The sequence below is a fragment of the Muribaculum gordoncarteri genome, from assembly GCF_004803695.1.
In the GTDB taxonomy this organism is placed as follows: domain Bacteria; phylum Bacteroidota; class Bacteroidia; order Bacteroidales; family Muribaculaceae; genus Muribaculum; species Muribaculum gordoncarteri.
Window position 1 is genome coordinate 1672473 of record NZ_CP039393.1, and the last position, 57671, is coordinate 1730143.

The following is a 57671-nucleotide window of genomic DNA, read 5'->3' on the forward strand; positions in this document are numbered from 1 at the left end:
ATCGCCCGAAAGATAACCGACGCTCTGGGAGGCTATGGAATCTTCGGTGTAGAGCTCTTCATCAAGGGTGATGATGTAATATTCAGCGAAGTGTCGCCCCGTCCCCATGACACCGGTATGGTCACAATGATTTCACAGGATTTGAGCGAATTCGGACTTCATGCACGCGCCCTTCTCGGTCTTCCCGTGCCTGCAATCCGTTTCTACGGTCCTTCAGCGTCACGTGCCATCGTTGTTGAAGGCGACACCGACAAGGTGGAATTTGAAAATCTCGAACAGGTACTCGCCGAACCGGGTGTACAGATACGCATATTCGGCAAGCCCGAAGTTAAGGGACATCGCCGCATGGGTGTAATCCTTGCAACCGACGAGTCGGTAGAGGCAGCACGAGCAAAAGCCGAACGTGCCTACAATGCACTAAAGGTCAACGTACTGCCGCGCTGATATATTACGACTTAGGCTTGCGGCCTTTAAACTTCTTACGCAGCTTCTTTGCCATTTCATTATGGTGGGAAGCTGCGTTCTCTTCTCCTATCGACTCATATAAGTCGGCAAGGCGCTCATGCACCACGGCAATTTCATCGTCGATTGACAATGCAATGAGAAACCAGTTCATAGCCTCCGACAGATTTCCGGCACGCATATATATTTCACCGAGCGACATCGGAGCATCGAATTCATCGGGACGCAGCTCATAAACACGCTTGAACCAGGGAATGGCCTCTTCATCGTTACCCACCTCTACATACATGCGTCCATTGCCCCACATTGCCTCCACACAATCGGGACATAACGACAACGCCTTGTCATAATTGGCCAAGGCTGGAGTCGGGTCAAACCCTTCACGCCTACATTCATCGCCCATCGACACATATTCCAACGCCAGTTTCTCAAACTTCTCTTTGTCGTCATTGACCTGTTGCTGCAAATCAGCAACCATCGACCTGTAGCGGCTGAGTCGTGAAAGCTTCATGCGCGCAAAGCGCATCAGCACCGTGTTGTCAATCTCGTTGCGCAGCCTCATCGCGCTTATGAACAGCTCGAATGCCGAGGCGGCATCGTCACGTTCAATAGCGTCAAGCGCCTGCGAATAGAGGTCATCGGCCTTGGCGCGTTCAAGAGCCGAGTCGATAAGCTTCTTGTCGTTGAACGATCGGCTGAATGTAATTATTTCGGGGTTGACAAAGACATCACGCTGGTTGATTGTGCTCAACAGCGACAGTCCGCCAAGGCTGCGACATCGGCTTAACGCCACATAAGCCTGACCTCCGCTGAATGTGCCGCGACCTATGTCGATCACCACATCGTTAAATGTCAGTCCCTGGCTCTTATGTATCGTAAGCGCCCACGCAAGCTTCACCGGATACTGTACGAACGAGCCAAGCTCCTTCTCTATTACCTTGTGGCTTTTCTCGTCATATTCATACTTTATATTACGCCAAATTGCAGGATCGAGCACATGCTTTTCACCCGATTCAAGCTCCACCATGAGCGTGTCCTCATCGGCCATGTATATTCGTCCAAGCGTACCGTTGACCCATCGCCGGTCAATGTCGTTCTTGATGAACACAACCTGCGCTCCCACCTTCAATGTCAACGCCATCGAGGTAGGCAGCGAGTTTTCGGGAAATTCGCCTGTTATCGTACCCTGATATGTTATTTCGGGGGTCTTCAGATGTCGCAGGCGTTCATCGTTTATCGAGTCGACCATGTCACGCTTGGTTGCGAGCGTCATCACCATGCGCCCGTCATCGTCATGCGACGCGGGAATTATGCGTGAATTCAGCAGCTTCATGTCATCGGTCGATGCACGGCCAAGCCTTATCCGGTCGAGAATAGCTATGAACTCGTCATCGTTCTGCCTGTAGATTTTACGTAACTCCACCGACACGACATTCAGCTCATCGAAAGCTTTAGCACAGAAGAAATAGGGATGGCTGTAGTAACGCCCGAGCAGGTCACGCATGTCGCCCGTCACCACCGGTTCGAGCTGAAATATGTCACCTACGAGCAGGAGTTGCTTGCCGCCGAACGGCTCACGGGGATTGTCGGAATACACACGCAGTACCTTGTCGATGAAATCTATTATGTCGGCTCTCACCATCGATATTTCATCGATTATTATCAGTTCAAGCTCCTTGAGCAGTTTCTGATGACTCTTGGAGTACTTCATGCGTGACTTCAGCCGGTTGCGCGCAAACTCCGGATCGTCGGGCAACAGCGGCTTGAACGGAATCTTGAAAAATGAATGAAGCGTGACACCTCCCACATTGACTGCCGCAATTCCGGTAGGAGCAAGCACTACATGCTTTTTACGGGTATTGTTGCATATATATTTAAGGAATGTCGACTTACCCGTTCCGGCCTTTCCTGTCATGAAAACCGACTGACGGGTGAACTGCACGAGTTTCCACACATTCTGAAACTCAGCGTTGTCAATGTCTATCTTCTCTATGTTATTTTTCTTCCGTGCCATTGCTAAAAAATCAAGGGTGCCAACCGGCTTTCATGTCGGGTGGCACCCTTGAGTGCAAAGTTAATGAAATATTTTTAGAACTTGTATCCTATACTCAGCACAACTTGATTGTTGTTGTCGACAAGCGATGCTGTGGGTGAAGTTTCAAGAATTACGCCGTTCTCGATGAGCGGAGAGAATGCGTGGTAAGAGCTTTCGCGACGCTTGTGAACGTAGGCAAGGTCGGCATAGAATCCTCCTGTGCGGAATCCAAGACCGCAAGTGATGTACTGGGTAGTCTTGTCAAATGTGTAGCTCGGAATTGTTCCGGCGGTCCACACTGCCTCACGGCCCGACGAAGCCTCTTCCTTAACAGGCGACGACTCGTAGCTGTAACCGGCACGAAGGCTGAATTGCGGAGTCACCCTGTACTCGGCGCCAAGACGAAGGATGTTGGTACCCTTGTAGTAACGCTTTACATCGGAAGTGACATCGGTGTATTCGTTTCCGTCGACATCCGAAAGTTTCATTGTCTGGGTTCCGCGGTATTCATAATCAAGACTGAGAATACCCTGACCGCCGATTACACCTGCAACACCCACCATCATACGCCACGGTGTGCGCATGTCGTAGTCGTTCCAGCTCTCATATCCGTCATTGGTCATAGGATAGTCCTTGCTTGTCGATGCGTTCTCGGCAAAACGGCTGTCATTAGGAGTGTATCGGTAGTCCATCGTTGCATAGTAGGTATCGGTCATCTGATACCATGTGGGAGTGTGTACGGCAAATCCGATACGCAACTCATTGATGGGCTTGAATATCAATCCGAACTTCACATTGAAACCTGTACCGGTAGAGTTCAGATAGTTGTCAAGACGATAGTATCCCTTGCCTCGTGTCTGATAGTAGGGGTCGGCACCGTTTGTCGCGTTAGCGGCCTGCGCTGCTATGTATGCATTGTCGAGGTTTTCGTCATAGTAGCTTATCTGGGTAAAGTCGATGTCGGTTATACCGAAACCAAGACCCCAATACAGCGTATTGTAGATGTTACCTCCAAAGTTTATGGCATACTCGTCGATGTAACCCTTCTGCCTTACGGCGTAGGATGCACTGCCGGTAGTGCCGTCACCCATCAATCCTTGGAAGTTGTTTCCGCTCGCATCGGGATTTATCACGAATCCCTGATAGGAAAGGATGCTCAGCCAGGGAGCATAACTGTCGACATAGGGATTATAGTCCTTGCTGCTCGACAGGTCATCGGAGTTCCAGCCCTCGCTGTTGGTAGCTGCGGCCACCAAGTTACTCAACGAGGCATCAAGCGAACCGAATCCGCCGCGATACACGCGGTCCATCGACACGGTGCGTGAATAAGTGGCTCCCCATGAGAAGGTAGGCATCACATCACTGTAAAGATGCGTGGTACCGATATATCCGAAGTTATTAAATGTAAACTTTGTGTGGTCATCAGTCATCTTGACTCCCTGAGCCTCGGTGGTAGCCGACTGAAAATTAAGATTAAGCGTAAGCCCTATCTCGCTACTGCGATATATGCCTATACCGGCAGGATTCTGGTTAAGCGTCGACATGTCACCGCCAAGAGCGGTGAATGCTCCGCCCATCGACATGAATCGTGCCGTTCCCCTCAAATCGGAATGCGACAGTTGATAAGCATCGACGGCGGCCTGAGCCATCGCCATAGCCGGCAGAACGCCGGCCACTGCTAATGCATAAAGCTTCTTCATAATTCTCTAATAATGAGTTGAAAATAATTTTAAGTTCTATAATCGTTAACGACGACCGCCACGATGACTTCCACCACCGCCGCCTACACTTCCACCTCGCGAACCACCGCCGAATGAACCACGGCTCGGGCTTGAATAGGACGGAGTGGAGTATGAGTTACGGGTATTACGATTGCCTGTAGTGGTGCCGAATCGATTAGAATTGCTGTTGTTCTGATGATTAGGCGTAACTGTAGGACGAGAATTTGTGTGTGACGACTGTCCGGGACGATAGTTGCCTACTGAACCGGGACGGAAACCGTTGCCACGGTTATTGGATGTACCGGGACGATAATTGCCCGATGATCCAGAAGTTACATGGCTCAATCCGGTGTAACCGTTGCGCACACCTATCGGGCGACGACCATTGGGAGTGTAATCACCACGGTGCCAGGCGACAGGACCGCCCCAGCCCCACGAGGGACCCCAACCGGGACCACCCCAGCCCCATGACGGACCCCAGCCCCACGACGGGCCCCAAGCCCATGAAGGACCCCAGCCCCATGACCAGGACCATGACGGACCCCAAGCCCACGAAGGACCCCAGCCCCAATCCCAGGGATCCCAGTACCAAGGCGAGTACCAACGGTTCCAAGCCCATGAGGGGCCCCAATATCCGGGTGAATTTATGATAATGTTCACCTCGGGCTGTGAATAGTAGTAATCAACGAGTTCAGGGTCATTGATTGTCGACACAATGTCGTCATTGTGGAAACGCTCAATGCGTCGTGTGTATTCAAATCCGTCCTTGCTCATCGCTTGACGAGTGGTGTCATTAGTTGCATACTGGCCACGGCGATTGTACTCATCGACGCTGCGGGTCGATGTTCCGCTCACCTTATACGCATCGGAGCCGGGCATGTTGTGTCCGCCCAATGTGGGATCGTAATTATTCTGGTAATAGTAGTCCTCGTATACAGGCTGCTGCTTTTTGGGCTTTGCCTGCTTGGGCTTTGTATCCTTTGATGCGTCGTAGTAGATGTCATCATCATAGTAACTCTGAGCCGAAGCGACAAAAGCCCCTCCGGTTAAAAGTGCCATTAATAACAATACCTTTTTTGCTTTCATAAGACTCAATAATTAGTTGTTTTTCAAAATCTTTCATCATCTTGGACTAAAAAAGTGACCGATAGTTTAATCCAATGACACATAAAGGTAGCGTATTCCCTGCTTTTGTGCAATAATATACCTCGTCTACTTATACCCGGCTAAGAATATTTAACAATCTATGGCGGGCATCGGCGTGCGCCGATGTCCGCCATGCGATATATTTTCTACATGATTCCTCGATTATTCGTCACCGTTTCCATCGGAAATTGGCTTCAAATCGTAGGACAACATACACAGTGAGAATCCCCAGTAAATGAATGCAAGAGAAGTGAGGAAGCTAACCATCATCATGTTCTGTACCCAACCTGCTTCAAGGAAGAAGAATCCGATGAGAAGCAACAGGATACCGTTGACAAGATAGAGCCACCAATATTTACCCCTGTGTCCGCTTACCGAGCTGATAATCGTAGTAATACCCCAATAGATGAATATCAAGGCAAGGAAATACGGGAATACGAATTCTGACAACATGATGCTGCGAACGAGCATAAAGCCCACAAACAAGTCAATCATGCCGCCGGCAATCCACCATCCCCAACCCTTGGGATAATGAGGCCCTGCAGCTACGATAAGTTGAATTACACCGGCAAGGATAAGAACCCAACCGAAAATCTGTGACGCTATTGCATAGCCGGCTCCCGGCCAAAACCAATAAGCAAACCCGCATAGTACCATCACGATACCGGCTATCAGTATGAGCCACCAGCTCTTAGAGTAGCCAACCAAATTAAATTTTGAGAGATTCATAACATCAATAAATTTTAGTTGATATTTTTATTCATATAACAACACTCTTCGTTAATTTGTTTGAATTTTAAATAACGCATTAACGATAAAAAATAATGATGTCACAACTCACTGCCAATAACGCTATAGCGATGTTATGATTTATCAAGATAAAAGGCCGAAACAAGGTCGTTGTACTCAGGAGAGCCCACCGTAACTACATCCTCGACTGTCACGGCATCGCCAAGCGACAGCTCCCAAAGCAACCGCGTGACCCTCCCGGTCGACGGTCGCGTAACTACGCGGGTCAGCCGGGATACCGACATTCTCGCCATCGCCGCGCTGAACATTATGTCACTCTCACGCTCCACAGGCGATATCATGCACAGCCTGCCCTCGGTCGACAGCAGCCCCGAGGCCGCAGCCTTCACTATAGAGTCGTAGGTAAGTCCCTCGCCGTGACGGGCAAGCGCACGTGACGCATCGGGAGCCTTAAGTTCCGAATTAAAATAAGGGGGATTGCTCACAATAAGGTCGTAGGGAGCGTCACTTTCGGCCGCCCATTGATTGAAGTCGGCCTCAATAACACGCAACCTGTCGCTCCACGGCGATGAATCGAAGTTGTCGCGAGCCTCGGCCGCGGCATCACGCTCTATTTCAACCGCATCGATAAAAGCATCCGGCTCGCGTTGAGCGACCATAAGCGATATAAGTCCCGTGCCCGCTCCTATGTCGAGAACCCTGCGACAACCTGCCACAGGGCACCACGCACCGAGGAGCACGCCGTCGGTTCCCACCTTCATCGCGCTCATGCGGTTGCACACCTCAAACTGCTTGAAGCGAAACACATGTTCCCTATTCACATTTGCCATAACCAGCAACAAAGTTAAACATAAAGTGTGGCACATCGGTTGTATTAACATAAAAAGTTGTAACTTTACGCTAAATAAATAATATATATGAATATCACCTCGGCCAAATTTGAGATAAGCAACACCGATGTTGCAAAATGCCCGGCAGTATGTCGCCATGAATATGCGTTCATAGGCCGCTCCAATGTGGGCAAATCATCATTGATAAACATGCTCACCGGTCGCAAGTCGCTCGCCATGACTTCATCCAAACCCGGTAAGACGACATTAATCAACCACTTTCTCATAAATGACCAATGGTACATCGTCGACCTTCCCGGTTACGGATATGCACAGCGCAGCAAGGAGATGCAGCGTCAGATAAAGAAGATAATCGAGGATTACATCCTTGAACGACAGCAGATGACCTGCCTCTTCGTACTTGTCGACAGCCGTCACGACCCGCAGAAAATCGACCTCGAATTCATGGAGTGGCTCGGTGAAAATTCGGTGCCTTTTGCCATCGTATTTACGAAGCTCGACAAGCTCAGCTCGGCGGCAGCCAAGAAGCAGACCGAGAAATATCGCAACACATTGCTCGAAAGCTGGGAATCACTGCCACCGATATTCTACACCTCAAGCGCCGACATGCGCGGACGCAACGAGCTGCTCGACTACATCGAGGAACTCAATCAGCTGCCACTCGAATGCGAATAACGCCGCCTCGCCCTATCAATAGAGGATTGTAGGCGGCCAATAAAAAACCTGATGAGCTATGGAAGAAAAGTACTTTACACCCGAAGAGAAAAAAGAGATGCTCGCCTTGAGCCGGCAGCTGCTGGCCCATACTCGCGAAATTCAGGAGCGTGACGACTTCAAACGCATACGACACATTATTTCCGACGGCATAAAGCAGAACCACTACCGACGCGACCGTTACGGAATAAACCCAACCATACATAACCTGAACACTGCCATGTTGCTGTGTGACAAAATAAGTCCCGACCGCAACATGATAATAGCCATATTGCTGTTCAATCTGTGCAAAACCGAGTTCATCCCCACCGAAGAGCTTGTCAAGGAATGGGGCGACGACATAGCAAAACTAATACGCGGACTGCTGAAAGTGTCGACGCTCTACAGCAAGCAGGCAGCTGTTGAAAGCGACAACTTCCGAAAGCTTCTGCTGACATTTGCCGAAGACATACGCGTCATCATAATAATGATTGTCGACCGACTTGCCCTTATGCGCACAATCAACCACCATCCCAACGAGAAGATGGTGCACGATGTCGCCTACGAGTCCAATTACCTCTATGCGCCTCTCGCCCATCGACTCGGACTCTATGCCATAAAGTCGGAGCTCGAGGATCTGTCGCTGAAATACACCAACCGCAAGACCTACACCGACATTGCCCACAAGCTTAATGAAACGAAGGTCAAGCGCGACCAGTACATAGCCGAATTCATAAAGCCCATCCGAGAAAAGCTCGATGCGACAGGGCTCAAATATGAGATAAAAGGCCGCACAAAGTCGATATATTCGATATGGAACAAGCTCAAAAAGCAGAAGAACGACATCGACCACATATACGACCTATTTGCGATACGCATAATCATCGACACAACGACCGAAAAGGAGAAGAGCGACTGTTGGCTCGCCTACTCGGTAATCACCGACATGTATCAGCCCAATCCGTCACGCATGAAGGACTGGCTGAGCATACCCAAAAGCAACGGCTACGAGTCGCTGCACATAACGGTGTACGGCCCCGGCGACCGCTGGGTGGAAGTGCAGATACGCACAAAGCGCATGGACCTCATAGCCGAAAAGGGACTCGCCGCCCACTGGAAATACAAAGGCATAAAGAGCGAAGGCGACCTCGACACATGGATGAACAACGTGCGTGACATCCTTGAAGCCGCCGAAACAGGCCCCATGGAGCTGATGAAAAACATGAAGATGGACATCTACGACAAGGAGGTGTTCGTGTTCACGCCCAAAGGCGATCTCTACAAGCTGCCGTTGGGAGCGTCACTTCTCGACTTCGCATTTCACATCCACTCAAAGCTCGGAATGACATGTACCGGAGGCAAAGTCAACGGTAAGAACCAGAAGCTCAACTACAAGCTTAAGAGCGGCGACACAGTAGAGATACTCACCTCAACGGCACAGGCGCCCAAGCTCGACTGGCTCGCATTTGTCGTCACCTCAAAGGCTCGTAACAAGATACGCCAGACGGTTCATGAAATGAACAACCGCTCGGCCACACTCGGCAAGGAGCTGCTCGAACGTCGCTTCAAAAACCGCAAGATAGAGCTTAACGAGTCGAGCCTGATGAAGGTCATAAAGAAGCTCGGCTACAAGACCGTAACCGACTTCTATGACGCGATCGCCGATGAGAGCCTCGACATAAACAATGTGATAACCGAGTACGAGGGTCTTGACAAGAAGATTCCCGATGCGGCCGAAATCCGCTCAGCCGAGGAGTTCCAGCTCATGACTGCGGCCGACGATGATTCAACATCATCCGATGTGCTCGTTATCGGCGACGACATAAAGGGCATCAACTACCGTCTGTCAAAGTGCTGCAACCCGATATACGGTGACGATGTGTTCGGATTCATATCGGCTGAAGGAGTCATCAAAATACATCGTCATGACTGCCCCAATGCGACAAACATACGCGAGAAATATCCCTACCGACTCATCACCACAAGATGGTCGGGCAAACTCGGACAGCAGTTCGGCGCAACGTTACGCATTGTCGGGAACGACGACCTCGGCATTGTCACGAGCATCACCTCGATAATCAACAAGGAGCGTGACACATCACTGCGCAGCATATCAATCGACTCCAACGACGGAATTTTCCAAGGATTCCTCGTGGTCGGAGTCAACGACACCGTAGCATTAAACAACCTGATAAAGAAACTAAAAACAGTAAAAGGAGTAAAAGATGTACAACGTAGCAAATAAACGCACACTCCTGGGAGTGGCAATGGCAATGTTACTTTTTTCATGCGGAGGAAAGAACACCGACACTGAACGCGCCGAAGCGATAGTGAATCAGGCCGATTCAGCCATAACGGCAGGCGACTACGACCTCGCCGTGACGCTGCTTGACACGTTGAAGTCACGCTATCCACGTGAAATAAAGGTTCAGCGCGGAGCCATGAATCTGCGTCCGAGAGCCATCGAAGGACAAACCATACGACAAATCGAGATTACCGACAGCATGCTCGCGGCCAGCAGCTATCGCCGCGACTCGATGATGAACTATTTCTCGTTTGTAAACAATCCCGAGCTCGTCGAGGGCTACTACGTAATCAAAGAGTATGCCAACTCCTCGCTGTTTAACCGCACCGGAGTTGAAGCCCGCATCACTCCCGAAGGCGAATTTTACATAATCTCCTCGCTTAACGCCAAGCCGGTAAAGCACACATCGCTGTCGCTTAAAAATCAGGCCGGAGAGGTAAGCACCGCCACAGTGGACTATGACGGCGACCGCAATTACCGCTCGGGCGGCACCGAGATGATAACATTTGTAGGAGCAGAGTGCGACACTCTCGGACAATTCCTTACCGACAACCGGGGAGCCGCCACTACGCTTATATTCAACGGCGCGAAATCCTACTCCACTCCGCTGTCAAAGCTCGACCGAAAATCAATCGAGCAGACCTACGAAATGGCAAATGTATTGACCGAGAACCGCAAGCTTAATTTAAAGCGTGATTTTCTTGACCGACAACTGCAAGTGGCACGCGACCAGATAGCACGAACCACTCAAGAGCCGGCTGCCGACGACAAGGACTAAAGTCCTTGCCTGTCGAGCCACTTGAATATGTAGTCGTACAAAGCCTCACGCACGTTCTTCTTCGACAGAACGAGGTCGTGCATTCCTCCGTTGACTTTAATTTCGGTTATATCCCATCCGAGCCGACGGCCATACTTTGATATATCATCGACATCGAGCACAGCATCGGTAACGGCATACTGCGTGTCGTCATCGCCCTTCTTATAGGAGCGGTCGGAGTGCATGAGCAGTATAGGAATCTTTATGTCCTCGCCGTTTTGAAGCATCCCCTGCCCCATATCGATTGCCCTGACCCACCCGGCATCCACATCAGGCGACACGATGAACTTCCATTGGGTGTTGAAATCCCATTCACCGCCATACTGCTTCAGCACGCTTTCAGCATATTTGCTCGACCCGCCCTGCGGTATCCTGATGTCGGGGAATGCATTGCCGATTGTCGACACAGCCGGCACAAGAAACTTCTCTTGGAACGAGGACAGGTTCCAATCCAGAAACGGACTGTTGAGAATCAACGCTCTTATGTCGGAATCGGGATTGGAGGCCATGTAGAGCGACGTCGTCAATCCTCCCGTAGAGTGACCCATCAATATTATCTCGTCGATACCGTCGCCCTTCATTTGGGCTATAGCCGAATCTATGTCGGCAAAGTACTCCTTCATGTCACGCACTTGAAACGGTTTCTGCCCCGGGAGGAGCGAACGGCCGTATTTGCGCAGATCCACGGCATAGAAGTTATAACATGAATCGACAAAACGGTCACCCATCTCAGCCTGGAAGAAATAGTCGTTGAAGCCGTGCACATAGAGTACGCCCTTGTTACCGCCGCACGACGACAGCTTACGTATAATGGTCGACCTCACCTGACCGCTGTAGTCATCGGGCTGGTCAACATAACGCATTTCATATCCGTCGCCGAGCACATCGGGTCGCCATTGAGCCAACGAGGACAATGTAAGAGCCGCGCCCGACAGAAACATCAAAGACCTTTTCATAACTGTAATCCGCTTTTTTAACATAACGAGAAGCATTGTCACACTGTTCATCATAAAAATGAAAAAGGGCCTTGCTGAGAAGACCCTTTTTCGTTATCGTAAAAATTACTTATAGTCCGAGTATCGAGTGCATCTTTTCATACGCAGCCGAAATGCCGTCCTTGTTCTTACCTCCGGCCTGAGCAAATCCCGGCTGTCCGCCGCCACCGCCCTGGATAAGCTTGGCAGCCTCGCGCACTGTTGTCGAAGCATTCATGCCGTCAGCCACGAGGTCCTCGGTTATCATCAATGTCAGCAACGGTTTCTCGGCGGGATCCATGGTAGCGCCGATGAATACAGTGTGCTCGGGCGACTTGGCACGAACACCAAACGCTACATTCTTCACCACTTCGGGAAGTCGCAGGCCTGTCAGCTCTACCACCTTGATGCCGTTGACCTCACGAGCCTTGGCAAGGAGTTCGTTGGTAAGCACATTCACACGCTCCTTGAAGTACTCCTCGGCCTGATGCTTCAGCTCGGCATTCTCGTCGATTGACTTGCGCAATGCCTGAACGAGGTCGGGAACATTGTTGAACATGCTGCCTATCTCGCGGAGAGTGTCCTGCATCTTGTCAAGCATATCCTCGACACGGCCACCGGTCACAGCCTCAATTCGGCGTATTCCGGCTGCGATGCTGCTCTCCGAGATTATCTTTATCATTCCTATGTTGCCGGTGTTGTCGACATGTGTACCACCGCAAAGCTCAACCGATGAACCGTAACGGATCACACGCACCTCGTCACCGTATTTCTCACCGAAGAGAGCCATTGCACCCATTTCACGAGCCTTGTCGATGGGCACACAACGCTTCTCGTCACGCGGTATAGCTGCACGCACACGGCTGTTGGCAAGATGCTCCACGCGACGGATCTCCTCAGGCGTCAGCTTCTGGAAATGCGAGAAGTCGAAGCGGAGCACATCGGGTGACACAAACGAGCCTCGCTGCTCTACATGTGTACCGAGAACCTCACGGAGTGCCTCATGCAAGAGGTGGGTTGCGGTGTGGTTGCTCGATATAGCCTTACGGGCTTCTTCGTCGATTTCAGCCTCAAACACGGCTTCAATGTCGGCGGGAAGCTTCTTGGTAAGATGAACACCCATTCCGTTTTCACGCTTGGTATCGTAGATTTCCACAATGTCGTCACCGTTTACAAGACGGCCGCGGTCACCTACCTGACCACCCATTTCGGCATAGAACGGAGTTACCGAAAGTACTATCTGATAGAACTCATTGTTTTTCTGCTTAACCTTGCGATAACGCAAAATGCGTGTGGGAGTCTTGGTCATGTCATAGCCTACAAACTCCTGCTCACCGTCACGCACTACGACCCAGTCGCCGGTTTCAACAGCAGCGGCGTTACGGGCACGAGCCTTCTGTGCAGCCATTTCGCTGTCAAACTCAGCCTGATCGAGCGTCATGCCGTTCTCCTTAAGTATAAGTTCAGTAAGGTCGAGGGGGAATCCGTAGGTGTCATAGAGTATGAACGCCTCCTTACCCGAAATCTCGTTCTTGTCCTCCTTCTTGGCACTTGCAATGGCCGAATCAAGGAGGCGGATACCGTTTTCAAGGGTGCGAAGGAATGCATCTTCTTCCTCCTTGATTACCTTCATTATGAGGTCACGCTGCTTGGGAAGTTCGGGATAAGCCTCGCCCATGCTGTCGATGAGTGTGTCGACAAGACGATACATGAATGCCTGCTTTTGGTCAAGGAACGTATAAGCGTAACGCACGGCACGACGCAAAATGCGGCGAATCACATATCCGGCCTTTGCGTTTCCGGGAAGCTGTGAGTCGGCGATCGAGAATGCAATTGTGCGCACATGGTCGGCGATTACACGCATCGCAACATCCACCTTGGCATCCTCACCATACTTCTTTCCTGCCAACTCACCTATCTTGTTGATAAGCGGAGTGAACACATCGGTGTCGTAGTTGGATTTCTTTCCTTGCAGAGCCATGCAGAGTCGTTCAAATCCCATACCTGTGTCGATAACCTTGGCGGGAAGCGGCTCAAGCGAACCGTCGACCTTGCGGTTATACTGCATGAACACGAGGTTCCATATCTCGATTACCTGAGGATGATCGTGATTCACAAGGTCACGGCCCGGCACCGCGGCACGCTCTTCAGGTGAACGGAGGTCGATGTGAATCTCCGAGCAGGGGCCGCAAGGACCCGTATCGCCCATTTCCCAGAAGTTATCATGCTTGTTACCATTGATTATATGGCTTTCGGGAAGATGCTTTGCCCATATTGAAGCAGCCTCGTCATCACGGCTGAGTCCTTCGGCAGGCGAACCCTCGAACACTGTTGCATAGAGCACATCGGGGTTAAGCTTAAGCACATCGACCAGATATTCCCATGCCCAGTCAATTGCCTCCTGCTTGAAGTAGTCGCCAAACGACCAGTTTCCAAGCATCTCGAACATGGTGTGGTGATAGGTGTCCATTCCCACCTCTTCGAGGTCGTTATGCTTGCCGCTTACACGAAGACATTTCTGAGAATCGGCTACTCTCCTGTGCTTCGCCGCGACATTACCGAGTATGATGTCCTTGAACTGGTTCATGCCGGCATTGGTGAACATCAATGTCGGGTCGTCCTTGATTACCATCGGAGCCGAAGGGACAATCTGGTGTCCCTTGCTGCGGAAGAAGTCCTTGTAGGATTCTCGTATTTCCTTTGCAGTTAGCATTTTATATGACTATAATTTAATTATGAATTAGCTTATATGAGTATTATTCACTATATTTGCGGTGAAATAATCCGCAAAATTAGTTGAATAATATTACTTTTGCAAGTCATTCAACGCGCCAATCAGCACAAAATGAGCAAAAAAGTATTTTACCGATATAACCCGGCCAACGATAAATATGAACGAGTGTACCCGTCACGGCGAAGCCGTATATGGGGTATCGCCCGCAACACGTTCATGGGCATAGTCATCAGCGCGGCCCTTTTCAGCATCATTTACTATTGGATTGGAACTCCCGCCGAACAGCGGCTACGCGAGGAAAACGAGCAACTCAACACACAGCTCGACATTCTCAACCGCCGACTCGACGCGTCACTCGGCCTGATGAACGACATCTCGGAACGTGACGACAACTTCTATCGCGTTATAATGGGTACCGAGCGCGTGTCGAGAGCCAAGCGTTACGCCGGATTCGAGAACGAAAACCACTACAACCACCTCAACACCCTGCACGATGCCGAGCTGATAAAGAACCTCACGCGCAAGATGGACATGCTTGACAGGCAACTGTATGTGCAGATAAAATCATTTGACGAGCTGCAGAAGCTTGCGGAAACCAACAAGGACCGAATACGCCACATCCCGTCGATACAGCCCATAGCCCAGAAACACATGCGCAAAATGGCTTCGGGCTACGGAACGCGTCGCGACCCGATATACGGCACTCGCAAGTTTCACGAAGGGCTTGACTTTGCCGCCGACAAGGGTACTCCTGTATATGCAACCGCCGACGGCAAAGTGGTGAACGCCTCATGGGAAAGCGGCTACGGCAACCTCGTTGAGATTGACCACGGCTACGGCTATGTCACACGCTATGCCCATCTCAGCAAGTTCAAGGTCAAGGAGGGCCAGACCGTGAAACGCGGTGACCTCATAGCCGAAACGGGAAATACGGGAAAATCCACAGGACCCCACCTGCACTATGAGGTGCGTTACAACGGGACGCCGCAGAATCCCATCAACTACTACTTCATGGACATAACGCCCGAACAATATAATCAATTGATTCTTGAAGCTGAAAATGCAGGACACGTAATGGACTGAGTTATGGATGAAATAGGCAAGAAATACTATAAAATCAGAGAAGTGGCCGAGATGACCGGACTGCCCTTGTCGACACTGCGATATTGGGAAAGCCGCTTTACAATAATCAAGCCCAAACGTAACGAACACGGCACACGCTTCTACACTACATCCGATGTCGAGAAGATAAGGATGGTCTACTTCCTTGTAAAGGAGAAGGGGCTGAAACTTGAAGCCGCGCAAGAGCAACTGAAGAACAACCATTCAGGCGTGTCGCGACATGCAGCCGCCATCGACAGACTCAAGGCAATAAGAGCCGAACTTCAGTCGATGCTGGACGCCATGAGCCGGTTGCGTTGACATCAAAAATCGACGGTAAGCCTCACATTTAACATTCTTCGCGTGAGTGAATTGGGTACAGCATAGCTGACATCATCGGCCGTCTTAACCCAATAATAGCTGCCGACATTGGATATGTCAAACAGATTGAAGCAATCGACTCCCAGCCACATTGAGTTTATGAAACGGCGTCTACGACCGTCGGCATTGTCGATTTCGGGCAGAATATTGTAGGCCAGGCCTATGTCCACTCGCTTATAGGGCGATGTGCGGAAATACCCCTTGTCACGGGTTGAATGTGGCATCGTCACCGGCAGTCCGTCGGCAAATATACCCCTCAGATTTACTTTCATGCGTGGAATGCGGGGGAAATAATCGGTAAAATAGAGCGCTACGCTGTAACGCCGGTCGTTGGGCAGCGGCACTTTGACTCCGTTGATGGTTTCTTGCGACTTCATCACCGACAGGCTCAGCCATGAATCGCTTCCGGGCACAAACTCTCCGAAAAGCCGCAGGTCAAGACCTGCCGCATATCCGCTTGACGAATTGTCGCCGGCATACACAATGCGCAGATTGTCGATTTCGTAGGGATTGAGCCGTGACAATGCTTTGCAGTAGGCTTCGGCCGACAATTTGAATGGACGGTTGAACGCCCTGAACGTATAGTCGCTGCCTATGATGAACTGCACGCTACGCTGCGCTTTTATATCCTTGTTAAGTGTCACCGACGAATTGCCGTGCTCGTCGGTCACGATGCGTCGAAGTTCCTTGTAAAATGGTGACTGATAGTATAGTCCCGTGGCAAATCGGAACGCCCAGTTGCTGCCGCTTGCCGGAACATAGCCTATATTCAATCGAGGGCTTATCAGCAGCTCACGGTTAAAATCCCAATATGACACACGCACACCGCCGTTAAGGCTGAAAAATCCGCGTCCGTTATCGATGCGATAGGTGTCCTGAAGGAATGCCATGACTCGGTTGCTCGACAATGAATTGTCGGACGACATATTATAAAGCATCAGCAAATCACCCGCACTGTTTCCGGGCAATGAGAATCCCGCCGAGTCACGCAGCTCCCATTCACGACTGAACTCGCTTACCGATTCATGATTTAGCGTAACCCCATAATCAATCATGTGACGCGACACGGCATTGCGGCCCTGCAACGACATTGAGTATACGGTAGCCTTGAGTCGGTCACGTGCATGCTCATGGTAACGACCCACCCCTATAGGAGCGTCATCATCGTCATTCATCGCGTCATCAAGCCAGTATTCACCCGTAATGTCGTAAGCTATAAGTTCATTGGAGCGATTGCCCGAGAACAACAATGTATATCCCGACGAACGTGACGGCACATAATTTAACGCCAATGCGCCAAACCACGTTTCAAACTTGTCGTGTTCATGACCGTCGAAATAGACATTGAAGTGCTTTACATCATCGACCGTACCGAACTTAGTCGTGCGGTTACGTGGAGTGAACCTGTAACTGTTAAGGGCGATGTTGCCGAGCAACGACACCTTGAACCGCTCGTCAAGATTCACCTCTATCTTAGTCTGATAATCGAAGTAACGCGGATCATACTCACCTTTTTCATCGCCTGTTGCAAGAAGTGACGCGTTACGTTTATACCGCAATCCGTGAAGCTGTGAAAACCGATCGATTCCCTGCCCTATGCAAAGCTCGGCTCCCATAAGACCCAATGACACATTTCCGTCCAGTCCATGAGGTCGGCGGTAAGTTATGTCGAGAGCCGACGACATCTTATCGGAATATGCCGCCGGAAAGCCTCCGGTCGAGAATATCAGCTTGTCAACCATCGAAGGATTGATGACGCTCAGCCCCTCCTGCTGTCCGTTGGTGACGAGCAACCTGCGAAAAAGCTCCACGCCGTCGACATAGACACTGTTTTCATCGTAGGAGCCGCCGCGTACCGAATAAGCCGACGACAATTCATCGGATGGAGTAACGCCGGCAAATGTCGACAGCATCGACTCGACGCTCCCACCCGTTACATCGGGCGAATGTCGGTAGGCATCGGCATCGACCTGCTGCATCGAGCCGAGTTGCTTCTTGTACTCAGCAATCTGCACCTCACGCAATTGGCGCGAGGCCTTTTTGAGTTTCATGTTGACTGCAAGATCGTTGCCTCGCACCTTCACAAGCTTGCGCTCGCCGTCACGATAACCGATACATGAAAAGAGAATACGCAACGTATCGGCAGCCGGAGCGGTCAGCCTATAACGCCCCTCGGCATCGGTGTTTACACCTACCGATGTCCCGGCCACCCTTACCGTGGCAAACTCGATGGGATGATTCCGCTCATCGGTTACCCGACCGTGTATCCTTGTTTGCGGGAAGCAACAGAGTGCGCCCGACAATATAGAAATAATCAATAATGTGATGCGTATGACAGGCATGCGTGATGAATTTACACCTAAATAACGTGACGCTGTGCCATTAAGTATGTAATGCGACAAAAAATGTAGCACTTGCCCCAAACCTATTAATATCAACATCCCCATTTATTAATTTTATTCATTAATTTTGCATCAAATTATAGCTGAATATGAAAATAGCAATTGTAGGAACCGGATATGTAGGCCTCGTATCGGGTGCTTGTTTTGCCGAGGTCGGCATTGATGTGACATGCGTCGACATCGACAAGCGTAAGATCGACAACCTCATCAACGGCACAATACCCATATATGAGCCCGGACTCGACGACCTGGTGTCACGCAACGTGAAAGAAGGGCGACTGCATTTCACCACCGACCTTAAAGAGTGCCTTGACGAGGTGGAAGTAGTGTTCAGCGCAGTGGGCACGCCTCCCGACGAGGACGGCAGCGCCGACCTGAAATATGTGCTTGATGTTGCGCGCACATTCGGCCGCAACATCAACAAATACACCATACTCGTAACCAAAAGCACGGTTCCGGTGGGCACTTCAGCCAAAATAAAGGCCGAGATAAACCGAGAGCTCGCCGAGCGTGGTATGTCGGTTCCCTTTGAGGTGGCCTCAAACCCCGAATTTCTAAAAGAAGGAGCCGCGATAAAGGACTTCATGTCGCCCGATCGCGTAGTAATAGGCATCGAGAGTGACCGCGCACGCAAAGTAATGGAGCGCCTCTATCGTCCGTTTCTGCTCAACAATTTCCGCGTAATATTCATGGATATCGCATCGGCCGAGATGACAAAATATGCAGCCAACTCAATGCTGGCGACACGCATATCGTTCATGAACGACATAGCCAACCTGTGTGAGCTTGTGGGTGCCGATGTAAACATGGTGCGCAAAGGCATAGGCACCGATGTGAGAATAGGCAACAAGTTCCTCTATGCCGGCTGCGGATACGGCGGTTCATGCTTCCCCAAGGATGTAAAGGCGCTAATACACACAGGAAAGGAGCATGGCTACAAGATGCGCATAATTGAGGCTGTCGAGGAGGTCAACGAACTCCAAAAATCAATCGTGTTCCGTAAGCTTAAAGATGCCCTAGGCGACCTTAAAGGCCGACGCATAGGCATGTGGGGACTTGCCTTCAAGCCTGAAACCGACGACATGCGCGAGGCTCCCGCGCTTGTTGTAATCGAGAAGCTTCTCGAAGCCGGAGCCACCGTCGTGGCCTACGACCCCGTGGCCGTGCCCGAAGCACGCCGACGACTGGGCGACCGCATCGAGTATGCCCTCGACATGTATGACACGGCAGTGGATGCCGACGCAATAGCACTGATGACCGAGTGGAAGCAATTCAGAGTACCGTCATGGAACGTACTGCACAAGGTGATGCGCGGCAACATAATCGTTGACGGACGCAACATATACGATCCAGCCGAACTTGCCGAGGAGGGATTTGAGTACCACTGCATTGGTAAATGACTGTAAAAACGCATTTATTATGGAAATGATAAAGTTATCGCTGCCTCACATAGGCACAACCGAAATAGAATGGGTCAACAAGGCATTTGTGGGCGACTGGGTAGTGCCCCTCGGGCCCAATGTCGATGAATTTGAACGACGACTGGAAAACTATTTAAGCGGCAATAAGGAAATCGTGGCCTTAAGTGCCGGCACGGCCGCACTGCACCTTGGACTGGTTGTGCTCGGAGTCGAGGCCGGCGACGAGGTGATATGCCAGGCGCTTACATTCTCGGCAAGCGCCAACCCTATATGCTATCAAGGCGCACACCCCGTATTTGTAGACAGCGAGCCCGACACCTACAACATGTCGCCAGCTGCACTGGAGGAGGCCATTGTGGCCCGTCACCGCGCCACGGGACGCTATCCCAAGGCCATAATTCCGGTTCATCTTTACGGAATGCCGGCCAAGATGAATGAAATAATCGAGATAGCCGCTCACTACGGCATACCCGTATTGGAAGATGCCGCCGAAGCCCTCGGGTCGGAATATCACGGAAAGAAATGCGGCACCATCGGCAACTACGGAGCATTGAGCTTCAACGGAAACAAGATAATAACCACATCGGGAGGCGGCGCACTGATATGCCCCGATGAAGAGTCGGCCCGTCGTGTGCTGTTCTTCGCAACGCAGGCACGAGAAAACCGCCCCTACTACTATCACGAGCACATCGGCTACAACTACCGCCTCAGCAATGTCAGCGCAGGTGTAGGATGTGGCCAGATGGATGTTCTGCCTGAGCGTGTGGCGCGTCGTCGTGCTATACACCAATTGTACAAAGAGGGACTTTCCAATCTCGCCGGAGTGACAGTGCAATGCAATCCCACTGAAGAGTTTGACTCAAACTTCTGGCTATCGACTATACTAATCGACCCGGCCACCGGATTTACACCCGAGGATGTGAGAGTGGCAATGTTGAATGCCAAAATCGAAACTCGCCTGTTGTGGCGTCCGATGCAGATGCAGCCCATATTCCGTGACGCTCCCTACTACGGCGGCAATGTGTCACAACACCTGTTTGAAACCGGACTGTGCCTACCGAGCGGATCGGTGCTTACCGACGAGCAGATATCACGCGTAATCGATGAGTTGCACCGCATATTACGAGGATGATGTCACGCCACCGAATTGCCGTATTTGACCTTGACGACACCCTATATCACGAGCATGACTATGTCGTGTCGGCATTCAGCTACATAGCCCGAGATTTGTCGCATCGCTATGCGCTCGATTACGATGCTATGGTTGGAGCCATGATGTCGGCCGGCAATCCTTTTGACAACCTTTTGCGTTACATATCCCACACCGCCATACCCATAACCGAAGATGTAGCGTGGCTTGTCGACACCTACCGCAATCATCCCCCCACCCTTAAGTTATCGGCCGACACGAAGCGCACAATCGAAATGCTCCAGGCACATAACGTAGAGTTGGCCATAATAACCGACGGGCGCGTGACATCGCAGAACAACAAGATCAAGGCTCTTGGCTTGAACCGAATAGTGAAACCCGAAAACATAATAATATCGGAAGCCGTAGGAGGCGACAAGCTGTCAGGTAAGCCATTTGAACTACTGGTAGCGCAAGCGGGGTCCGATAATGAATACACTTATATAGGCGACAATCCCGCCAAGGATTTCGTGTGGCCCAACCGGCATAATTGGACAACAATAGCCCTCGCCGACACATCGGGCATCAACATTCATCGGCAGGAATGGGATAAATTCCCGGCAATAAACCGGCCACAGCACATTGTTGATAACTTACTTGACATTGTGCCACTGATAGTTAAGCCTGATATTGTAAACTGAGGCCAATTTGTGGGAAACTTTTAGCATTGAAAAGTTTGCAAAATTAAAATCTTCTGACTAACTTTGCACCGCTAAGTCAGAAAAGACACTTCAGCATGGAGAGGTGGGTGAGTGGCTGAAACCACCAGTTTGCTAAACTGACGTAGGAGCAATCCTACCACGAGTTCGAATCTCGTCCTCTCCGCAAGCCCTGTAAGCGACTCGCTCACAGGGCTTTCTATTTATGCCCTGCCCGCCCCACGATAGCAGCGATGCTGCAACGCGAAAAGTCGGCGCATTTTCATTATACACCAGGCATTTAAGTCTAAATAAGGGAGCGTTTAAGACTAAATAAGGTTGAGGATTGCATAAGTAGTGCCACACGCCTGTAATTTTGCATCAGAAACCAAACAAAAAGACATGGATATGAAACAAGCAGCCACGTTCATTATCGCATTGCTATGCGCCATGTGTGCTTCGGCCCAGACGGAAACACCTGATACCATCTCCTCTCGACAACTCGATGAGGTTGTCGTCAATGTCGAGAAACCACAGGTCAGAGCAGAGGACGGCGTCATGATCGTTGACTTACCGGGTATAGTCAAGGACAAGCCTGTAGACAATATCCTCGAAGCCCTTGGCTACCTGCCCGGTGTAATGAATAACAACGGCATGATATGGCTCACGGGCGCATCCAATGTTACCATTATTCTCAATGGCGAATTGGCCAATATGCCGCTCCAGAATCTTTATCAACTGCTCTATACCACACCCGTTGACAGGCTGAAGAATGTCGAGGTGATGTACTCGGCTCCGGCAAAATATCATGTCAACGGCGCCGTAATCAACGTAGTGCTGAAAACGCCCACGCCTCTCGACGGTCTGCAAGGACAGGTCAGAGCCGGATACAACCAAGCACATTACGGCTCTTATGGGGGCGTTCTTGCAGCAACATACGCAATCAAAGACTGGTCTTTTGATTTGAACTACGGACTAACTAGCAATAAATCGTGGAGCCGTGAGGAAACTTGGTCGAATCATCTATATGACGGCAAGCGCACAATTATTGAGGACGATATGCGGCGCATCGGTCATAACTGGAGCAATACCATATTCGCCTCCGCATCATGGAAGACGCTCAAACTTACTTATAACGGTCAGATTGTCTCCGATTCAAAGAGTTGGAATCTTTCATCGGGCACCTTGGGTAACTATACGAATGCATATAATATGCTGTCGCCTGTTGGCTATCATAACATCGCCCTTCGTTACGCCGCACCTTTCGGTATGACTGTTGGCGGCGACTATACCTGTTATTCTGAAAACCGTTCCCAGTCATTGTTTAAGGATACTGATTATCTGCTTGGCTCGGAAAACCGTCAGGACATAAACCGATGGCATGTGTATGTCGACCAAGAGCATCAGTTCGGCAAATGGCAGCTTAACTATGGAGCGGAGTATCAGCACTCTAAAGACCACAGTTCGCAACACTATGGCATTGTTGGTATGGCCGATAATCCTGATTTCGATGATATTCTCAACGAGGATGTGGCAAGTTTTTACGTTGGTACCCAACGGTCGTTCGACTGGGGACTGACATTCAATGCCTCGGCAAAGGGCGAATATTATCACAACAAATATCAGCACAACTGGAATTTTATCCCTCAGCTTGGAGCCACATATTACAAAACGCCTAAAAGCATATTCCAACTCAATTTCGACGCCCAGCGCATTTATCCATCATATTGGGAACTGCATGGCGGTACGAGCCACATCAACGACTACTCAACAATCATAGGAAACCCTAAGCTACAACCTTATATCCAATATGACGCGCAATTCAACTACATTCTTCGACAGAAATATGTAGCGACACTGTATTTTCAATATGGTGACAAAGCGATGGTGCAATTACCTTACCAGTCGCCCGATGCTCTGAATCTAATATATCAGACCATCAACATGAACTATGAGCGAGTGGCAGGACTTAATCTTAATGCGCCTTTCGGAGTGGGATATATCTGGAACGCCACGGCTACAGCAAACATTATGAATCGGCGCGCCAAGGCAAATCATTTTCATGACATCAGCTTTGACAACAGCAAATGGATATTTTATGGCTCTCTTACCAATTCATTCAAGTTCAGCCAAAATTGCCCTGTATCTGTATCGATTGATTTCAGCTACATATCTCCATCATTGCAAGGCATAGCCGACTTGTCGGCTATATGGAAAATAGACGCCGGAGTAAAATGGCTGTTCGGGAAAAAGCGTTGCTGTGAACTCGATTTGAAGGAAGATGACATATTCAACAAATGGTCGCCGACTATGACCATCAGCCATGCAGGTCAGGACTACCGAATGAAGGTTCATGACATGACACGAAATTTCAAACTGACATTCATCTGGCGGTTCAACGGCTTCAAACCCAAAGAGAGCAACAGCATCGACACTTCGCGCTTCGGTACCGGAAAGTAATCTTTAATAAATGACATGATGAAAATCGTATTGATCATAGTATTGTCACTTGTCTTTAACTCATGCAGTTTAGAGAAAAGGGTTGTCGTTACGACACGGGGTTATGAGCAATATCGTCAGTCTGGAATGGCTGATGTCCAAATCAAAGCATTACAAAAGTCAAACGCGACTCAGGCTGACACGCTGACAATTTGCAAATTCAAATAACTTGTCTATTTGAACTTAATAGACAGCTTGATCATACATAGACAAAGAGAGGTAACCTCGGCAGTGATGTCAGGGTTGTCTGTCTTTCGTGATTGCGAGCTCAGATATTGTCGAGGATTACATTCGGAGAGGTTTCCATTTGGGAGAACGCAAAAAGTTTCTTGCCGAGGTCTTTTATGGATGCTCCTATATGGTAAAGAGTATCGTCTATAATCAAGAAGCGGTCATGAATATTATAGGCTGTGCGCACATTTACAGGCTTATATTGGTCATTATGCCGTTCTATATCCAGACGCAAATTATCGTCAATCCTCTTTGTATATACAGTAGCAAGGACTCCTCTATTGCGCTTGTTCAGCAAAGTCAGAACTGTTTCATCGATATAATTGTCAATAAGGACGATGCGTTTACGGGCTCGTTTTATGAGGTCGCAGACAAAAACGTATGCATCGAATATCTGTCCATCGAAAAGAACGCCCTCTCGGGGAGGCAACGATGTCTTAAGGAAGAAGTCGACCTTGCCAGTCAGGTCATCGAGCCTTTTATCATGCTCCAACAGGCGGTGGTCAATGCGGCTTTCCATATAAAGAAGTCGCTGGTTGACGCTGTAACCTCGCAATAGATAATCTTTCAATACCTTGTTGGCCCATTGACGGAACTGAGTGCCACGTATTGATTTTACCCTATAACCAACTGATATTATGACATCAAGCGAATAGAACTTGGTCTTATATCTTTTGCCGTCGGCAGCAGTTAGTAAGGATTCCTTACATACTGAAGATTCCTCTAATTCTCCTTCCTTGAATATATTGCGGATATGTAGAGTGATGTTGTTTCTTGTGGTTTGAAACAGTTCTGTCATCTGCGCCTGTGTGAGCCACACGGTTTCATTCTCAACTCTGACATCCAATGACAGAGTTGAATCAGGCTGATAGAGAATGATTTCATTTTCACTATCAGGCCGCAAGTTGCTAATGTTGTTGTCTATTTCGTTCATTGGTGTCTTAGTTGTAATTGCAAATATACGAAAAGCAATCGGTAAATCAGCGATTTACAGCACAATTCGTCAGCTTGCCGACCATACTTCACATTTAATCTATAACTGAGTATCGATTTCGTCGGGCATATATAAATAAAAAGACTTTTAGAGCAATATAATCAGACTGTATGACCGGGGTGTCGCCGATTTTTCGTAATTTTGTACTTGAACATCCAATGCGGAATAAAAATCCAATGATTTCTGCATAGCCTGCAACAAGGTTAAGACTACGGAGGAACCCGAATAATGAGAAAACTTATATATGTATTAGTAGCTATTGTCGCATTAGGCACTGCTTCATGCTCGAAGTCAATGTCACAATACGATAAAGAGATTGACCAAGCCGAAAAGATGATGCTGAGCAATCCTGACAGCGCATTGTCAATGCTGGATGCAATCGATGCCTCCGAACTTAAAATAGACTCCTTACGGGCAAAATACCATTTCATTAAAGGATACGGACATCTGAAGCGCAACCGTTCAATGATTGGAGATTCTCTTATAGTATATGCTCATGATTATTATCGCGGTAAAGACTTGGTGAGGGACATCAGAAGCGGCATCGTCCTGGCCTGGTACAAATTCTGGGTCGGCGACACTCCCGGAGCTATGACCATGCTCGATTCCCTTGCCGGATTGCCCGATGTGCCCGATTCTTTAATGACTCAGACGCTCAGAATACGCGTAATGCTCGGAGCGTCGGAATATCAGGGACAACAGCTCATCCCATACGCGAAAAAGCTACATGAACTCGAAACGGATTCCCTGAGAAAAATCGAGGCCAACTATATGCTTTTAACAGCATACGAATACGCAGGTGAAACGGACTCCGCCCTCTATCTTTTGGACCAACTTGTAGACTATGCACGCAATCACAACTGGGGCGACAAGCATTTCATGTTTGAACTTGAACGGGCACAGTTGCTGACCGAAAAAAGCAGGAGCGCCGAAAGCGACGCGCTTATAGAAGAGATATTCCGAAAAGCCGGGCCTGATAACGGAGCCGCCGACTATCTTCATTTTCAGTATGCCATAAATGCACTGAACTCCGGCGATATAACACGAGCATCGCGACACCTTGCATTGGCCGACAGTTTGGCAATAAAATTAAGAGGTGACGACGATACTTACTTCCGCAGCTACAGCAACCTGCTCCATGCCATAATTGACTTCACGCAGACCGGCCGCATCAAACTGATGCACATAAACGGCCTCAACAACCGCCAGGGCGAACGCTACAACCGCATGAAAGCCTCGCAGTGGGAGTCGGAGCGCGGTGCGTTACATCAGCAGAACTGGGCTTTGGCTCTGAAAGCTGAAAGCGAACACAAGACGGTGATAATCCTGATAATAAGTCTTGTGACGCTCTTGGTATTGGCGGGCGCCTTGTGGATTATCATAATTCACCGCCAACGTGAGCGTGAAAATGAAGAACGCATCGAGGCGTTGCAGAAAATGGTCGACGAGTATCGCTCGGCACCCGCGACACGCGAATCGGAGATTGCCGATTCGTCGGTGCTGCGCAGCGCCATGCTCAAGCAGCTCGGCATCATCAAGATGGTTGCCGAAACTCCGACGGAGCAAAATCGTGAAATGTTGCGCAAAATATCGTCCATTGACGGGAAAATCGACGGCGAGCTTGTAGACTGGGGAAATGTATTCGGAATGATCGACAACCTCTATTCGGGATTTTACGGAAAACTCCACGGCAAGTACGGTGACATCCTCAGCCCGAAGGAGGAACAGATAATCGTGCTTATGGTAGCCGGTTTCTCAACCAAGGAGATAAGCGTGATAACCGGACAGACAACATCGACTGTCTATGTCAGGAAATCCTCGATAAGAAAGAAGCTCGGAGTGCCCGAGAAGGAGGACATCGTAAGATTCCTGCAAAGTTAAGAGGTCATTTAAATCGCGCAACACTTCATTTAAAGTTTTAAAAGATGCAACCACTGATATTCAGCATGTTGCATCTTTCGTATTAAGACTTTCACATTTGCAGTTAAAATCCGTTCAGATGTAATTTTGCATCAGTAATAGTCGCAAGACGCTTTGCTCACAAAGAAAAGAATCACTAAAAACTGATGTAAAATGAAATCAAAAATCACCATCCTCGCCATCGCATTTTTGATGGCTTCTATCCTCCTCTCTTCATGCTCAACCGGCAAAGGAGATTTAAAAGACCGAAATCTCGAACAAGCTACGCTATCGCGTCTTGACTCTATTCCCAATGTAGAATACATTGGTAAATCCGATGTACGCGCCCTCGACGACAACCGATTCCAAGCTGTAATCATATACTATGTCACCGACTCAACCGGCAATAAAGTTGAACACAATGCACGCGTCACCACCAACGATGACTGCTCGGAGGTTTACACATGGGAAGAGCTCGACTCCAATGTCCTTGGCGACACCAAGCAAATGATAAGTGACAAGTTGGAAGAAAAAGGCATCGACATGGACGGGAGCATGATTGATGCTCTCATTGAACTTAAAAAACGATTAAAATAGGCAATATGAAACGGATTATCACGCTCATCATTGCTATGACAGCAGTGACTACAGCTTTTTGCCGTGAGATAAGAGGCTTAGTGGTCGGAGAAAACGGGACTCCGCTCGACTACGTAAACGTAGTGTTATATCACGACTCAATCTACGTGACAGGGACGGTAACCGATACTGCCGGAGCCTTTTCATTGAACACCTACATCCAAGGCAAGCTTACCGCCAAAATATCTTTTGTAGGCTACGAAACATACACCTCATCTATACCAAATTCCGGCAACTTAGGCACAATTAAACTTGTCCCCACAACCGTGACGCTCCGAGAAGTTGTAGTGAGTGTCACACGCCCTTCCACTACGATGAAAGGCAATGCACTCGTTACCGACATCGATGGCACCTCACTCGCCATAGCCGGAACCGCCAATGATGTGCTGGCACGTATTCCCATGGTCGTTGACAACGGAGGCACGCTGGAAGTCTTCGGCAAAGGAACTCCCGAAATCTATATCAACGGACGCAAGGTAAACGACCGTCAGGAACTTGCCCAACTGAATTCACAGGATATGAAAAATGTATCGGTGATAACCAATCCCGGTGCGGCCTATGCGGCAAATGTAAAATCAGTAATTCTGATACGCACCAAGCCTCCGAAAGGCGATGGATTCAGCGGAACGATCCGCATCGACAACGGCTTTCAGCACTATTTCCGCACAGGCAACTCAATCGATGTGAAATATCGCACACGCGGGCTCGAACTGTTTGCCAATTATGGATGGTGGTACGGCGATAATCGCGACAACCGTTCTAATGAAATGACCACGACAACCTCAATTGGAACTTACAATCAGGCATTTCAAACAATCGGCAAACAGTTCTACAACGACATGACCGGAAAAATCGGCTTTTCCTACATGTTCAATGACCGCCACAGTATCGGCGCATATTATCAGAACAGTTGGAACCGTCACCACTCCACAGGCACCATTCCAAGCGAAGTGTGGCAAAACGGCATTTTGATTGACTGTTACGACTCCGATGTCAATAATAGATCCACGGCCTTACCGCGACACTATGTCAACCTGTATTACAACGGGCAAGCAGGCAAGTTATCCATCGATTTTAATGCTGATTATCTGTGGTATAAGAGTCGGGAGCTTTCATTGAGTGACGAACTCAGCGAAATGGGAGAAGACCGCACGGTCAACACTCTCTCAATCAACCACAACCGCATGTTTGCCGAAAAGCTCGTAGTGAGTCATCCGCTATGGCACGGCCGTCTACAGGCGGGCGAAGAATATACCTGTACACGCACTACCAACATCTTTACAGCCAACATCACCGAAGTGCCTGATGCCGACAACCGAGTGGACGAAAGCAACATCGCCGCATTTGTGGAGATCGCACAGCAATTAGGCCGCTTCAATATCGGGGTGGGACTGCGTTACGAACATGTAGAATTTAATTATTACGAGATGGGCCAACTCCGCGACGGCCAAAGCAAAACCTACGACAATCTATTCCCCTCGCTTAATGTCGCCACGAAGATAGGTCAGGTCAGAATGGGCTTGAACTATTCGGGAAAGACAGTACGCCCCGGCTACGGACAACTCGATGGGGCCGTCAGCTACATCAACCGCCTCACTTTTGAAACGGGGAATCCTTATCTGAAGCCGACAAAAATGCAGACATTGGAATATGTGGCACAGTGGAGTCAGTTCTTCGCTCAGTTATCCTACACCTACTTCAAGGACGGCGTGTACCACACCACCGAGCCCTACGGTCCCGACGGAGAGGCTACCATTATCAGGACTGCCAATCTCGACCGCCGTCACTATTTTCAGGCATTCGCGGGAGGACAATTCAATGTCGGTATATGGCAGCCACGCGTAAATATAGGCGTAATGAAGCAATGGCTCACCCTACCCGTCAACGGCAAACCGATGAAAATGAACACTCCGGGCTTCCTTTTTCAGTGGCAGAACGCCGTGCATCTTCCACTCGACATCTGGCTGAATGTTGATGCACAGCTTATGACAACTCAATGGGACAACAATATGAAACTCTCCAATACTCCCTGGTATGTCAACGCCAAGATATACAAAGGTTTTGTCAACAACACATTAAGCGTGACCCTCGAAGCAAAGGATATGTTCAACTCCTCGCAGAATGACGCGATTATGTATAATGACGCAGTACACATTGTTCAGAAAAATTTCTCTCCGGGTCGATCGGTGATGCTAACTCTCCAATATCGCTTCAATACGACCCGCGACCGCTACCGCGGCACAGGAGCCGGCAACTCTGAAAAATCACGATTCTAAACTTATTAATTCATGCAAGATGTGGAGCCTCGGCAGTGATGTCGGGGCTTCTACGTTAATGATTGAAGGCATTAGAGCCGGTCCGACAATAAATATTAACGGCTCTTAATGTCCCTTGCATCGGCAATTATTGTTACCTTTGCTATTGAGTCGGCTATTAGTGAGCCTCTTGCATCGAATGAACGACAGAAACATCAACACTTTATATTCGCTTTTCGGCATGCTTGTGATTGTGCTCTTTACAAGCATCTTTGCTGCTTGCTCCGATAACAGTGCCGAAAAACAACTCTCACAAGCGGAATCGCTTATAATCGAACAGCCCGACTCTACCGTTGCAATATTGGTTTACATGGACACTACAAATATGTCAGAAGACCAAATAGCACGACAACAATTGTTGTACCTCTACACACGATTAATCTATGGCAATCAGTTTCCGCTTGATTCGACAGGAATTGCCGAAGGCGACAAGATATTTACAGGTGCTCTTGATGAAAATGAAGTAAAATGGCTGATTGCCAAGTCGGCTGAAGCCAAGCGTAGAGGAAATCCGGTACCCGTATTGAGTTGTTGAAGGATGCTGAATTTTTAGCCATACAGTTGAACGACAATGTTGACCTTGGGATAATATATCTTTTCCTTTCAAATGTATATGAGCAAGGATTTAACGGCACAGTAAGCAAACATTATGCCGATAAGGCACTTGCAATATTCAGGAAATTGAATTGGCAAAATAAGATCCGTGATGCGCGCATGGCCATTGTAGGAGGATATGTGGCTAAAAGAGATTACAGCTCAGCGCTCGATTCTCTTATTGCAATGGAACCGGAGGTGATAGCCAATGCACACGACAGTTACAAAATATTCTTTTTTGACCAACTGGCAAGGTGTTACGACTCTGACCGACAATCAAGAAAGGCAATAGATATATGGCATTCGATATATGACGGAAAGAATATTTCAGTCAATACTCTTGCGCATTGGGCGCATGCCTATTACCACATAAACGAACTCGACAGTGCATATATGCTGATACAACAGGCTAATAAGCTTCCTCGCAACAATACCGATGAAGCCCTTTGCCGTAATGTCGAGTATGATATTCTTGAGAAAATGGGGCGCAAAGCCGAACTTGCAAGAGTCGACAGCCTACGTAACATCGCAGCAGGCAATACGATGAAAGAGCGCAAGCTTGAAGAAAGCAGCCTTGCCCTCAACCTCAAATATGATTCCGCTACGAGAAATGCCCGAATCGAGGCCGCCGAAGCACGAAATCGCACCAATATAGCCATATTCATTGCCATGCTGTTGGCTATATCAGGTGTTGCAGCGTATATTTTCATGAATAAAAGAAACCAACTGCTCAAGCTTGAACACGAAAACGACATTCTGAAAATTAAAACGATGCAGGACAATCTATTTAAAAGCGATTGTCGCAACAAAGATATGTCGGCAAGGATATCCGAACTTTTTCACACACGCTTCAACCTCATCGACGCTCTTGCCGCAACCTATTTTGAATGTAAGAGATGATTTAATTTGACACGAGATATTATTTTAGTAACTTTACATCATGAATCAATGATTAATGACATGAAAGAGAGTCTTATTTATGGATTAAAAATATGCCTTGAATATTTCGTGATAATCGCCGCGATTTTAATTCTATCAATTGTCATAGACTTGATAGGCGGTCGCGATATAGATCACTACTTTTCTACTCCATATTTTATTACTGCGAGTATCGGCTTGGCACTCACTTTTATTTGCGCCGGCCTCTATCCGTTGGTTCTAAAAATGTCGATCAAGTCCTACAACGCCGAGTATCCCGGCTTGATACAAAGATATGTAGTTGAGAAATGTCGAAGTAAAGTGCTGTGCCGATATTTCTCTATATTGTCATGTTTTTGCTTTGTTTGCTCACTATTTTATGATATGGAAACATATCCGCTCATTGTTCGCTCGCTTATGGCCGGTGGCTTTGTATTCCTTTTTCAGTACATAAAATGCCGCAAGCAATACAAATCCCTTTAAACATCGGGCCTGGGGAATAATACATAATGGTTAATGCCCAACCCTAATACTCACAAGACTATATAAATCATTTAATTATAAAACTTTAAATTCAAAACAATTATGAATCTTCCACTTTACGCATACCTCCCGGTCGTAGCAGGAATTATCGGAGGACTAATCGGAGGCTACTACCATAAACAATACAAAAAGAATCATCCAGATAAAAAGAAATAATCTATTCCCCGGATAGTTTTTAACAGCTCAACCATGTCTTGCAGCTGATCCGGGATAATGGTATGCCGAAGGCATTCCATGTGTGTAACCGCGGGTGAGCGTAGCGTCACCCGTGGTTAGGAAATATGTATCAGGATACCCCTTGTGGGTTGCATGTTATCGCCCGTGGAGAGGAGATAGTGCAACCGCAAGGGTTGTTTTATTAAGATGACCAAGTCCACGAGGGCGCGTCTATTTTGACACACCCTCGATTCTTTTAGTGAATTTTTGGTTTTTGGGGTTTTGGCTTTCTTCTCGTCCTTTAAGCGGCGTTTGGCCTACTGCAAAGCTCATGCCGGGGTGCATTTGACTCAAGGCGAGTTTATTTTAAAAGACTTCGTCAATTTTCAATTGAAGGAAGTGCTTGAAATCTTCCGGCATTACGCCTCCAACACAGCAAGACAGCCTTGCCACCCACCGCTTTCGTCAGAGCAAAATAAAGGATTACTACAACAATATGTCGTGGCAAATCGTTGTAATATGAAAATAATTTAGCAACTTTGCCACACAATACAGACACGATATGGATAAGACAATCGCACGAAACTTGAAGAAACTCAGGGAAACAGCCCGATATACGCAGGATGAGGTAGCACAGGCTCTCGGCATTACCCGCTCTGCTTATAGCAATTATGAATCGGGTGACCGTGAGATGCCATACGATGTAATCGAGAACGCAAGCGATTTCTTCGGTTGCGACATGACGATGCTGTTTGAGGAAAACGAGAATGTGGATGCCTTGATTCTTGCATCTGCGTTCCGCATCGAGGGCATCGCGCCGGAAGATAACGCTGAAATCCGTCGCTTCAAAGATATTGTAAAGTCATATCTTAAAATGGAGGCGATTGAGGCAAGATGAAAGCGTCGTTATTGAATCTCGTGGAGAGTCAGGTCTCCAAATTTCGTCAGATGACCGGATTGAGCGACAGCGAGGCTGTCAATCTCAAAAGCCTACTATTTAAGCTGAACGTGCTGACTATTTACAGACCGTTGTCAGATGATTTTTCGGGCATGAGTCTCAAAAGCGACGACAGACGTTTTATGCTGGTCAACTCCAATCATCCCCGGTGTCGACAGCATTTCACCATCGCCCATGAACTCTATCATCTTTATATCGACCCGAATCCCATGCCACACAACTGCATGGCCGAGGGCAAGAAAAACGATGTGGAGCAATGCGCCGATGCTTTTGCTCTGATGTTTCTAATGCCGGCAGACGGTGTGAGGCAAATGATTCCCGACAATGAATTGATGGCAGGCCGGGTGTCGCTGGCATCTGTGTTGCGTATCGGACATTATTTCTCGGTATCATATTCCGCAGTGCTCAACCGCCTGTATGATCTGAAACTGATTGACCGCAATGAGCGAGATGCGTTCAGGAAATACCCGGTTAAGAAAACCGCAAGGGAGTATGGCTATGACACGGCTCTGTATGAACCGGGCAATGAGAATCTTGTCATAGGCGATTTCGGAGAGAAAGCCCGCCGACTTTTCGACGGGGATAAAATTTCCGAGGGTCACTACATGGAACTATTACATAAAATCGGCATCAATGACAGCGAAGACTAAAATCGTGCTTGACGCCGATGTGATAATCCACGTTGTCAAGGCAGGTCAGTTCAGCCTGTTGCCGGACATATTCCCAGAGTATCAATACCTGATACTGGATGTGGTTTACGATGAGGTGACGGTGAGCAGGGCGATGAAAACACAGATTGACAATACCCTGACATTCTTTGCCGCTCGGATTACCAACGTAAAGTTTGAACCGAAAGGAGAATCAAGGTTTGAATATGCCCGGCTGCGCAACACATTGTTGTTGGGCAAGGGTGAGAGCGCCTGCATGGTGTATTGCCGTGATAATAAGGATGTGCTTGGAAGCAGCAACCTCAGGGATATAAAAGAGTATTGCAGTCTGAATCAGATTACATATCTGACAACTCTCGACTTCCTGTATTATGCCTTCATAAGGAAGAAGATGACAAAAGAGGATGTCGATGCGTTCATGGTGGAGGTTGTCGCCAAAGGGAGCAAGCTCCCGGCTGTCGATATTGAGAGATATACACCTACAAGCCAGCTATAAGGAGTGTGAATCAAAGTGTTAGAAATCCCTAAAATGAACTCTCGGACTTGTCCGTCTCGGGAAAACGACTAACTTCGCAGTAGCGATTGGATACTGCTTGCAGAGGCAAGCAGTCAGAGCCAAAATCTGGCATCGGATATTTGGCACTAATTCGACACTATTGAACTTTGGAACTATCCAACTATTTGATATAACTGCATTTAGTCAGGTAAGGCAGGCCCCCTGTCTTTCCGCCAAACCACCAATCTAAATCCGCTACAAGCCAACCACTTTCAGCATACTTTTTTTGCAATTAGACTCACAAATCGCCTTTTCAGCATGCTGAAAAGCTTTGAAAGTATATAATGCATTGAGATTGTGCTTAATACCACACCTTTCAGCATACTTTTTTGCAATTAGTCCCTGATTGTGGACGGGGAAAAACAAAATCCGGATACGCTCTCGCGCGGCCGGATTTCTAACCTATGATTCACTTATTTGTTGTTGCTTTCCTTTTCTAATAAATATGTCAAGTCCGACGAAATTCATCATCGGATTATCAATAAAGTCTAAATTTTTTGAGTTGATTTTCCAACTGGTATCCGATTTATGTTAGCAAATGTATATAAAATTTTAATATCAACAAAACGGCCATGTTTATATTAATATTTTTTAACAAAGCCGTTTTGTCGTAATCATTTACACTTCAACCTATTTAGTGCCCAGTTCGCGTATTCCACCTGTAACAGGATCCAACAGCAGATAGGCAGGAGCTTTTTTGTCGCTGAACATCTTGGGCTCAAGTCCGAACACGATGCCGTATTGAGCCATTTCAAAGGACTTATTCACAAATGTCTTTCCTTCAAAATCAATCTTTACATCAGCCGAGCCGGGAATGCAATATGCCACCCCGCCCTTGGGAAACTCCTTCTCCTCGCCCTTGTCGTTGACAGGCATCTTGCCGCGCTCGGTAACGCGAATCGATATGGTGACAGGGTCGCCCGAAAGGTCGTCGGCACCGACAATTCCGTCAATAGCCGATATACGCGCGATTACGGCCTTGGTCACCTCATCGCCGGGGCGGTATGTTATAGTCTGCACATCAGTTTCACGCTGCTCGGTGCCTATAAACATTGCCGTAAGGGCTGCCTCCTGAGCTGCAATCTGATCCATCACAAGCTTCATGGCCTCTCCGTCGGGCGGCATCTGGTCGGCCTGACCTGTTATTAGGTCGTTACGGCTCTGTCGCAGCTCATATATACGCTGAGCGGCAAGCTCAGCTCGCTTTGCGCTCGACTGGCTCTGAAGCATCTCCTCGCTTATCACCTCTCTTGCAGCACGGGTTTCGAGCGGCGTAGGCTGAGCTTCCATCGGTTCGGGAAGTTCAGGCGGTTCAGGCAGGTTAAGCTCTTCGGTATTTATGGCGACAGGCAGATTAGCATCATCCATTATCAAGAATGGAGCCTGTCCGCTCTTGAACTGCATCAGATACTGCTCCTTGCTGTCGGCAACACCGCGTGGCGTGACAATTACACGCTTAACCGTCCACGACTCCGACATTTCCGATATCGGATCGCTCACATTGAGATATTTCTTGGCATATTTATAAAATTCACCCGGCTTCTTGACCACATGCTCGGCCTCGATTGTCACATCAAGCACCGTCACAGGAAGCGAGTAGACCAATCCGTAGTCATTGGCTTTAGTAGCCGTGAATTTTTGGGTTGTTTGCCCCGAGGCAACCATTGAGGCACCCACAAGGCAAGCAAGTGATAGCAAATATGTCTTCATTTTATCATTATAGTTCAATAGTGTTAAATCATTGCATTATATCGCGTATGGCGCGGCCGGTACACTCGGCCACATCCGAAGCAAGCACACCGTAACGGCCGTGACGCTCGGCTGCTATGTCGCCGGCATAACCGTGTACAAATGCACCGAGAGTGGCAGCAACAGCGGGAATATATCCCTGTGCCATGAACGACGCTATAATGCCGGTGAGCACATCGCCGCTTCCCGGAGTGGCAAGCCCGGGATTGCCGCTTGAGTTGAAATAGATCTTGCCGTCGGGACGCACAACGGCGGTGTAACGGCCCTTAAGCAATATTATAATCTGATAGTAGGCCGATTGCTCTATCGCCGTCTTCAGTCGCTCCTCGGCGGTGTTGTGCTCTCCGAAAAGACGGTCAAACTCTCCAGCATGAGGCGTGATTATGCTCAACGGAGGAAGCGCGTCAAGCAGGTGACGACGCTGCGATATACAGTTCAGGGCATCGGCATCGAGCAGCAGAGGTTTTCCCGAAGAGTGGGATATGATGAAGCTCTCAAGCGCCTTTTTGGTGACATCGTGAGTGCCGATGCCGGGGCCTATAGCCACAGCATTGTAGTCATGCTTCAGCGTTATGTCGGTTATGGCTATGTCGTGATGGTCGGCCTGAAACAAGGCCTCAGGCACCGATGCCTGAAGAATGTTGTAGCCGCATCGGGGTGAATGTACGGTAAGTTTTCCCACACCCGAACGTAACGCGGCACGCGCACCCATCACGGCGGCGCCCATCATGCCGTAACTTCCGGCCACAAGCAGTGCGTTGCCGAAATCGGCCTTAGATGTAAACAATCCGCGAGGACGAAGCATATTGCGGGCGTCGCTCTTCTCAACAAGGAAGTAGTCGTAGGGCGAGCTCTTTATCTCCTGCTGGCTCAGCTCAATGTCGAGAACCTTCCACTCGCCTATGAATTCGGCGTTGTCAACGATGAAGAATGCAAGGCGCGGAAATTGAATGGCCAGTGTCAAATCGGCATGAACCACATTACGGCTCAACACATTTTCATTCCACTCGCCAAACAGTCCCGAAGGCACATCAATCGACACGACATAAGCTTCCGATCCATTGATGTAGCTAACCAACGACTGGAAGCCACCGGTAAGCGGCTCACGAAGTCCCGATCCGAAAAGACCGTCAAGCACAACTACATCCGACGACAAATCCGGCGGCTGGAAGTTTCCGCCCACCACCTCGGTGAAGTCGGCATTGTCAATCTCCAACAAGCGCTTGCGATTGTAGGCACATTCATCGCTAAGTTTACCGAATATATTGAAAAGGAATATCTCCACATTATATCCCTGCTCGATGAGCATACGCCCTACTGCAAGCGCATCGGCACCGTTGTTGCCGGGACCGGCGAAGATACATATACGATGACTCGGACGCCATCGCGAAATAAGTTCACAGGCTATCGCGGTAGCTGCCCGTTCGACGAGCTCAAGCGAAGTAACGCCCTCGTTCTCTATAGTATATCGGTCAATCGACCTTATCTGTTCATTGGTGAATATTTTCATCTTACGAAAAAAGACATTAAACTTTACGCTACCTCAGGAACTCAACAAATAGCAATAGTTCCCGTTGAAAGACACAAAGGTACAAAATATATTGGATGCTTGAATGTATTTATCGCTTTGTTTACGATAATCGTCAAAAATTTCCGCAAACCCACATAACGAAAGGAATATTTTCGCTAAATTTGCACAAACAATATTGTATAATGGACCAGGTAACCTATAAAGGACTCACATTTGAGCCCTACATAACCAATGATACAATCCAGAATCGCATAGCCGAGATTGCCCGCGAGATAAACAAGCAATACGCAGGAAAGCAACCGCTGTTCCTGTGTGTACTGAACGGAGCATTTCCGTTTGCCGCCGACCTGTTCAGGGCGATAGACATCGATGCTGAAATTTCATTCATCCGCCTTAAGAGCTACGAGGGCACATCGACAACCGGAGTTGTAAAGCAGGTGCTCGGACTTTCAGAAAATCTTGAAGGTCGCGATGTAATCGTTGTCGAGGACATAATCGACACCGGCAACACAATAAAAAAACTCGTGGCCGACCTCAAGGAGAAAAACCCCGCCTCGATACGCATCGCAACACTGCTCTTCAAGCCCGAGTCACTGCAGTGTGAAGTGAATCCCGACTATGTGGGATTTGCCATCCCGCCCAAATTTATAATAGGATTCGGACTCGACCTTGACGGACTTGCACGAAACCTGCGTGACATATACGTGTTGCACGACGACAATTTATAGGCTATTACAAATATCTATTCATAACCAAACAGATCAAAATGTTCAACGTAGTAATTTTTGGTGCGCCGGGAAGCGGCAAAGGCACCCAAAGCGAAAGACTTATCGACGAATACGGTCTTTTCCACATCTCGACCGGTGAGGTTCTGCGTGACCACATAGCACGAGGAACTGAACTTGGTAAAATCGCCGACAGCTACATATCACAGGGCAAACTTATTCCCGACGAACTTATGGTCGACATCCTCGCAAACGTGCTCGACAACAACCCCGAGGCTGAAAACGGAGTCATATTTGACGGATTCCCTCGCACAATACCCCAGGCCAAGGCTCTGAAGAAGATGTTGGCCGACCGCAACTCAAAGGTACACGCCGTAGTGGGACTTGAAGTTGACGACAACGAACTTGTCGACCGCCTGCTCAAGCGCGGCAAGGAATCGGGACGCAGCGACGACAATCTCGAAACCATAAACAAGCGTCTTGAAGTGTATCACAACCAGACATCGCCGTTGCGCGACTACTACAAGCAGGAAGGCAAGTACCACGCCATACACGGCTCGGGAAGCATCGACGACATATTTGAGTCAATAAAGTGCTCCATAGCCAAAGCTACAAAAGAGTAACAATTACAACAGCGCATAACCAAGAGGCTGCGTCAACCATGACGCGGCCTCTTTTCAAATAACACCGCACAACCGTGACAGCCCGAAAGCATTACACCGCCCTATCGACACAAGCCCGTGACATGATCGCCTCACTCTCACGAAAAGGCCGACTCATATCATGGCTGAGAGTTGCCGTATTCATCGCGGCAATAGTGCTGGGCATCATGTTGCGACACGATGCCACGGCGATGATTATAGCGATAGCGGTGTCGGTCATGCTGTTTCTTGTGCTTGTAAAGTGGCATGACAATGTGATCACGCATCGGCTGCGTGAAGAAGCCTTGCTGAAATTTGCCGAGTCGCGCCTACGGGTGCTCGACGGCAATCTATCGGGGCTTCCGCGAGGAGAACGTTACATCGACAGCAACCACCCTTACACCTACGACCTCGATGTGTTTGGCGACAAATCACTCTTCTCGCTGCTCGACTCAACAGCAACACCGGGAGGCAGCGACAAACTCGCCCACCGGCTTATGACTCCCGACCTTGATGCCGACGACATAATCAGGCGGCAACAGGCAATAATGGAGCTATCGGACATGACATCGCTGCGCGACTCCATGCAGGTATCGGGACGAATGGCCGAAAGCAACCTCGCCGACAGTCGCGGATCAGCATCGTCTGTCGCCATTCCGCCTATAAACCAGCCTGTAGCCTTGACCGTCCTCAGCTATGCGGCGTTCCCGATATTCATTACCACGGCCGTGCTAAGCTATCTCGATGTGATAGCGTCATCATGGTGTCTTTGGACATTCCTCTCATTCCTGGGATTGTCGGCCCTTGGAGCCAAGCGCATCGGCCGGCTGCACTCACGCCTCACCGAAACAGTGAGTTCGCTGACATCACGTGTCGACCTGTTCAGACACATTGAAGAATCGAAGTTCACTTCACCGTTACTTCAACAATTACAGCAGCGACTGAATGTCGACGGCACCGAAGCGTCGACATTGATCGCCAAACTCGCCAAGGAGCTAAAGTCACTTGACCAGCGTTACAATGCCGTGGGTTATCTGCTCTTTAACGGCACATCGCTATGGGACTACCGCGTCATATCCAATGTCGACCGATGGATGAAACGTTACGGCCGACATCTCGATTCATGGTATGACACACTGAGCGAAATCGATGCCCTGTCGGCGCTCGCTACATTCGACTTCGAGAATCCGGAATATACCTATCCGCAAATCGACCGCAGCGGCAAGGTGATAATGGAAGCCACAGAGATGGGTCATCCGCTCATAGGCAAATCATCGCGCGTCAACAATCCCCTGCCGCCCATGACACCCCACTCCTTCATCATAATCACGGGAGCCAACATGGCCGGCAAGAGCACCTATCTTCGCACAATCGGCATAAACTATCTTCTGGCGATGACGGGCGCACCCGTGGCGGCAAAGGCTATGACATTCTCACCAACGATGCTGTTCACCGGATTACGTACCAACGACTCGCTCGCCGATGGCGAAAGCTACTTCTTTGCCGAACTGAAGCGACTGCAATCGGTAGTCGAAAGCGCATCGACCGGGCAACGTATGTTCATCCTGCTCGACGAGATACTTCGCGGAACCAATTCAGCCGACAAGCAGCGAGGGTCGCTCGGACTTATAAAGAAACTCATTAAGCTGCCGGTATCGGGATTGCTCGCAACCCACGATCTGGCATTAGGCGTTCTGGCCGAAGAGTATCCTCAAAACATATCGTCCTACTGCTTTGAGGCAAACATCGAGGGCGACAATCTGACATTTGACTACAAGCTGCGCAAAGGCACCGCCCACAACCTAAACGCATACTTCCTTATGCAACACATGGGAATAATATAACGCAAAACGACATATACAATGAAAGAGAACTACTTGGAAACCGTAAAGGAGATATATGCTCTGCTCATGAAGCGAGAACGGCTGTCATCGATAATGCTCGCCGAAGAGCTGCTTGCCAAAACTTTCAATCAATGGCGCACGCAAACTGAAAATCGCAGCACTCTCGCGCGACAGCTTATCATAGTTTCCACCGCCTATGCCGAAACAATGATCGCTTCGGCCCGCTACAAGGAAGGCTACGCCGCGTGTATAACCGCCATAGCCTACACTGCGCGCGAGAAAGTCAACGCCGAGGACATGATGTCGATATACGTTACAGCATGGCAGGCTCTCTCAGGAGTGCTGATGAACAGCGAACCCTCGACCGACAATCAAGTGCGCGAGCAGGTAAAAATCGTCACCTCATCGATCGGCACTATACTCTACCACTACTATTACGAAGCAGGCCAACAGAACGCCAACAACAACCTGATGCAAGACGCCTACCAATCATTGAAGGATATAACGGAGTTTGTCGACATCAAGACCGATGTCGACGACTACATTCCCGTAATCACCGACCTTGTGCGCAACAGCGAGCTGCTTAATCTCACCGAATAAGCCACTTTAAAGGCAATAACGCAAAAGAGGGGCTCCGCCGCATGGCGAAGCCCCTCGATTTATTCATACAATATTTTTCTTAGAAGAGATAAGCGGCAGTCACTGTCCAGTAACGGTTCTTACCGTCGATGTCGACACCGTTTGCACCGCCTACAGCTTCAAGAGCCTTTGTCATACCAAGGCCGTAGCTTGCTCCAATCTGAAGATGAGAGAGCAGCTCAACACCGAAGCCAAAGTTCCAAGCAGCGTCAAACGACTTGTTCTTGATGCCGTCCCTTACATTCTTTCCGCTTGTAAGGAATGCAAAGCTGGGACCTGTCGCAAGATAGGGAGTGATTATCTTACCGATAACGGGAACACCTATTTTCCACTTGAGATTGATAGGAATTTCAAAGTAGTCGCGCTTGTCGCTTGTGTACTCATTGCCTTCGAGCCAACGGGCGTCACGACGAACATACATGAACGATGCGTCAAAACCCAGACCCACCAAAGGAACTGTAAACTCAGCCATAAGACCACCGGTGAATCCGGCCCTATTGTCACTGTCAAGCACACTCTGATTGAAATGAAGCTCATTAACGTTGAATCCAAGACGCGGACCAATACGGAACTGAGCCGAAGCAGGGATGGCGATGATTGCCATCATCACAACAATAAATAAACCTTTAATTTTGTTCATAATGAATTATAATGGTGTTTAATTAAAGAATCCGATGACATTTTCGAGAAATAAACACGACCGCCCTTTGTATTATTCATGGAAGGCGGTCGCGTAATAGTTTCTAAATGGAGATGTTAGGCTGGGTTACTGTTTAGTTTATCTTATCAGTAAGTTCGGAACCTGCCTTGAATTTAACGGCCTTGCGTGCGGGGATTTCAATTGTCTCCTTAGTGCGGGGATTTATACCTGTGCGTGCACCCTTTTCTGCTACGGAGAATGTTCCGAAGCCTATGAGGGCTACTTTTTCGTTCTGCTCAAGAGCACCTGCAACAGCTTCGAGGCAGGCGTCGAGAGCGTTTTTAGCATCTACCTTTGAAAGGTTTGCCTTTTCGGCAATAGCATTGACTAACTCTGTTTTGTTCATAACTGTGATAATTAAATGTAGATTTTCGGTCTGTTAAGATTCTACAAATATAAATGTAAATTTTTAAATAAGAATATTTTTATCGTAATTTTTGCGAAATTTTCGTCACAAATAGCTCAATTAGTAAAATTAAGCACAAAATAACGGGATATTTTATCTAAATTTGTAATTGATTTTGCATTGCAAGGTCAATCAATGACAAATTTAACATTCACATAACAACCAATAAAAACGAGTAAATACAGTCAATGAACCGTAGCGGAAACTCATTTTTCAGCATAATGCCACCGGTGACGAAGCACCTGATCATAATCAACGTACTGATTTGGCTCGCCATGATGTTTGTCGGCAAAATCGACAACATGATGATTAAATACGGAGCATTACACTATGTAGGGGCTACCGACTTCAATGTCCTTCAGTTGTTCACCTACATGTTCATGCACTCAACGCAAAGCATCGCCCACCTCTTCTTCAACATGTTCACGCTGTTCATGTTTGGTATAACACTTGAACGCGTACTCGGAGGCAAGCGTTTCCTGTTTTACTACATATCGTGCGGCATCGGCGCCGCCCTTATTCAGGAAGCCACATGGGCATTCACCATCAACAAGTTTGTTTCCGACAATCTTGAAATGACTATAGCCCACTGGGCCTACGACAACCACCTGAGCATGGCACAGGCCAACGATCTTGTAAGCTCGGCACAGATAGCTTCGTTACGCGACCAGATAGAGAACGCTCTCATCACCGTGGGAGCCTCGGGAGCCATCTACGGCGTGCTGCTTGCATTCGGAATGCTCTTCCCCAACCGCCCACTCTACCTCATGTTCATCCCGGTGCCCATCAAGGCCAAGTGGATGGTGATAGGCTATGGCGTAATCGAAATAGCACTGGGACTCAGCTCGGCATCCGACGGTATCGCCCACTTTGCACATCTCGGAGGCATGATATTCGGATTCCTCATAATCCTGTACTGGAAGCGTAAAGGCATCATCGGAGGCAATGGGTATTATTGACACATTGAAAAACAAGTGGGTCTACGGCTCGATGCTCGTGAGGCTCATATATATTAATGTAGCATTCTTCGCCCTGCTGCATATCGCGACGCTTGTGTTGACATTCACCGACATCAAGCCGGAATATGCGCTGACATGGATTGAACTTCCGTCGAGCCCCGACCTGTTCATCACCCAGCCGTGGACGATAATCACATACATGTTTGCCCAATACGACCTGCTGCACATCCTCTTCAACATGCTGTGGCTCTATTGGTTCGGCACAATATTCCTACTTACCGACACTTCCAAGCGCATGCTCGCCCTCTACATCTACGGCGGCATCTGCGGCGGAGCGCTTTTCATGGCCGTCTACAGCCTCGTGCCGGCCTACAACTACACTCTGGCTTGGCTCATAGGGTCGTCGGCATCGGTAATAGCGATCGTGACGGCAACCGCAGTCATGCATCCCGACTACAAGGTGGGATTGCTATTCTTCGGACCTGTCGCACTAAAGTGGATTGCCATAATCACCATCGCAATAGACTTTTTCAGCATAACAGGCGATAACGGAGGCGGACACATAGCCCACATAGGCGGAGCCTTGACCGGCGTTATATATGCCGTGGCGCTGAAGCACGGCACCGACATCACCAAGCCCTTCAACCGGCTTGCCGACTGGTGGGTCAACCTCGTGAAACGCATAACATCACCCCGCCCTGCAAAGCAGAGCAACGACTACACCCGCTACCGCTATCAAAGCGACAATTCATCCAAGACCAAAGCGGAGAAGCCTAAATCGGAAAAAACCGCCGAGTCGGCCACGACCAACCGTGACGACGAAGCCACGCTTGACGAGATTCTTGACAAAATAAAGAAATCGGGATATTCGGCGCTCACGCATGAGGAGAAGCAACGCCTCTTCGATGTGAGCCGACGCATAAAATAGTAATGACGATGGGAATAATAAGAGTGTGTACATCATTAATCAGGTCGTTATGGACCCTCCTTAACATAGTATGCGGGCTATGCACGCTGCTGGCCGGTTACGGAGGCTACATAAATCCTGACAAGTTTGCGCTCGCCCAACTCGCCAACATGACTTTCCCGGGATGGATCGTGCTGACGCTCATCCTGCTTGCAGTCAACCTGTTCATCAGGAAAAAGCTTGCATGGCTGTCAGTCGCCGTGCTGGTGGCATGCATCGGTCCCATTCTCACCATATCGCCGCTCAATTTCACATCACGCAGCCTGTCGCCCGACGACGAAAGCCGCACGTTTACACTCCTCACCTACAATGTCTACAATTTTCGCGACAACCAAGGTGTGAATCCCGAGTGGGGCAACCGCACCCTATCCTACATCCTGTCGACCGACGCCGACATCGTGTGCCTTCAGGAGTCGTCCAACCTTAACGGCGTAGGCAAGAAAGCGCAACGTGACTCTATCAACTCGCGCTACCCCTACCGGTTGTACTCCAACCGCTCAGGCGAGGTGCTGCTGTCGAAATATCACGCAACCGAAATCGACACTCCGCAGCCCGACTGGGGTTCGGGGTCGTTCTGCGCCTACGATGTAGAGGTGGAGGGACATGAGGTGACGGTGGTAAACTGTCACCTGCAGTCGATAGGACTTACCGACGACGACAAGGAGCTGTATCGCGAACTCACCGACAAGGAACTTCGCAACCCGTCGCGCAGCGAATTGTCGAAGGTGAAAAACGGCATCGTCACCAAGCTGCTCGCGGCATTCAGGATAAGAGCCCAACAGGCACGTTACATCAAGGAGTTTCTCGCAACCCGCAAGGGCAACGTTATCCTTGTCGGCGACTTCAACGATGTGCCCGGAAGCTACGCCTATCGCACAATCAAGAGCGACGGTCTGAAGGACGCCTACTCGGAGTGCGCATTCGGCCCCACGGTGACCTACAACGACAACCGCTTCTACTTCCGCATCGACCAGATGCTCTATCGGGGCGACTTGGAAGCAGTCAGGATAAAGCGAGGCGACCTGCGAAGCTCCGACCACTATCCGCTGCTCGCAACATTCCTTTGGAACACGGCGGCAGCCGACACTATAAAACGATAAAACAATTCATCATATTCATCTACTCTTATGAATCATTATCTTTTAACCCTTGCCACAGCCCTCACAATGATGGGCGCGGCAACAAATCAAGTCAATGCAATGGAGGCATCGCGCACCAATCCGTTCATGGCGCCCTACGACACGCCCTACGAGATTCCGCCGTTTGACCGCATCTCCTACGACGACTATCTGCCTGCACTGAAGGCCGGCATAGCCGAACAGAAAAAGGCCGTGGAGGCCATAGTGAACAACCCCGAAGCTCCGACTTTCGAGAACACGATCGTTGCGCTCGACCACAGCGGACCGCTGCTTGAACGTGTGTGCCTCGTATTCATGGCCCTCGACGAGTCCAACTCGACTCCCGAGATGACTGCCATAGGCGAAGAGTTCTACCCGCTCTACTCGGCTCACAGCGACGAGATTTCGATGAACGAAAAGCTCTTCGCCCGCATCAAGACCCTCTATGACAACCGTGACAAGATGAACTACACCAAGTCACAGCGTCTGGCCATCGAGAAGTCCTACAAGGACATGGTGCGTAACGGCGCACTCCTCAACGACGCCGACAAGGCCGAGCTGAAGGCCATCAACAGCCGCCTATCGGACCTCTACCTGAAATTCAACAAGAATCTGCTCACAGCCACCAACGCCTTTGAGCTGGTAGTCGACGACAAGGCCAAGCTCTCGGGTCTGCCCGAAACAAGCATAGCCGTAGCCGCCGAAGAGGCCGCCAAGCGCAACATGAAGGGCAAGTGGGTGTTCACGCTCCATGCTCCGAGCCGCCTGCCCCTGCTGCAGTATGCCGACAACCGCGAGCTTCGCGAAAAGATGTACAAGGGCTACACAACTCTCGCTTCATCGGGCGAATACAACAACTACCCCGTAATCGCCGAGATTCTGAAGGCCCGCATCCGCAAGGCCAACATCCTCGGTTTCAAGAACTATGCCGACTACATGACCGACAACGTGATGGCCAAGAATGTCAAGAGCGCCGAGGAGCTGCTCATGCAGATATGGAAGCCCGCAATCGCCCGCGTCGACCGTGAGGTGGCCGAGATGCAGGCTCTCAGCGACAAGGAGGGCAACAACTTCACCATCGCACTCTGGGATTACTACTACTATGCCGAGAAGGTGCGCAAGGATAAATACAATCTCGACGAAGGCCTCGTGAGCCAGTATTTCCATGTCGACAGCGTGCGCAAAGGCATCTTCAGCATGGCCAAGAAGCTCTACGGCGTGACATTTACCGAGATTCCCGATGCACCCAAGTACGACCCCGAAGTAAAGGTGTATGATGTAACCGATGCCGACGGCAAACATGTGGCCGTGTTCATGACCGACTACTACACCCGTCCGAGCAAGCGCCAGGGAGCGTGGATGAGCGAGTTCAAGGGCTCGTTTGTCACCGACGACGGCAAGGTTGAGCGTCCCATCGTCTACAATGTGGCCAACTTCACCCGCCCCACGGGCAACACTCCGTGCCTGCTGTCGCTCGACGAAGTGGAAACGATGTTCCATGAATTCGGTCACGGCCTCCACGGAATGCTCACACGCGCCAAGTACAAGAGCCAGGCCGGAACCAATGTCGACCGCGACTTCGTGGAGCTTCCCTCGCAGATTCACGAGCACTGGGCCATGGAGCCTGAACTGCTCAAGACCTACGCCCACCACTACAAGACCGGCGAAGTGATTCCCGACGAACTCATCAAGAAACTCGACGAGGCTTCAACCCACAATCAGGGATTCATAACCACCGAACTCGTAGGTGCCGCTCTGCTCGACCTCCAGTGGGGTCAGTTGACCGATGCCGACAACGTGGATGTAGAGTCATTTGAAAAGAACGTGGCCGACAAGCTCTCGATGCCCTCGCAGGTCGCCTACCGCTACCGCAGCCCCTACTTCAAGCACATATTCGGCAGCGACGGATATGCTTCGGGCTACTACACCTACCTGTGGGCCGAAGTGCTTGACGCCGACGGTTTTGAGCTATTCAAGGAGAAGGGAATATTTGACCCTGCAACCGCCAAGTCGTTCAAGGATAACGTTCTTGAGGCTGGAGGCAGCGACGATCCCATGGAGCTTTACGTGAAGTTCCGCGGCAAGAAGCCCACTCCCGAAGCACTGCTGCGCAACCGCGGACTCATCAACGAGCCTGCAAAGCCCGGCAATCTTCCCATGCCCGGCGGAAAATAATCTTACAAAACATCATCCCCTGCAAACAATAAAGAGCGCGGTGTCAATCACGACACCGCGCTCTCACTTTATATCATGGTCAAAATTATTATTAACGATCGTGGAATGTCCACTTTGAGTTGTCGCTGTTCATGTCAAACTTGCCGAGCGAAGGAGTACTGTCGGCAACCGACACGAGCACAAGCTCCTCGTCGGTTCCGGGCACCTGCTTGGGCATGATGCGGTAGGTACCGTCGGTAAGCTGCTCAATGCGCCACAGCTGCTCGGGTGCGCCTGTGAATTCGGGCACTGCTATAACCTCGGCATCGGCAGTAGCGGCCAGTGCGCGGTTGGTGCCTTCGATCACGATCTTATAGTAGGGACCTCCGAGGTAGCCTCCGGCTTCGGGAACAGCGGTGATAGTCCAGCGCTGGTGAGGACGGAACATGTAGTCGCCGATGCGCACGTCGATGTCGCCTTTGGGCCATGTGCCTATCACCTCTTCAAGAGTCTGTGACTTAATGGGCTCAACGGGCTCGTTGTCTTCGCCCCAGAAACGGCGACGTTCTGTGTTCATTCTCACGAAGTCAACGGCAAGCTCGAGAGCATAGCCGCGACGCTCCGATTCTATCTCATAAGTGCCTTCCTTGAAAGCCTCGCCGGCAACGGGCCAGTCGTTCTTCCACAGCAAGGGGCGTATTGCGAGCACGCTGCGACCTCCCTGGTCGAAGTCGGCTTCGTAGTGGAACGACATCTTCTCAACGCCGTCATCCTCGATGTAGCGTCCGAAGTGTCCGGGACCTGTCTTGCGGTCGCCGGCGGCAATCACCATCTTACCGCCTCCCTTGAGCATGTCACGACCCATGTTGTCAAGATAAGGACCGGTCACGTTGCGAGAGCGGCCTACCACGATGTTGTAGGTAGAGTTGGGGCCGTCGCAGCAAGTGCCGTGAGTACCAAGCAGATAGTACCATCCGTTACGATACATCAGGTCGGTTGCCTCACAGTCGATGGCGATATTTACCGGCTCATTGCCTTCAACGCGCTTTCCCGTCTTGGGATCAAGCTCTACAATGCGGATGAAGCCGAAGTAGGTTCCGTAGGTAAGCCAGAGGCGGCCTGTTGTGGGATCGAGCAGCAATCCTGCGTCGATAGCGTCACAATCCTCGTCGTCGAGCGAGTGAGCCACCTCGATAGGTTCGGTGTAGGCGAAGTCGGGCGAATTGGGATCAAGAGTCTTGTTCCACATCGTGAGCACGCGGCCTGCGTGACCGCCGCCGAGGCCACCGCCGGTAGCGCTGTAGGCGATAAGGTAACGGTCGCCTATTTTGATGGCGTCAGGTGCGGCACCGCCGCCGGGGCGTACACCGCCGCCGTTCCAAGTCCATCCGTCTTCCGATATAAGTCCGCCACCGCCGGTTCCGAAGGTGTAGTACTTGCCGTCACACTCCATAATAGTGGAAGGGTCATGTATATAAGGCTTTCCAACTTGGGCAAATGTCATCTGGGGCACCAGTGCCGACACAAGTGCAATCGACCCGGCTAATATACTCTTTGTCTTCATAATCATTGATAAGTGATTGAATAGTTCTTGACTGGGTTACCTTGCTCATCTATAAAGCGGACACAGAAGTCGCTCATGCCGGGGCCGTTTATAACAGCGGTGCGAAGCACGTTCTTGCCTTTCTTCAAGGTAAGACGAGGCGACACGCCGTCGTCGGCCACCATGCGGCGGTCGCCCGAAAGCATCAGAACCTCCTCGCCGTTGAGCCACCACTTCGATGCCGAGTTGGAGCCGGCTGAAAGTCTTACATTCTCTATATCCTCGGGACAGTCAATCACTGTAACAGCCCAGAAAATCACGCCGTAGACGGGTTTCTTCAATGCTGCTGCAAGACGATAGAGCTTTACGTTGTAGAGCTTGCTGTCGAGTGCGTGCCACTGGAGTTTCTGCTTGCCCACCTTAACCTTGGCGCCGTCCTTGGGAAGAACGGTGAACTGATCCTTGAAGTAGATCGAATCAAGCACATGGTTGAGATAGCTGTCGGTAAACACGACATTGGAGCGATTGGGCTTGCTTATAGGCTCAAGAAGCATCCAGCGCTGGATGAATCCCTCCTCGTTGGGAGCTTTCGAGGGTGCTGTGCTCTCCTCGAAATAGTCGCTCAGGTAAGTGGGCGTCTGAATTTCATAATTTTGTCTTGGCGGGGGGAAGTTGCCTTGGGGAGGAGATGGATTCTGAGCTAAGGACGAGAAGCTCAATGCCATTGCAAGACAGGCCAAAAGTCCTTTGTTTCCGTGAATGATGTTCATTGTAATAATTATTGGTTAAGGTTAAATTATTAATGGTTGACCGTCGGCAACATTATCACTGCCTCCGACGATCATAATTGTCGTCACTCTATTATATATATGTAAAGATATACATTATATTTCAATTAAACAACATCGGTGCAAACTCCTTGAGGCAGCGGCGCCATGTGAGGAATTCGTGAGCGGTGCCCGGCGATTCGTAGTAGACATTGTTGATGCCGGCGGCCTTGAGTCCGTCGCTCAGACTCTTGGTGCGCTGCGGGCCCTCCTCCGAGCCGATGCCAAGGAAGAATGCGTGAACCTTGTCGTTAAATGCCTTGCGGTCCTTGAACACGCCGCCATATACGGTGTCGAGATTGTCGAGGTCGATGCTGCCGGCTCCGCTGAATCCGCCTATGTAGGCAAATTTGTCGAGATTGTTGAGCGTGGTGTTGAAGGTGAGCAGTCCGCCCCATGACAGTCCGGCCATCGCGCGGTTCTCACGATCGGTGAGAGTGCGGAAGTTGGAGTCGATGTGGGGAATTATCTCTTCTACGAGAATCGAGGGGAACTGACCGCCGAAACGCTTCATGGCATCCTGGCGCGACTCGCCCGGCTGAGTGTTAAACGACTCGATGTTGCCGTTGTCCATCACCACGATCATGGGCTTTGCTTTGCCTTCGGCAATGAGGTTGTCCATGATGTTGCTCATCTTTCCCTGGTTGGCCCAGCTGGTTTCGTTTTCGCCCATGCCGTGCTGAAGGTAGAGCACCGGGTATCTCTTATTGGGATTCTTGTCATACTCGGCCGGAGTGTACACGAGGCAGCGGCGCCACTCGTTGCGTATCTTGGAGTAGTACCAGCTCTGGTTCACGAGTCCGTGAGGCACATCCTTCAGCGAGTAGTAGTCGACGCCCTTTTCGGGAATCTCGATACCGCTCACCCACTTGCCCATTCCGAAGAAAGGCTTGCCGTTGGGGTCGGCTGCGCTTACGCCGTCGATTATCACCTGATAGTAGTGAAATCCCACCACTTCGGGCTCCTTTGACACAAGTGTCCAGTAGCCGTCGTCGCCCTTGGTCATCTCGCCGCGGAAGCTGATTTCAACTTTCTGGGCGTTGGGGGCGAATACGCGGAAGTGAACTCGGCCGTCCTCGCCGATGCGGGGATAGTCGGCCCCGTTTATATTATGTTCATTGGGAACGGTTCCTGCGGGATAGGCGGGTTGCTGGGCTCCTAAAGCCAACGGCAGCACGAGGCAGGTCGACAGAATGAGTTTTGAAAATGTTTTCATTGAATAGCAAAATTATGTATTAAACTTAATGATTGAAGAATTTATAGCAAATATAAGCGTTAAGCGGCCTCTACCCCATTAAAAAACAGATATATGTTTTACATTATTGAGTATCGGGGCTAAAATAAAGCCGCCCGGCAGTAATGTTACTCCCGGGCGGCACTGGTTGCGATTACGCGTACTATCAGAGAGATAGTTTTGTTATTTAATCATAATTGAAACCAACTCTTTGTTCAAGGTGATTACAATCCGCTGGGATTCTGCTGCAGATTCGGGTTACGTGAAATTGTAACCTTAGGATAAGCGAAGTACTCGTGCTTGCCCTTTACGAAACCGGTCTGACCCTTGTTAGGATTGGAATATTCTACGTAGATGCGGTGCTTAGGCTCTTTCTTGGTAAAGAATGCGTCATAAGTCGACGGGATGTTCTTACCGTTGTTGACTACGCCGTCGGTGTCACCCCAGCGAACCATGTCGGGGAAGCGAACGCCTTCAATCCACATCTCAAATGCCTTCTCGTTCTTAACCTCGTCAAGAGTAAGAGTCGATGACACGTGAGCTGAACCGGCACGGTTCTGGATTGCGTTGAGATACTGAAGACCGTCGTTGTCACCTGTCATTGCACATGCCTCGGCATACATCAGAAGCACTTCGGCATAACGGAATATGGTGAGGTTCTTGAATCCGTACCATCCTTTTTCGTTATCTTCGGGCCAGGGAACTATCTTGTGGGCGAAGTAACCGCCGAAGCCATAGAGTCCGGTGGGATCCTTGATACCGATCTTGTCGCTTGTTTCAAGCTGTTCGCGAGTCATGCCTTCGGTATCCTTCCATTCCATTTCATAGAAGAATTCGTCGGGAGTCATGAAGGTAGCTTTACGACGGGGAGAGTCACCGTCATTGGCAAGCATGCGCTCGGCAAAGTCAGCACGGATTGAGTGGCCGCCCCAACCGTCGGCACCGATGAACTTGGGTCGTGACACGAGCTTGTCGGTACGCCAGTTCCAGAACTGGATCCACATCCATGAGGTGCGGTTGATCTTTCCGTCCCAGTCACCTACATTGGCGTTGTCAAGACAGTTGGACTGGAATATCATCTCCTCGCAAAGGTCGCCCGAAGTGTGGAACAGATTGGCCCAACGATCGGTGGGAACGAGCTCATACTTATTGGATGAAATAACCTGCTTGAGATCTTTCTTGGCATTCTCATAGTCACCCATGAAGAGGCGAGCCTTTCCGGCAACTGTAAGGGCCATACCCTTGGTAACCTTCGATGCGCCAACCTTATCGGTGGGGCTGATACGCTCTTCAAGGTCGTTTACTACTGATTCAGCCTGCTCGGCGCACCAGCGGAGAAGCTCTACGTGGCCGCCCTCATAATTACCGGGGCGTGCATCACCGGGGAGAACTGTTTCAACAAGAGGAGGACAATCCCAACCGATGGCAAGCATCATGTGAGCCCATGCACGCAATGTGATAGCCTCGGCACGCACACGCTTCTTTATGGGAGAATCGTCGGGCACGCGGTCGATGATGGTGTTGGCATCATAAACAACGGCATAGAGTCCTGTATAGGCATTTTTGATCACCTCATTCTGATAGTCATAACGGAATTCGTTAATCTGAGCACCGAAGTCATTGTCACCATACATGTTACCGGCTGCGAGCATGTCGTCGCCGGCTTCATTGAAGAGCACGGGAAGAGCCACATAGATACCCTCGTTACCGGCAATGTGATAACCGAAGCACTGGTAGAGATTATTAAGGGCATTCTGCGCATCGTCATCGGTCTGGTAGAAATCGTCGGCCGAGATGACACCTTTCTGCTCGATGTCGAGTCGGTCTTCGCATCCGCCGAGAAACATTGCCGCACAAAGGCCTAAAATTGGATATAATATTTTTTTCATGATTATTTTTTAGTTTTTTTAGTTTTTAGACATTATCACCGATGGATTAGAATCCGATAGTGGCACCGAAGGTCACTTTCTTCATTGTAGGATAAGAACCTATGTCATATCCTGCACCACTGCTGCTTGATGTAGTGGCGGTTTCGGGATCCATGCCGGGATACTTGGTGAATGTGAAGAAGTCGTCGAGTGAAACGAAGAAGCGGAGGTTCTTCACGTAAGCCTTTCTCGTAAGCTTGGCGGGCAGGGTGTAACCGAGCTGAATCTGCTTGATCTTGAAGTAAGCACCGTTGAACATTGATGCACTTGATCCCCAGAAGTTGCGGTCCTGAGCCACAGTAGCCATGTCGGGCATTGAGCCGTTGTGGTTGTCGGGAGTCCATGCATTCTCCATATAGTAGCGTAGTGAGTTACGCATCGGGGTGTCGGCACGATAAAGCACGTTGTAAATCTTGTTGCCTGCAACACCTGTTCCGAATACTGTGAGGTCAAGACCCTTCCAGGCCACATTGAGTGTGATACCGTAGGTCAAGCGAGGAATAGCCGAACCTATATCGGTCATATCGGTGGTCTTAAGCTCTGATGAACCAACAATTTCACCTGCTGCGTTGCGGAACTGGGGAGCACCTGTTTCTTTATCAACTCCTACATAGTCATAAGCACGGAAATACCATATTGAGTGACCCTGCTCGAATGCGCTGGATACCAAGTTATTTGAACCGCTTACACCGCCTTCTGAACCTGAAATGCGGTCGATGTCATCGTAAAGTGAGATAACGCGGTTGCGCAGTGTCGACATGTTACCTGAGATGCTATAGCTTACATCGCCTATGCGGTCGCGCCAGCTGAGTTCCATTTCAAAACCGCGGTTGTTAACCTTACCGGCGTTAACGATAGTAGTACCGTTAGCATAAACCTCGGGAATCGGGGTAATGGTCACGAGAAGGTCCTTGGTGTTCTTGTTGTAGTAGTCAAGTCCTGCCGAGAGTCGTCCGTTGAGGAATCGCATATCGATACCGAAGTCAAACTGCTCGGAAGTTTCCCAACGGAGGTCGGGGTTGGCCATACGGGTAGGATAAGAACCGTAGAACAAATCGGGGTTGTCACCATACTGATACCAAGCCTGGTTGTAGGCGATGGGGGCTGCATAAGGATATCCGCTAAGCACGTTGATGTTACCGTTACGTCCCCATGATGCACGGAACTTCAGGAGTGAAAGAACATCAGGATTGATGTGATCGCGAACAAATGACTCGTTGCTGGCGGTCCAACCTGCTGATACAGAGGGGAAGTGACCCCAACGCTTCTTGGCGGGGAGTTTAGAGGTGTCGAATGCATCGGCACGGAAGTTGAACTGAATGTTGTAACGGTTGTCGTAAGCATACATTACACGACCGAAGTAAGAGAGGCTCGTCGACATGTTGATGACGTTACCGATGTTCTTGGTGGTGGTGCTTGCCGAGTTTACATAGTCAAGATACTGGAACTTGCTGCCTGTACCCTTGAGGATTTCAGCACCCTCGGTACCTGAAGCCGAAGCCGATACGTTGTCTGACTTATACTGGGTATATGACATACCGACCATGGCGCCTACCTTGTGCTTGCCAAAATCATTGTTGTAGTTGGCGAAGTTTTCCCACTGATAGTAGTAGTTGTTGTTGGCGCTTGCCGAGATTGAATAGTCGGTGGCCTTGGCCTGACCGTTCATGTAGTAAGGCTCGGAATAGTTGTGGCTGTTGCTCTGCGATATACGATAAGAGAAACGAGAGGTGAAGATGAAGCCCTTGAACGGCATGAGGTCTACGAATCCTGTTCCGCGTACGGTGAAACCGCCGTTGTTGGAGTGGATGCGGTCAAGCTGAAGCAACGGGTTACCGTTGTCGTCATTCTGGAACTTGGAAGTAGCATAGTACTTGCCGTTGGGAGCAATGAGAATGTGCGAAGGATTCTTCTCATACTGAGTCATCATGTCAGTGGTGAAATCATCAGTGCTATCCCAATAAACGGGAGTCAGAGGGTCGAGCAAGAGAGCCGGAGCAAGCATTGAGCCGTAAGCGCTCTGGTGAGGCACGCTCTTGGTCTTCCAACGCTCGATAGAGGTGTTGGTTCCTACGCGAATCCAGTCATAAATCTTGTACTCGGCATTGAGCTGAGCGGTAAGACGCTGATAGGTATCCTTCTTGCCGACTACGATACCGTCGTTGTTTACATAATTAATAGAGGTGAAGAAGTTACCCTTTTCGTTACCGTCCTGAAGTATTACAGAGTGCTGAGTTGACCAGCTCGGTTCAAATACTTCGCCAATCCAGTCGGTATCGTACTGGGGATTGTCATAGTTAACACCGTTGGCTTCGCAGATAGTCTTCATGTCGTAGCCTGAAAGCTCCTTGTAGCGGATCCAGTCCTTTGCATTGAAGATTTCGGGAGTTTTGCCAAGACGCTGGTTGACAGCCTTGAACGAGTAGATAACCTTGGGCTGTCCATCCTTCACGGCACCGTTCTTGGTGGTGATAAGTACAACACCGTTACCTGCCTGGGCACCGTAGATGGCGGCTGATGCGGCATCCTTAAGCACCTCCATCGACTCAATCATCGAGGGGTCGAGGTACTGGATGTTGTCAACCTTAAGACCGTCGACGATCAACAGCGGGCCGAGGTTACCGGAGTTGGAGGAGTAACCGCGGATGCGGATGCTTGCTCCTGCGCCGGGGGCACCTGAAGTGTTAAGAATTTGTACACCGGCAGCCTTACCTTGAAGTGCGGCACCGGCATCGGTGGTGGCGAGGCCCTTCAGGTCGTCGGCCGACACTGAAGAAACTGATCCTGTCACGTCGCTCTTCTTCTGAGTACCGTAACCAACCACTACCACTTCGTCAAGTTGGAGATTGTCTTCTTTAAGTACAACATTAACTGAGGTCTTGTTGCCCACCTTCACATCCTGTGTTTCATATCCTATATAAGATATGCGAAGTGTGGCATTGGGACCTACCTTCAAAGTGAACTTACCGTCTAAATCGGTCATGGCTCCGTTAGAGGTACCCTTTTCTATTATACTCACTCCGACCATAGGTTCATGGTCGACATCGGTCACAACACCCGTCACCGTGTGGGTCTGGGCCGACATCCCGATACTGACTAAGAGCATCGTTAAAATAAAAATTACTTTTTTCATTCCGTTAGCTAGTATTAAATTTAATTGAAATGATTGAAAAATTGTAATGGCAAATATAGATTGAAGCCGTTGGAGCGGGATTAAATTTTAGATATTTGTTTTGCATTATTGGATATTGAGGTCATTTTTGTGAAAAAAATTGATTACATACGTTAAAATAGTGTAAATTTTACACTTTTAGCCGCCTGCGCCGATCTTTTCCCGGAGTTAAGCCGCAATGTTACATTACAGCTCCCCTACCCGAGGTCAATGCAAGTACCGCTTATGCCGCTGAATCACATCATGAAACGGCATCCTCACGGGGCATCTCGACCATCGTTGCCGACACGCCCGGTTGTTACATCGCCTTAATCAGCGTAACATCGCGTGAGGCGTTGTTACAGCCGAAATGCAATTAACATTGGTTATAATGACCCCTCCCGGAGAGAAGATTGAGCAAGCCTCGCCTGCCACGCCGCTGAATTGTAAAAAATCGTTCAAATATCCCGCTCGTCGAAAACTTCGGGAGGCAAAACTTATGCAGCATTTTTTTGGCATATTTCAAACTATTTTCGTTATATTTGCGTCTGCGATACAATATACCTAATCATGAAGCATTTCTTAGTTGCTATAATTTTCATGCTCATGTCATCAGCCCTGAAAATCTATGCCAGTGATATGGGATTCTATAATGCCGACGACACCTACGGTATCACAATACGCGAGCCGTCGTCGATATGCAAGGATGATGACGGATTTATGTGGGTTGCCACAAAGTCGGGCATATACCGCCTTTCCGATGAAAGCAAATGCTATAATGTACCCTACACTACAGTTAATATAGTGTCGGTCGAGCTTGTGCATCGAAAAGGAGAGCTCTATGTATTCACCAACCATGGTGAAATATTCCGATATAACAAGCGGCTCGACCGATTTGTGCACTATCTCGACCTCTTGTCGGCACTCAATGTCGAGGCTATCTATCTGGCCGACATTAAAATAGGGGG

At 49.5% G+C, this 57671-nt stretch carries 45 protein-coding genes and 1 tRNA gene (2 of these 46 cut by a window edge); 28 read left to right on the forward strand and 18 right to left on the reverse strand.

What is annotated here, in order from left to right:
* On the forward strand, positions 1–444 hold the end of the coding sequence (gene purT, locus E7746_RS07430; protein WP_136410364.1) for a formate-dependent phosphoribosylglycinamide formyltransferase. It extends 747 nt beyond the left edge of the window; only the last 444 of its 1191 coding nucleotides appear in the window; the start codon falls outside the window, past its left edge; the stop codon is at positions 442–444.
* Between the two features lie 4 nt (positions 445–448).
* Here purT and E7746_RS07435 read toward each other — a convergent pair whose 3' ends face one another.
* The 5 genes from E7746_RS07435 to E7746_RS07455 form a co-directional block, all read right to left on the reverse strand.
* Positions 449–2476, reverse strand: coding sequence for an AAA family ATPase (locus tag E7746_RS07435; protein WP_136410365.1), 2028 nt, complete (start codon positions 2474–2476; stop codon positions 449–451).
* A gap of 74 nt (positions 2477–2550) precedes the next feature.
* Complete coding sequence (locus E7746_RS07440) at positions 2551–4197, reverse strand: OmpP1/FadL family transporter (RefSeq protein ID WP_136410366.1); 1647 nt, start codon at positions 4195–4197, stop codon at positions 2551–2553.
* Positions 4198–4242: 45 nt separating this feature from the next.
* Positions 4243–5277, reverse strand: coding sequence for a hypothetical protein (locus E7746_RS07445; protein WP_136410367.1), 1035 nt, complete (start codon positions 5275–5277; stop codon positions 4243–4245).
* Positions 5278–5526: 249 nt separating this feature from the next.
* Positions 5527–6093 carry an HdeD family acid-resistance protein gene (locus tag E7746_RS07450; protein WP_136410368.1) on the reverse strand — a complete coding sequence of 189 codons (567 nt, stop codon included), beginning with the start codon at positions 6091–6093 and terminating at the stop codon, positions 5527–5529.
* Between the two features lie 134 nt (positions 6094–6227).
* Positions 6228–6944 carry a tRNA1(Val) (adenine(37)-N6)-methyltransferase gene (locus E7746_RS07455; protein ID WP_238337146.1) on the reverse strand — a complete coding sequence of 239 codons (717 nt, stop codon included), beginning with the start codon at positions 6942–6944 and terminating at the stop codon, positions 6228–6230.
* 87 nt (positions 6945–7031) lie between these two features.
* Here E7746_RS07455 and yihA point away from each other — a divergent pair, with 87 nt between their 5' ends.
* From yihA to E7746_RS07470, 3 genes are read left to right on the forward strand one after another with little or no spacing between them, the layout of a single operon-like run.
* A complete protein-coding gene (yihA, locus tag E7746_RS07460; RefSeq protein ID WP_136410370.1) occupies positions 7032–7640 on the forward strand; it encodes a ribosome biogenesis GTP-binding protein YihA/YsxC in 609 nt (202 codons plus the stop codon).
* A 58-nt stretch (positions 7641–7698) separates the two neighbouring features.
* The gene (locus E7746_RS07465; protein WP_123396902.1) at positions 7699–9903 is read left to right on the forward strand and encodes a RelA/SpoT family protein; all 2205 of its coding nucleotides are present in this window, start codon (positions 7699–7701) and stop codon (positions 9901–9903) included.
* Between the two features lie 22 nt (positions 9904–9925).
* A complete protein-coding gene (locus E7746_RS07470) occupies positions 9926–10741 on the forward strand; it encodes a hypothetical protein (protein WP_136410371.1) in 816 nt (271 codons plus the stop codon).
* Here the strand turns inward: E7746_RS07470 and E7746_RS07475 are convergent.
* A complete protein-coding gene (locus E7746_RS07475; RefSeq protein ID WP_136410372.1) occupies positions 10738–11736 on the reverse strand; it encodes an alpha/beta hydrolase in 999 nt (332 codons plus the stop codon). The genes E7746_RS07470 and E7746_RS07475 overlap by 4 nt on opposite strands.
* 109 nt (positions 11737–11845) lie before the next feature.
* Complete coding sequence (alaS, locus tag E7746_RS07480; protein WP_136410373.1) at positions 11846–14467, reverse strand: alanine--tRNA ligase; 2622 nt, start codon at positions 14465–14467, stop codon at positions 11846–11848.
* 132 nt (positions 14468–14599) lie between these two features.
* Between alaS and E7746_RS07485 the strand changes: the two genes are divergently transcribed.
* Together E7746_RS07485 and E7746_RS07490 are read left to right on the forward strand one after the other, a co-directional pair.
* Positions 14600–15571 (forward strand): M23 family metallopeptidase, encoded by a 972-nt coding sequence (locus tag E7746_RS07485; RefSeq protein WP_136410374.1) that lies wholly within the window; start codon positions 14600–14602, stop codon positions 15569–15571.
* Between the two features lie 3 nt (positions 15572–15574).
* A complete protein-coding gene (locus tag E7746_RS07490; RefSeq protein ID WP_123396897.1) occupies positions 15575–15910 on the forward strand; it encodes a MerR family transcriptional regulator in 336 nt (111 codons plus the stop codon).
* 2 nt (positions 15911–15912) lie between these two features.
* On the opposite strand, the gene E7746_RS07495 is transcribed toward E7746_RS07490, so the two are convergent.
* Positions 15913–18372, reverse strand: a complete 2460-nt coding sequence (locus tag E7746_RS07495) for a TonB-dependent receptor (protein ID WP_238337147.1) — start codon at positions 18370–18372, stop codon at positions 15913–15915.
* 89 nt (positions 18373–18461) lie between these two features.
* On the opposite strand from E7746_RS07495, the gene E7746_RS07500 reads away from it, so the two are divergent.
* The 5 genes from E7746_RS07500 to E7746_RS07520 all read left to right on the forward strand — a co-directional run bounded on the left by E7746_RS07500 (position 18462) and on the right by E7746_RS07520 (position 24080).
* Complete coding sequence (locus tag E7746_RS07500; protein WP_136410375.1) at positions 18462–19772, forward strand: UDP-glucose dehydrogenase family protein; 1311 nt, start codon at positions 18462–18464, stop codon at positions 19770–19772.
* A 16-nt stretch (positions 19773–19788) separates the two neighbouring features.
* Entirely contained in the window at positions 19789–20925 is a 1137-nt protein-coding gene (locus E7746_RS07505) for a DegT/DnrJ/EryC1/StrS family aminotransferase (RefSeq protein WP_136411317.1), read from the forward strand.
* Positions 20922–21623 carry an HAD family hydrolase gene (locus tag E7746_RS07510; RefSeq protein ID WP_136410376.1) on the forward strand — a complete coding sequence of 234 codons (702 nt, stop codon included), beginning with the start codon at positions 20922–20924 and terminating at the stop codon, positions 21621–21623. Before E7746_RS07505 ends, E7746_RS07510 begins: the two co-directional genes overlap by 4 nt.
* A 97-nt stretch (positions 21624–21720) precedes the next feature.
* A tRNA-Ser gene (locus E7746_RS07515) sits at positions 21721–21807 on the forward strand.
* 215 nt (positions 21808–22022) lie between these two features.
* Complete coding sequence (locus E7746_RS07520; RefSeq protein ID WP_136410377.1) at positions 22023–24080, forward strand: outer membrane beta-barrel protein; 2058 nt, start codon at positions 22023–22025, stop codon at positions 24078–24080.
* Positions 24081–24387: 307 nt separating this feature from the next.
* Here E7746_RS07520 and rhuM read toward each other — a convergent pair whose 3' ends face one another.
* The gene (gene rhuM, locus E7746_RS07525; RefSeq protein WP_136410378.1) at positions 24388–25284 is read right to left on the reverse strand and encodes a RhuM family protein; all 897 of its coding nucleotides are present in this window, start codon (positions 25282–25284) and stop codon (positions 24388–24390) included.
* A 354-nt stretch (positions 25285–25638) separates the two neighbouring features.
* Here rhuM and E7746_RS07530 point away from each other — a divergent pair, with 354 nt between their 5' ends.
* The 8 genes from E7746_RS07530 (at position 25639) to E7746_RS07565 (ending at position 34527) form a co-directional block, all read left to right on the forward strand.
* On the forward strand, positions 25639–27225 hold the full coding sequence (locus E7746_RS07530) for a helix-turn-helix domain-containing protein (RefSeq protein ID WP_168184332.1): 1587 nt from the start codon (positions 25639–25641) through the stop codon (positions 27223–27225).
* Between the two features lie 192 nt (positions 27226–27417).
* On the forward strand, positions 27418–27840 hold the full coding sequence (locus E7746_RS07535) for a hypothetical protein (RefSeq protein ID WP_123396879.1): 423 nt from the start codon (positions 27418–27420) through the stop codon (positions 27838–27840).
* A 5-nt stretch (positions 27841–27845) separates the two neighbouring features.
* Positions 27846–30155 (forward strand): TonB-dependent receptor domain-containing protein, encoded by a 2310-nt coding sequence (locus E7746_RS07540; RefSeq protein ID WP_136410380.1) that lies wholly within the window; start codon positions 27846–27848, stop codon positions 30153–30155.
* Positions 30156–30333: 178 nt separating this feature from the next.
* Entirely contained in the window at positions 30334–30729 is a 396-nt protein-coding gene (locus tag E7746_RS07545; protein ID WP_136410381.1) for a hypothetical protein, read from the forward strand.
* 179 nt (positions 30730–30908) lie between these two features.
* A complete protein-coding gene (locus tag E7746_RS07550) occupies positions 30909–31688 on the forward strand; it encodes a hypothetical protein (protein ID WP_136410382.1) in 780 nt (259 codons plus the stop codon).
* A gap of 1279 nt (positions 31689–32967) precedes the next feature.
* Positions 32968–33303 (forward strand): helix-turn-helix transcriptional regulator, encoded by a 336-nt coding sequence (locus E7746_RS07555; protein WP_136410383.1) that lies wholly within the window; start codon positions 32968–32970, stop codon positions 33301–33303.
* On the forward strand, positions 33300–34013 hold the full coding sequence (locus tag E7746_RS07560; RefSeq protein WP_136410384.1) for an ImmA/IrrE family metallo-endopeptidase: 714 nt from the start codon (positions 33300–33302) through the stop codon (positions 34011–34013). Before E7746_RS07555 ends, E7746_RS07560 begins: the two co-directional genes overlap by 4 nt.
* Positions 33997–34527, forward strand: a complete 531-nt coding sequence (locus tag E7746_RS07565) for a hypothetical protein (protein WP_136410385.1) — start codon at positions 33997–33999, stop codon at positions 34525–34527. Before E7746_RS07560 ends, E7746_RS07565 begins: the two co-directional genes overlap by 17 nt.
* Positions 34528–35217: 690 nt before the next feature.
* Here E7746_RS07565 and E7746_RS07570 read toward each other — a convergent pair.
* Positions 35218–36297, reverse strand: a complete 1080-nt coding sequence (locus E7746_RS07570; RefSeq protein ID WP_136410386.1) for a DUF4831 family protein — start codon at positions 36295–36297, stop codon at positions 35218–35220.
* A gap of 28 nt (positions 36298–36325) precedes the next feature.
* Positions 36326–37846, reverse strand: a complete 1521-nt coding sequence (locus E7746_RS07575; RefSeq protein ID WP_136410387.1) for an NAD(P)H-hydrate dehydratase — start codon at positions 37844–37846, stop codon at positions 36326–36328.
* Between the two features lie 203 nt (positions 37847–38049).
* Between E7746_RS07575 and hpt the strand changes: the two genes are divergently transcribed.
* The 4 genes from hpt to E7746_RS07595 all read left to right on the forward strand — a co-directional run bounded on the left by hpt (position 38050) and on the right by E7746_RS07595 (position 41677).
* On the forward strand, positions 38050–38595 hold the full coding sequence (hpt, locus tag E7746_RS07580; protein WP_123396873.1) for a hypoxanthine phosphoribosyltransferase: 546 nt from the start codon (positions 38050–38052) through the stop codon (positions 38593–38595).
* Positions 38596–38633: 38 nt separating this feature from the next.
* The gene (locus E7746_RS07585) at positions 38634–39215 is read left to right on the forward strand and encodes an adenylate kinase (protein ID WP_123396872.1); all 582 of its coding nucleotides are present in this window, start codon (positions 38634–38636) and stop codon (positions 39213–39215) included.
* Positions 39216–39289: 74 nt separating this feature from the next.
* The gene (locus E7746_RS07590; RefSeq protein ID WP_136410388.1) at positions 39290–41077 is read left to right on the forward strand and encodes a MutS-related protein; all 1788 of its coding nucleotides are present in this window, start codon (positions 39290–39292) and stop codon (positions 41075–41077) included.
* An 18-nt stretch (positions 41078–41095) separates the two neighbouring features.
* Entirely contained in the window at positions 41096–41677 is a 582-nt protein-coding gene (locus E7746_RS07595; RefSeq protein WP_123396870.1) for a hypothetical protein, read from the forward strand.
* Between the two features lie 79 nt (positions 41678–41756).
* Here the strand turns inward: E7746_RS07595 and E7746_RS07600 are convergent, their stop codons facing one another.
* Positions 41757–42356 carry a porin family protein gene (locus E7746_RS07600; RefSeq protein ID WP_123396869.1) on the reverse strand — a complete coding sequence of 200 codons (600 nt, stop codon included), beginning with the start codon at positions 42354–42356 and terminating at the stop codon, positions 41757–41759.
* Between the two features lie 133 nt (positions 42357–42489).
* Entirely contained in the window at positions 42490–42762 is a 273-nt protein-coding gene (locus E7746_RS07605; protein WP_123396868.1) for an HU family DNA-binding protein, read from the reverse strand.
* A gap of 248 nt (positions 42763–43010) precedes the next feature.
* On the opposite strand from E7746_RS07605, the gene E7746_RS07610 reads away from it, so the two are divergent.
* The 4 genes from E7746_RS07610 to E7746_RS07625 are packed head-to-tail and all read left to right on the forward strand — an operon-like array spanning position 43011 to position 48041.
* Positions 43011–43781: a rhomboid family intramembrane serine protease gene (locus tag E7746_RS07610; protein WP_123396867.1), complete on the forward strand. Its 771-nt coding sequence runs from the start codon at positions 43011–43013 to the stop codon at positions 43779–43781.
* Positions 43768–44709, forward strand: coding sequence for a rhomboid family intramembrane serine protease (locus E7746_RS07615; RefSeq protein ID WP_123396866.1), 942 nt, complete (start codon positions 43768–43770; stop codon positions 44707–44709). The genes E7746_RS07610 and E7746_RS07615 overlap by 14 nt, the downstream gene beginning before the upstream one ends.
* An 8-nt stretch (positions 44710–44717) precedes the next feature.
* Positions 44718–45848: an endonuclease/exonuclease/phosphatase family protein gene (locus E7746_RS07620; protein WP_168184333.1), complete on the forward strand. Its 1131-nt coding sequence runs from the start codon at positions 44718–44720 to the stop codon at positions 45846–45848.
* Positions 45849–45875: 27 nt separating this feature from the next.
* Positions 45876–48041 (forward strand): M3 family metallopeptidase, encoded by a 2166-nt coding sequence (locus tag E7746_RS07625; protein WP_238337148.1) that lies wholly within the window; start codon positions 45876–45878, stop codon positions 48039–48041.
* A gap of 91 nt (positions 48042–48132) precedes the next feature.
* Here E7746_RS07625 and E7746_RS07630 read toward each other — a convergent pair whose 3' ends face one another.
* From E7746_RS07630 to E7746_RS07650, 5 genes are all read right to left on the reverse strand, one after another.
* On the reverse strand, positions 48133–49584 hold the full coding sequence (locus tag E7746_RS07630) for a family 43 glycosylhydrolase (RefSeq protein WP_123396863.1): 1452 nt from the start codon (positions 49582–49584) through the stop codon (positions 48133–48135).
* Positions 49585–49586: 2 nt separating this feature from the next.
* Entirely contained in the window at positions 49587–50333 is a 747-nt protein-coding gene (locus E7746_RS07635) for an acetylxylan esterase (RefSeq protein WP_123396862.1), read from the reverse strand.
* A gap of 121 nt (positions 50334–50454) precedes the next feature.
* Positions 50455–51606 carry an alpha/beta hydrolase-fold protein gene (locus E7746_RS07640; protein WP_123396861.1) on the reverse strand — a complete coding sequence of 384 codons (1152 nt, stop codon included), beginning with the start codon at positions 51604–51606 and terminating at the stop codon, positions 50455–50457.
* A 242-nt stretch (positions 51607–51848) separates the two neighbouring features.
* The gene (locus E7746_RS07645; RefSeq protein ID WP_123396860.1) at positions 51849–53513 is read right to left on the reverse strand and encodes a RagB/SusD family nutrient uptake outer membrane protein; all 1665 of its coding nucleotides are present in this window, start codon (positions 53511–53513) and stop codon (positions 51849–51851) included.
* A gap of 46 nt (positions 53514–53559) precedes the next feature.
* On the reverse strand, positions 53560–56658 hold the full coding sequence (locus E7746_RS07650; RefSeq protein ID WP_238337149.1) for a SusC/RagA family TonB-linked outer membrane protein: 3099 nt from the start codon (positions 56656–56658) through the stop codon (positions 53560–53562).
* Positions 56659–57273: 615 nt separating this feature from the next.
* Here E7746_RS07650 and E7746_RS07655 point away from each other — a divergent pair.
* Positions 57274–57671, forward strand: the beginning of a protein-coding gene (locus tag E7746_RS07655; RefSeq protein WP_136410391.1) for a hybrid sensor histidine kinase/response regulator transcription factor. 3445 nt of this gene lie beyond the right edge of the window; the window shows 398 of its 3843 coding nt (coding positions 1–398); it begins with the start codon at positions 57274–57276; its stop codon lies beyond the right edge, outside the window.

What these genes read in the sequence shown, in the direction of transcription:
- E7746_RS07435 (WP_136410365.1), bottom strand. Translation starts at nt 2,476, where the DNA reads ATGGCACGGAAGAAAAATAACATAGAGAAGATAGACATTGACAACGCT.
- E7746_RS07440 (WP_136410366.1), bottom strand. Translation starts at nt 4,197, where the DNA reads ATGAAGAAGCTTTATGCATTAGCAGTGGCCGGCGTTCTGCCGGCTATG.
- E7746_RS07445 (WP_136410367.1), bottom strand. Translation starts at nt 5,277, where the DNA reads ATGGCACTTTTAACCGGAGGGGCTTTTGTCGCTTCGGCTCAGAGTTAC.
- E7746_RS07450 (WP_136410368.1), bottom strand. Translation starts at nt 6,093, where the DNA reads ATGAATCTCTCAAAATTTAATTTGGTTGGCTACTCTAAGAGCTGGTGG.
- E7746_RS07455 (WP_238337146.1), bottom strand. Translation starts at nt 6,944, where the DNA reads ATGGCAAATGTGAATAGGGAACATGTGTTTCGCTTCAAGCAGTTTGAG.
- yihA (WP_136410370.1), top strand. Translation starts at nt 7,032, where the DNA reads ATGAATATCACCTCGGCCAAATTTGAGATAAGCAACACCGATGTTGCA.
- E7746_RS07465 (WP_123396902.1), top strand. Translation starts at nt 7,699, where the DNA reads ATGGAAGAAAAGTACTTTACACCCGAAGAGAAAAAAGAGATGCTCGCC.
- E7746_RS07470 (WP_136410371.1), top strand. Translation starts at nt 9,926, where the DNA reads ATGGCAATGTTACTTTTTTCATGCGGAGGAAAGAACACCGACACTGAA.
- E7746_RS07475 (WP_136410372.1), bottom strand. Translation starts at nt 11,736, where the DNA reads ATGAAAAGGTCTTTGATGTTTCTGTCGGGCGCGGCTCTTACATTGTCC.
- alaS (WP_136410373.1), bottom strand. Translation starts at nt 14,467, where the DNA reads ATGCTAACTGCAAAGGAAATACGAGAATCCTACAAGGACTTCTTCCGC.
- E7746_RS07485 (WP_136410374.1), top strand. Translation starts at nt 14,600, where the DNA reads ATGAGCAAAAAAGTATTTTACCGATATAACCCGGCCAACGATAAATAT.
- E7746_RS07490 (WP_123396897.1), top strand. Translation starts at nt 15,575, where the DNA reads ATGGATGAAATAGGCAAGAAATACTATAAAATCAGAGAAGTGGCCGAG.
- E7746_RS07500 (WP_136410375.1), top strand. Translation starts at nt 18,462, where the DNA reads ATGAAAATAGCAATTGTAGGAACCGGATATGTAGGCCTCGTATCGGGT.
- E7746_RS07510 (WP_136410376.1), top strand. Translation starts at nt 20,922, where the DNA reads ATGATGTCACGCCACCGAATTGCCGTATTTGACCTTGACGACACCCTA.
- E7746_RS07520 (WP_136410377.1), top strand. Translation starts at nt 22,023, where the DNA reads ATGGATATGAAACAAGCAGCCACGTTCATTATCGCATTGCTATGCGCC.
- rhuM (WP_136410378.1), bottom strand. Translation starts at nt 25,284, where the DNA reads ATGAACGAAATAGACAACAACATTAGCAACTTGCGGCCTGATAGTGAA.
- E7746_RS07530 (WP_168184332.1), top strand. Translation starts at nt 25,639, where the DNA reads ATGTCACAATACGATAAAGAGATTGACCAAGCCGAAAAGATGATGCTG.
- E7746_RS07535 (WP_123396879.1), top strand. Translation starts at nt 27,418, where the DNA reads ATGAAATCAAAAATCACCATCCTCGCCATCGCATTTTTGATGGCTTCT.
- E7746_RS07540 (WP_136410380.1), top strand. Translation starts at nt 27,846, where the DNA reads ATGAAACGGATTATCACGCTCATCATTGCTATGACAGCAGTGACTACA.
- E7746_RS07545 (WP_136410381.1), top strand. Translation starts at nt 30,334, where the DNA reads ATGAACGACAGAAACATCAACACTTTATATTCGCTTTTCGGCATGCTT.
- E7746_RS07550 (WP_136410382.1), top strand. Translation starts at nt 30,909, where the DNA reads ATGGCCATTGTAGGAGGATATGTGGCTAAAAGAGATTACAGCTCAGCG.
- E7746_RS07555 (WP_136410383.1), top strand. Translation starts at nt 32,968, where the DNA reads ATGGATAAGACAATCGCACGAAACTTGAAGAAACTCAGGGAAACAGCC.
- E7746_RS07560 (WP_136410384.1), top strand. Translation starts at nt 33,300, where the DNA reads ATGAAAGCGTCGTTATTGAATCTCGTGGAGAGTCAGGTCTCCAAATTT.
- E7746_RS07565 (WP_136410385.1), top strand. Translation starts at nt 33,997, where the DNA reads ATGACAGCGAAGACTAAAATCGTGCTTGACGCCGATGTGATAATCCAC.
- E7746_RS07570 (WP_136410386.1), bottom strand. Translation starts at nt 36,297, where the DNA reads ATGAAGACATATTTGCTATCACTTGCTTGCCTTGTGGGTGCCTCAATG.
- E7746_RS07575 (WP_136410387.1), bottom strand. Translation starts at nt 37,846, where the DNA reads ATGAAAATATTCACCAATGAACAGATAAGGTCGATTGACCGATATACT.
- hpt (WP_123396873.1), top strand. Translation starts at nt 38,050, where the DNA reads ATGGACCAGGTAACCTATAAAGGACTCACATTTGAGCCCTACATAACC.
- E7746_RS07585 (WP_123396872.1), top strand. Translation starts at nt 38,634, where the DNA reads ATGTTCAACGTAGTAATTTTTGGTGCGCCGGGAAGCGGCAAAGGCACC.
- E7746_RS07595 (WP_123396870.1), top strand. Translation starts at nt 41,096, where the DNA reads ATGAAAGAGAACTACTTGGAAACCGTAAAGGAGATATATGCTCTGCTC.
- E7746_RS07600 (WP_123396869.1), bottom strand. Translation starts at nt 42,356, where the DNA reads ATGAACAAAATTAAAGGTTTATTTATTGTTGTGATGATGGCAATCATC.
- E7746_RS07605 (WP_123396868.1), bottom strand. Translation starts at nt 42,762, where the DNA reads ATGAACAAAACAGAGTTAGTCAATGCTATTGCCGAAAAGGCAAACCTT.
- E7746_RS07610 (WP_123396867.1), top strand. Translation starts at nt 43,011, where the DNA reads ATGAACCGTAGCGGAAACTCATTTTTCAGCATAATGCCACCGGTGACG.
- E7746_RS07615 (WP_123396866.1), top strand. Translation starts at nt 43,768, where the DNA reads ATGGGTATTATTGACACATTGAAAAACAAGTGGGTCTACGGCTCGATG.
- E7746_RS07620 (WP_168184333.1), top strand. Translation starts at nt 44,718, where the DNA reads ATGGGAATAATAAGAGTGTGTACATCATTAATCAGGTCGTTATGGACC.
- E7746_RS07625 (WP_238337148.1), top strand. Translation starts at nt 45,876, where the DNA reads ATGAATCATTATCTTTTAACCCTTGCCACAGCCCTCACAATGATGGGC.
- E7746_RS07630 (WP_123396863.1), bottom strand. Translation starts at nt 49,584, where the DNA reads ATGAAGACAAAGAGTATATTAGCCGGGTCGATTGCACTTGTGTCGGCA.
- E7746_RS07635 (WP_123396862.1), bottom strand. Translation starts at nt 50,333, where the DNA reads ATGAACATCATTCACGGAAACAAAGGACTTTTGGCCTGTCTTGCAATG.
- E7746_RS07640 (WP_123396861.1), bottom strand. Translation starts at nt 51,606, where the DNA reads ATGAAAACATTTTCAAAACTCATTCTGTCGACCTGCCTCGTGCTGCCG.
- E7746_RS07645 (WP_123396860.1), bottom strand. Translation starts at nt 53,513, where the DNA reads ATGAAAAAAATATTATATCCAATTTTAGGCCTTTGTGCGGCAATGTTT.
- E7746_RS07650 (WP_238337149.1), bottom strand. Translation starts at nt 56,658, where the DNA reads ATGCTCTTAGTCAGTATCGGGATGTCGGCCCAGACCCACACGGTGACG.